General features: G+C 55.6%; 42 protein-coding genes. 13 read left to right on the forward strand and 29 right to left on the reverse strand.

Translation table 11 applies throughout. The features are described from left to right. Positions 1 to 492 (reverse strand): lipid II flippase MurJ (locus ENI00_RS04520; protein WP_304099542.1); only part of this gene is annotated, 492 nt, incomplete at its 3' end. A gap of 397 nt (positions 493 to 889) precedes the next feature. Here ENI00_RS04520 and rpsT point away from each other — a divergent pair. After that, positions 890 to 1,159, forward strand: coding sequence for a 30S ribosomal protein S20 (gene rpsT, locus ENI00_RS04525; RefSeq protein ID WP_304099422.1), 270 nt, complete (start codon positions 890 to 892; stop codon positions 1,157 to 1,159). An 83-nt stretch (positions 1,160 to 1,242) separates the two neighbouring features. Here the strand turns inward: rpsT and proB are convergent, their stop codons facing one another. The 4 genes from proB to rplU all read right to left on the reverse strand — a co-directional run bounded on the left by proB (position 1,243) and on the right by rplU (position 4,349). Continuing rightward, positions 1,243 to 2,367 carry a glutamate 5-kinase gene (gene proB / locus ENI00_RS04530; RefSeq protein ID WP_304099425.1) on the reverse strand — a complete coding sequence of 375 codons (1,125 nt, stop codon included), beginning with the start codon at positions 2,365 to 2,367 and terminating at the stop codon, positions 1,243 to 1,245. Positions 2,368 to 2,382: 15 nt separating this feature from the next. Continuing rightward, positions 2,383 to 3,588, reverse strand: coding sequence for an Obg family GTPase CgtA (gene cgtA / locus ENI00_RS04535; protein WP_304099429.1), 1,206 nt, complete (start codon positions 3,586 to 3,588; stop codon positions 2,383 to 2,385). A gap of 146 nt (positions 3,589 to 3,734) precedes the next feature. Further along, entirely contained in the window at positions 3,735 to 3,998 is a 264-nt protein-coding gene (rpmA, locus tag ENI00_RS04540) for a 50S ribosomal protein L27 (RefSeq protein ID WP_304099432.1), read from the reverse strand. Between the two features lie 39 nt (positions 3,999 to 4,037). Continuing rightward, on the reverse strand, positions 4,038 to 4,349 hold the full coding sequence (gene rplU, locus ENI00_RS04545) for a 50S ribosomal protein L21 (RefSeq protein ID WP_304099435.1): 312 nt from the start codon (positions 4,347 to 4,349) through the stop codon (positions 4,038 to 4,040). A 241-nt stretch (positions 4,350 to 4,590) separates the two neighbouring features. On the opposite strand from rplU, the gene ispB reads away from it, so the two are divergent. The 4 genes from ispB (at position 4,591) to ENI00_RS04565 (ending at position 8,609) form a co-directional block, all read left to right on the forward strand. Beyond that, positions 4,591 to 5,559: an octaprenyl diphosphate synthase gene (gene ispB / locus ENI00_RS04550; protein WP_304099438.1), complete on the forward strand. Its 969-nt coding sequence runs from the start codon at positions 4,591 to 4,593 to the stop codon at positions 5,557 to 5,559. A gap of 105 nt (positions 5,560 to 5,664) precedes the next feature. Next, positions 5,665 to 6,594, forward strand: a complete 930-nt coding sequence (locus ENI00_RS04555) for a LysR substrate-binding domain-containing protein (protein WP_304099442.1) — start codon at positions 5,665 to 5,667, stop codon at positions 6,592 to 6,594. Positions 6,595 to 6,631: 37 nt separating this feature from the next. Continuing rightward, complete coding sequence (locus tag ENI00_RS04560; protein ID WP_304099445.1) at positions 6,632 to 8,173, forward strand: WS/DGAT/MGAT family O-acyltransferase; 1,542 nt, start codon at positions 6,632 to 6,634, stop codon at positions 8,171 to 8,173. Between the two features lie 232 nt (positions 8,174 to 8,405). Then, positions 8,406 to 8,609: a DUF6316 family protein gene (locus ENI00_RS04565; protein ID WP_304099448.1), complete on the forward strand. Its 204-nt coding sequence runs from the start codon at positions 8,406 to 8,408 to the stop codon at positions 8,607 to 8,609. 47 nt (positions 8,610 to 8,656) lie between these two features. Here ENI00_RS04565 and ENI00_RS04570 read toward each other — a convergent pair whose 3' ends face one another. From ENI00_RS04570 to glyA, 8 genes are all read right to left on the reverse strand, one after another. Further along, positions 8,657 to 9,184, reverse strand: coding sequence for a phosphatidylglycerophosphatase A family protein (locus ENI00_RS04570; protein WP_304099451.1), 528 nt, complete (start codon positions 9,182 to 9,184; stop codon positions 8,657 to 8,659). After that, complete coding sequence (gene thiL, locus ENI00_RS04575) at positions 9,181 to 10,167, reverse strand: thiamine-phosphate kinase (protein WP_304099453.1); 987 nt, start codon at positions 10,165 to 10,167, stop codon at positions 9,181 to 9,183. The genes ENI00_RS04570 and thiL overlap by 4 nt, the downstream gene beginning before the upstream one ends. 3 nt (positions 10,168 to 10,170) lie before the next feature. Next, positions 10,171 to 10,647, reverse strand: a complete 477-nt coding sequence (gene nusB, locus ENI00_RS04580; RefSeq protein WP_304099456.1) for a transcription antitermination factor NusB — start codon at positions 10,645 to 10,647, stop codon at positions 10,171 to 10,173. Beyond that, positions 10,647 to 11,123 (reverse strand): 6,7-dimethyl-8-ribityllumazine synthase, encoded by a 477-nt coding sequence (ribE, locus tag ENI00_RS04585; RefSeq protein WP_304099459.1) that lies wholly within the window; start codon positions 11,121 to 11,123, stop codon positions 10,647 to 10,649. The genes nusB and ribE overlap by 1 nt, the downstream gene beginning before the upstream one ends. Before the next feature lie 47 nt (positions 11,124 to 11,170). Then, positions 11,171 to 12,286 carry a bifunctional 3,4-dihydroxy-2-butanone-4-phosphate synthase/GTP cyclohydrolase II gene (gene ribBA, locus ENI00_RS04590; protein WP_304099462.1) on the reverse strand — a complete coding sequence of 372 codons (1,116 nt, stop codon included), beginning with the start codon at positions 12,284 to 12,286 and terminating at the stop codon, positions 11,171 to 11,173. 75 nt (positions 12,287 to 12,361) lie between these two features. After that, a complete protein-coding gene (ribD, locus tag ENI00_RS04595) occupies positions 12,362 to 13,477 on the reverse strand; it encodes a bifunctional diaminohydroxyphosphoribosylaminopyrimidine deaminase/5-amino-6-(5-phosphoribosylamino)uracil reductase RibD (RefSeq protein ID WP_304099465.1) in 1,116 nt (371 codons plus the stop codon). Continuing rightward, positions 13,474 to 13,992 carry a transcriptional regulator NrdR gene (gene nrdR, locus ENI00_RS04600; protein ID WP_304099470.1) on the reverse strand — a complete coding sequence of 173 codons (519 nt, stop codon included), beginning with the start codon at positions 13,990 to 13,992 and terminating at the stop codon, positions 13,474 to 13,476. Before nrdR ends, ribD begins: the two co-directional genes overlap by 4 nt. 24 nt (positions 13,993 to 14,016) lie before the next feature. After that, positions 14,017 to 15,270 (reverse strand): serine hydroxymethyltransferase, encoded by a 1,254-nt coding sequence (gene glyA / locus ENI00_RS04605; RefSeq protein ID WP_304099471.1) that lies wholly within the window; start codon positions 15,268 to 15,270, stop codon positions 14,017 to 14,019. A gap of 236 nt (positions 15,271 to 15,506) precedes the next feature. Between glyA and ettA the strand changes: the two genes are divergently transcribed. Beyond that, complete coding sequence (gene ettA, locus ENI00_RS04610; RefSeq protein ID WP_304099474.1) at positions 15,507 to 17,168, forward strand: energy-dependent translational throttle protein EttA; 1,662 nt, start codon at positions 15,507 to 15,509, stop codon at positions 17,166 to 17,168. Further along, on the forward strand, positions 17,168 to 18,544 hold the full coding sequence (radA, locus tag ENI00_RS04615) for a DNA repair protein RadA (RefSeq protein WP_304099478.1): 1,377 nt from the start codon (positions 17,168 to 17,170) through the stop codon (positions 18,542 to 18,544). The genes ettA and radA overlap by 1 nt, the downstream gene beginning before the upstream one ends. 68 nt (positions 18,545 to 18,612) lie before the next feature. Here the strand turns inward: radA and ENI00_RS04620 are convergent, their stop codons facing one another. From ENI00_RS04620 to ENI00_RS04675, 12 genes are all read right to left on the reverse strand, one after another. Beyond that, positions 18,613 to 18,981 carry a PilZ domain-containing protein gene (locus ENI00_RS04620; RefSeq protein WP_304099480.1) on the reverse strand — a complete coding sequence of 123 codons (369 nt, stop codon included), beginning with the start codon at positions 18,979 to 18,981 and terminating at the stop codon, positions 18,613 to 18,615. 27 nt (positions 18,982 to 19,008) lie between these two features. After that, positions 19,009 to 20,082: a uroporphyrinogen decarboxylase gene (gene hemE / locus ENI00_RS04625; protein WP_304099482.1), complete on the reverse strand. Its 1,074-nt coding sequence runs from the start codon at positions 20,080 to 20,082 to the stop codon at positions 19,009 to 19,011. Positions 20,083 to 20,226: 144 nt separating this feature from the next. Further along, the gene (locus ENI00_RS04630) at positions 20,227 to 21,645 is read right to left on the reverse strand and encodes an FAD-dependent oxidoreductase (RefSeq protein WP_304099485.1); all 1,419 of its coding nucleotides are present in this window, start codon (positions 21,643 to 21,645) and stop codon (positions 20,227 to 20,229) included. Between the two features lie 90 nt (positions 21,646 to 21,735). Continuing rightward, positions 21,736 to 26,184 (reverse strand): glutamate synthase large subunit, encoded by a 4,449-nt coding sequence (gltB, locus tag ENI00_RS04635; RefSeq protein ID WP_304099488.1) that lies wholly within the window; start codon positions 26,182 to 26,184, stop codon positions 21,736 to 21,738. A gap of 213 nt (positions 26,185 to 26,397) precedes the next feature. After that, positions 26,398 to 27,903 carry an AAA family ATPase gene (locus ENI00_RS04640; RefSeq protein ID WP_304099491.1) on the reverse strand — a complete coding sequence of 502 codons (1,506 nt, stop codon included), beginning with the start codon at positions 27,901 to 27,903 and terminating at the stop codon, positions 26,398 to 26,400. A gap of 35 nt (positions 27,904 to 27,938) precedes the next feature. Further along, positions 27,939 to 29,036: a 3-dehydroquinate synthase gene (gene aroB, locus ENI00_RS04645; protein WP_304099495.1), complete on the reverse strand. Its 1,098-nt coding sequence runs from the start codon at positions 29,034 to 29,036 to the stop codon at positions 27,939 to 27,941. Beyond that, positions 29,029 to 29,595 (reverse strand): shikimate kinase AroK, encoded by a 567-nt coding sequence (gene aroK / locus ENI00_RS04650; RefSeq protein WP_304099499.1) that lies wholly within the window; start codon positions 29,593 to 29,595, stop codon positions 29,029 to 29,031. Before aroK ends, aroB begins: the two co-directional genes overlap by 8 nt. Before the next feature lie 145 nt (positions 29,596 to 29,740). Continuing rightward, positions 29,741 to 31,780 (reverse strand): type IV pilus secretin PilQ family protein, encoded by a 2,040-nt coding sequence (gene pilQ / locus ENI00_RS04655; protein ID WP_304099502.1) that lies wholly within the window; start codon positions 31,778 to 31,780, stop codon positions 29,741 to 29,743. 65 nt (positions 31,781 to 31,845) lie between these two features. Beyond that, complete coding sequence (locus tag ENI00_RS04660; RefSeq protein ID WP_304099505.1) at positions 31,846 to 32,394, reverse strand: pilus assembly protein PilP; 549 nt, start codon at positions 32,392 to 32,394, stop codon at positions 31,846 to 31,848. Between the two features lie 2 nt (positions 32,395 to 32,396). Then, the gene (locus tag ENI00_RS04665) at positions 32,397 to 33,008 is read right to left on the reverse strand and encodes a type 4a pilus biogenesis protein PilO (protein ID WP_304099507.1); all 612 of its coding nucleotides are present in this window, start codon (positions 33,006 to 33,008) and stop codon (positions 32,397 to 32,399) included. Continuing rightward, a complete protein-coding gene (locus ENI00_RS04670; RefSeq protein WP_304099511.1) occupies positions 33,005 to 33,571 on the reverse strand; it encodes a PilN domain-containing protein in 567 nt (188 codons plus the stop codon). Before ENI00_RS04670 ends, ENI00_RS04665 begins: the two co-directional genes overlap by 4 nt. Continuing rightward, positions 33,571 to 34,635, reverse strand: a complete 1,065-nt coding sequence (locus ENI00_RS04675) for a pilus assembly protein PilM (protein ID WP_304099513.1) — start codon at positions 34,633 to 34,635, stop codon at positions 33,571 to 33,573. Before ENI00_RS04675 ends, ENI00_RS04670 begins: the two co-directional genes overlap by 1 nt. A 194-nt stretch (positions 34,636 to 34,829) precedes the next feature. Between ENI00_RS04675 and ENI00_RS04680 the strand changes: the two genes are divergently transcribed. Further along, on the forward strand, positions 34,830 to 37,367 hold the full coding sequence (locus tag ENI00_RS04680) for a penicillin-binding protein 1A (RefSeq protein ID WP_304099515.1): 2,538 nt from the start codon (positions 34,830 to 34,832) through the stop codon (positions 37,365 to 37,367). 149 nt (positions 37,368 to 37,516) lie between these two features. Here the strand turns inward: ENI00_RS04680 and ENI00_RS04685 are convergent, their stop codons facing one another. Together ENI00_RS04685 and rpmE are read right to left on the reverse strand one after the other, a co-directional pair. After that, positions 37,517 to 38,782 (reverse strand): malic enzyme-like NAD(P)-binding protein, encoded by a 1,266-nt coding sequence (locus ENI00_RS04685; protein ID WP_304099518.1) that lies wholly within the window; start codon positions 38,780 to 38,782, stop codon positions 37,517 to 37,519. 225 nt (positions 38,783 to 39,007) lie between these two features. Then, complete coding sequence (rpmE, locus tag ENI00_RS04690; protein ID WP_304099521.1) at positions 39,008 to 39,229, reverse strand: 50S ribosomal protein L31; 222 nt, start codon at positions 39,227 to 39,229, stop codon at positions 39,008 to 39,010. A gap of 182 nt (positions 39,230 to 39,411) precedes the next feature. Here rpmE and ENI00_RS04695 point away from each other — a divergent pair, with 182 nt between their 5' ends. From ENI00_RS04695 to hslU, 5 genes are all read left to right on the forward strand, one after another. Further along, on the forward strand, positions 39,412 to 41,586 hold the full coding sequence (locus ENI00_RS04695) for a primosomal protein N' (RefSeq protein WP_304099524.1): 2,175 nt from the start codon (positions 39,412 to 39,414) through the stop codon (positions 41,584 to 41,586). Between the two features lie 113 nt (positions 41,587 to 41,699). Beyond that, positions 41,700 to 43,388, forward strand: coding sequence for an arginine--tRNA ligase (gene argS, locus ENI00_RS04700; RefSeq protein ID WP_304099527.1), 1,689 nt, complete (start codon positions 41,700 to 41,702; stop codon positions 43,386 to 43,388). Positions 43,389 to 43,532: 144 nt separating this feature from the next. After that, the gene (locus ENI00_RS04705) at positions 43,533 to 44,027 is read left to right on the forward strand and encodes an SPOR domain-containing protein (RefSeq protein WP_349740356.1); all 495 of its coding nucleotides are present in this window, start codon (positions 43,533 to 43,535) and stop codon (positions 44,025 to 44,027) included. Positions 44,028 to 44,123: 96 nt separating this feature from the next. Continuing rightward, complete coding sequence (hslV, locus tag ENI00_RS04710) at positions 44,124 to 44,684, forward strand: ATP-dependent protease subunit HslV (protein WP_304099532.1); 561 nt, start codon at positions 44,124 to 44,126, stop codon at positions 44,682 to 44,684. A gap of 12 nt (positions 44,685 to 44,696) precedes the next feature. Further along, the gene (gene hslU / locus ENI00_RS04715; protein WP_304099535.1) at positions 44,697 to 46,028 is read left to right on the forward strand and encodes an ATP-dependent protease ATPase subunit HslU; all 1,332 of its coding nucleotides are present in this window, start codon (positions 44,697 to 44,699) and stop codon (positions 46,026 to 46,028) included. A gap of 83 nt (positions 46,029 to 46,111) precedes the next feature. Here hslU and ENI00_RS04720 read toward each other — a convergent pair whose 3' ends face one another. Beyond that, the gene (locus tag ENI00_RS04720; RefSeq protein WP_304099537.1) at positions 46,112 to 47,356 is read right to left on the reverse strand and encodes a patatin-like phospholipase family protein; all 1,245 of its coding nucleotides are present in this window, start codon (positions 47,354 to 47,356) and stop codon (positions 46,112 to 46,114) included. Between the two features lie 63 nt (positions 47,357 to 47,419). Continuing rightward, positions 47,420 to 49,651, reverse strand: a 2,232-nt coding sequence (gene ptsP / locus ENI00_RS04725) for a phosphoenolpyruvate--protein phosphotransferase (RefSeq protein WP_304099539.1), incomplete at its 5' end; no start/stop codon positions are given.

The following is a 49,651-nucleotide window of genomic DNA, read 5'->3' on the forward strand; positions in this document are numbered from 1 at the left end:
AGCCGCGCCTATCATCGCCAGATTCAGCAGCACAGGCGTAAACGCAGGTACCGCAAAGCGGTCGTAGCTGTTCAGAATACCGCCGGCGAATGCCGTCAGGGAAATCATCAGTAAATAAGGGAAGGTAATGCGCAGCATGTCGCTGGTCAGCGCAAACTTGACGTCATTATCCAGAAACCCGGGAGCGAAAACGGCCGTCAGGAGCGGCGCACCAATCATTGCCACCAGGGTAATACCCAATAAAACGAGACCAAGAGAGCCGGCCACCGCGTCTACCAAGCGCTTTACATCGGAGACAGTGTGTTTCTCCCGGTAGGATGAGAGCACCGGCACAAAGGCCTGAGAGAATGCACCCTCGGCAAAAAGCCGGCGCAAAAAATTGGGGATTTTGAAAGCGACAAAAAACGCATCCGCGCCTGCGCCGGCGCCAAAATAGCGCGCAATCACCATATCCCGCACCAGGCCCAGCACACGGGAAAACATCGTCATCATGCCTACCAGGCCGGAAGACCGGAGCAAGCCCGGCGCCCTGGAAGGCGGCTTTTTTTCCGGTTGTTCTTCCGGCAAGGGTTTTGGTTGCGATGACATCTGGGCTTCTTATCCGGGTTGCACACACGTTCGGCCGGGTATTTCGGGAATTACCTGCTTCCCCCGCTGTACCCGTATCCGGCAAGCCGCGAGCATACCACAGGCCTTTTGTGCCGAGTGAGCTTGTCGGGTTTGGTATTGACATTGACGGGTTTGAGCGGCATAGTTCCGCGTCATTTATTTCGACGCGCTGTTTATGGGCGCGCCCGCGATTTCAGGGGGTTTCTGGGCACCATTTTGCTCAGAGTTTCCCGTACAAATCATTCAGTAACGAATTTTCAGATCTTTCAGGAGTTTTACGGTGGCAAATACCCCGCAAGCCAAAAAGCGCGCACGTCAGAACGAGAAAAACCGCAAGCACAACACAAGCCTGCGTTCCATGACTCGCACGTATATGAAAAGAGTTCAGGCCAAGATTGAATCCGGCAACTATGAAGAAGCTCAGGCCGCTTTTCAGGCAGCCCAGCCGATTATGGACAGCATGGTCAATAAAGGCATTTTCTCGAAGAACAAGGTGGCTCGTCAGAAGAGCCGCATGAGCACCAAGATCAAAGCGCTCAAAAGCGCCTGATAACGCGTTCGCGCTGCCTAAAGGCTCTTGTTGCAATTAGAAAATGCTGCGATTAAAAAAACCGGCTCGCAAGCCGGTTTTTTTCAGATAATCACCATGTTATCCCGGTGAATCATCTCTTCCTCAGACATGTAACCCAGAATATCCGTGATGCTGCCGCTTGAGCGACCGGCTATTGCCCCGGCATCGCCTGAGCTGTAGTTCACCAACCCGCGCGCCACCTCAGCACCTTCCTGATCAACACAAGACACCATCTCGCCACGCCGGAATTGCCCTGCAACACTTTTAACACCGACTGGAAGAAGGCTACGACCACCCTGTCGAAGCACCTTCACCGCGCCGTCGTCGAGCGTCAGCTTGCCGCGGGTTTGCAGATGACTGGCCAACCACTGCTTTCGCGCCGCAATGCGACCCTGTTCAGGAAGTAGCAGAGTGCCAATAACATCACCCTCGCGCAGTTTGGTAAGAACACCCTCAATACGCCCGCCCACAATAACCGTAAACGCCCCGGACCGTGCCGCCAGACGCGCAGCACGAAGCTTTGTTTGCATACCACCACGGCCGAGCAGACCGGCGCTGGTGCCGGCCATGGCATCCAATTCACGATCACCGGCGAACCGCTCTGTCACCAGATTGGCATCCGCGTGCTTGCGCGGGTCTTTATCAAACAAACCAAGCTGGTCGGTCAGAATAATCAAACCATCGGCTTCCACTACGTTGGCAACCAGCGCCCCCAGTGTGTCGTTATCACCAAACCGGATTTCATCGGTAACCACTGTGTCGTTTTCGTTGACGATGGGCACAACACCAAAATTCAGCAGGGCCTTGAGCGTGCTGCGCACGTTCAGATACCGCTTGCGATCAGAAAGGTCATCGTGAGTCAGCAGAATCTGGGCGGTGTGAATGCCGTGGCGTTTGAACTCAGCCTCCCAGGTTTGCACCAGGCCCATCTGGCCCACAGCGGCCGCTGCCTGCAGTTCGTGCAATTGCTCCGGGCGTTTTTTCCAGCCCAGGCGACTCATGCCTTCCGCCACCGAGCCGGAAGAAACCACAACCAACTCAACGCCCTGCTCGACCAGCGCCGCCATCTGATCCACCCAGAGACCAAGAGTCGGCACATCCAGACCTCGACCATCATTGGTCAGAAGAGCACTTCCGATTTTCACCACCAGGCGGCGTGCCTGATGCAACTGGGCGCGTTGAGTCATGGTAGAAGCGGCAACCTATTCCGGCGCATAAACCACTTCAACGTCGTAATCGTCATCATCATCATCGAAGCCATCAGAGCCACCTTCATTTTCTTCACGGGCCGCACGGCGAGCCTGCTTTTCTTCTTCGATCCCCACTCGAGCCTCTTCGTCCATCTGCCGACGCCTTATGGCCTCCTGCTCAGCGATCTCGGGGTTCTCAGCCTCCTCTACGGCACGCTCTTCAATCCAGCGCATAACCGCTTGAGTCAACGGTTTCGTACCTTCACCGCTCAACGCTGAAATACTGAACACTGGCCCCTGCCAGCCAAGCTCATCAACGATGGCCTGGCAATGGGCCTCGCGTTCTTCTTCGGGCACCATATCGACTTTATTGAGCACCAACCAGCGCTCACGATTGGCCAGAGTTCCACTGAATTTTTCCAGCTCATGGGCAATCGTTTTTACAGCATGGACCGGCGATGAGCCGTCATAGGGCGCCACATCCACAAGGTGCAACAACAAACGGGTGCGCACCAGGTGTTTCAGAAAACGAATCCCCAACCCAGCGCCTTCTGCCGCACCTTCAATCAGGCCCGGAATGTCCGCAATAACGAAGCTTTGATGCATCTGCACGCTCACCACACCGAGGTTTGGCACAAGCGTTGTAAACGGATAGTCAGCAACCTTGGGCGTGGCGGCAGACACAGAGCGTATGAAGGTGGATTTACCCGCATTGGGCATCCCCAGAAGGCCAACATCTGCAAGAACCTTAAGCTCCAGGCGCAGGTTACGAAGCTCACCCTCAGAGCCTTTGGACGTCTGACGGGGCGCACGGTTTACCGACGATTTGAACCGGGTATTACCAAGGCCATGAAACCCGCCCTGAGCCACCTTCAGGCGCTGGCCAATACGGGTCAGGTCGCCGAGCACCTCATGGGTATCCACATCCACCACCGTCGTGCCAACCGGCACTGGCAACACCAGATCCTCGCCTTTGGTGCCAGTGCAATTCCGCCCGGAACCCTGCTCGCCACCTGGCGCCTTGTGCTTTCGTTGAAACTGGTAATCAATCAGCGTATTCAGGCCATCGTCTGCTTCAAGATACACGGAGCCGCCATCGCCACCATCGCCACCATCGGGACCGCCCCTGGGAACGTACTTTTCACGCCGGAAACTCAGGCAACCGTGCCCGCCCTTACCGGCTTCAACGATGATTGTGGCTTCGTCTACGAATTTCATGAATCAACCCTTTGCGCATGGCGCATAAACGAAAAAGCCCCGCAGCCTCAAGGAAGCTTTGCGGGGCTCCGGGTGTCTCTGAACCCTCTGTGTACTAGCAGGATATCAGGGCTACCCAAGGTTCGACAGAACCGGATTGCCGCTGCTTAGGCAGCAGCTGGAACGATACTGACGAACTTGCGGTTTAGCGGACCTTTTACTTCGAACTTGACCTGGCCGCCTGCCTTCGCAAACAACGTGTGGTCCTTGCCCAGACCAACATTGGTGCCTGGGTGAAAACGTGTGCCACGCTGACGAACAATGATGCTGCCTGCGGGGACGGTTTCGCCACCATAGCGCTTCACACCAAGTCGTTTCGACTCGGAATCGCGACCGTTACGGGTACTACCTGCTGCTTTCTTGTGAGCCATGAGAGCCTCCTGTTAAGGGGTTTTCGGGGTTTTTCGAGACTAACCCTGGATACCCGTAATCTTGACTTCAGTAAACCACTGACGGTGGCCCTGACGCTTCATTGAGTGCTTGCGACGACGGAACTTGATGATCTGGATCTTGTCGTGACGGCCGTGGCTAACCACTTCCGCAGTCACTTTGGCACCCTCAACAACCGGCGCACCAACGCTGAACTTGTCGCCATCTGCGATCATAAGAACGCGGTCAAACTCGATGTTGCCACCGGTTTCCACTTCCAGCTTTTCCAGCTTCAGCGTTTCGCCTTCTTTCACACGGTGCTGTTTACCACCGCTAACAATAACTGCGTACATTAACATTCTCCGCGATTGACCCATCCCTGCTCTTATCCACCTGGTTCTAAGGGAGGCGCTCTGGCGACCCTATAGCAGGGAGCGCAGGTTGGGATGAGTTGGGCGCGTGATTGTACGAAAAGGCGCCTCGCAATACAAGTCAAGTTGACACTAACTGCGGCAATACCTAGCATTGCCGCAATCTGCCTGTATTATCAGCACTCTATATAACCAAGACACCAGCAAGGGATTCACAAGCCGCATGACAGCCCAGCGCATTTACGACACCGTGGCAAACGACTTCAGCCGCGTTAATGACCTGATCATCCAGCGACTGTCCTCCGATGTTCCTCTGGTAGAGAAAATAGCCCAGTACATCATCGAAAGCGGCGGTAAGCGCTTGAGACCCTTGTTGGTTTTGCTTTCCAGCCGGGCAGCGGGCTACACCAAAAACGAGCATCTGAAGCTGGCAGCGGTGATTGAATTTCTGCATACCGCCACGCTTCTTCATGACGACGTGGTTGATACGTCCGACTTGCGACGGGGCCGAAGCACGGCGAATGCAAAGTGGGGCAACGCACCCAGTGTGCTGGTAGGTGATTTCCTTTATGCCCGTGCATTCGAGATGATGGTGGAGCTGCGAAGTCTTCCTATTATGGACGTTTTATCCCACGCCACGGCCGTGATTGCCCAGGGCGAGGTTATGCAATTGATGAACGTTAAGAACCCGGACATTACCGAAGATCAGTACATGACCGTCATCCACAATAAAACCGCGAAGCTTTTCGAAGCCGCCGCTCATTCTGGTGCCCTCCTCGCCAATGCAGACGATGCCCAGGAGCAGGCGTTAAAAAACTACGGCAAACATCTGGGACTGGCCTTCCAACTGGTGGACGATGTTCTGGATTATCGGGGTGACGCAGAAGCCATGGGCAAAAACGTGGGCGACGACCTGGCGGAGGGCAAAGCCACTTTGCCTCTCATCCATGCCATGGCCCACAGCAGCGAAGAAGATTGCCTGCTCATCCGACACGCCATCCGCAAAGGCGGGCTGGACGATTTGCCACACATTCTCAGGCTTGTCGAAACCACTGGCGCCCTGGAATACACCATGAAGCGGGCCAGGGAAGAGGCCGCTGAAGCGCTGGGCAACCTGAAAGCTCTTCCTGCCTCACCCCATAAAGAAGCCCTGGAACTGCTGACTGAAGTTGCCGTAGCACGAGTCAGCTAAGACCTTCCCGACCGAGGGGTTGATTCAAAGACTCGGTGAAATAACGGCGACCCTGCTACCCTCACAAACAAGCAATTCTGGCCAACAACCTCAGATAATTCGAGCATGCACACAGCGATCACGATAGACGCCCTGAAAGTACTCGACGCGATTGTTCGCAAAGGCAGCTTTGCCGGTGCTGCCGGCGAACTCTTTCGAGTGCCGTCGGCCATCAGCTACACCGTGCAGAAACTCGAGGAAGATCTGAACGTAACCCTGTTCGACAGAAGCGGACATAGGGCGGTTTTGACGCCCGCTGGCCGGTATCTGCTCGAGGAAGGTCGAACCCTGCTCAAGGCCGCCGACAACCTCGCCCACTCAACCCGGCAAGTTGCCCAGGGTTGGGAAACGAGGCTGCGCATCGGATTCAATTCGTTGCTACCTGCAGAGTGCCTGTTTCCGGCGATCAAGGATTTCTGCGCCCTGGGCATTCCGGTAGACGTTCAGATTACCGAAGAAGTGTTTGCCGGCGCTTGGGATGCACTGCAAAGCCGCAGGGTGGACCTAATTGTGGGCGCCGACGATATCAGCAAACCCGCCGGAGACTTCACCAGCCACATCCTCGGCAAAATGGACTTTGTTTTCGCCGTCTCGCCCGACCACTCGTTGGCGAATGCAGACGAGCCACTCAGCGAAGACGACATTTGCCGCTTTCCAGCAGCGGTTGCTGCCGATACCTCCCGATCTTTGCCCGTCGGCCACGCCGGCATTTTTCGCAGACAACGCACGCTCACCGGCGCCAACATAGAACACAAGATCGCCTTGCAAAAAGCCGGTCTTGGCGTGGGCTGGTTGCCACGCTGCCGCGTAAAGGAACTCCTTCTTAGCGGCCAGCTCATCGAAAAACAGGTTTGCGAGCCCAGGGCGCCCATCACGCTTCAGGCCGCACGGCACGCAGACGATAAGGGCAAGGCCTTGACGTGGTTCTGGCACAGGCTGACCAACGATTCCGCCGTTACAGACTGGCTGGAGACGGAACGCCCGGGAACAGGCTGAAATTGCAACGAATATTGATAAAAACCGGAGTCAATTGATGCGGCAGCTATCCGAACTGGACGCTTCCTTTTTGTACCTGGAGTCTGCGAGCGCACCGATGCACATCGGCAGCATCTACCTGTTCGACGCCAGCGAGCGGGAAACGCCCCTGGCCTTTAATACCTTTGTTGCTTATCTGCGCAGCCGCCTTCACGTCGTGCCCGTTTTTCGCCAGCGCTTGAAAGAAATTCCGCTGCGCTTGGGTCGGCCATACTGGATTGATGATCCCGACTTCAGTATTGAACGGCATCTTGCCTGTGTGAGCCTCGGCGCAAACAGCCGGGAAGACAGCCTGATGGCACTTGCCTCGAGAATTCTTGAAGAGCCTCTGAAACGGGATCGCCCGCTTTGGCACATAACCTTTGTGGATGGTTTTCAACTGGGCGAGGAAGCCGGTAAAAAAGAAGGTTTCGCGCTCATCGTTAAACGGCACCACGCCGCCATTGATGCCTTCAGCGGTGAGGACATCATGGGCAAGCTTCTGGAGTACACGCCGACACCGCAACCCATTAAAGCACCCATACCGTGGCAACCGCGACCTGAGCCCTCAGAAGAGCGGGTACTGATCCAGGCCGGCGCCAATATCCTGCGCACCCCCTGGCGATTTGTGTCTCTGGCCGCCGGCGCAGCAAAGACGACGGTTCGGGGCCTGCTCCAAAAGCAGTTGCGGAAACTGCCGCTGCCAACCCCTCCTTTTTGTGCACCTCACAGCCCTTTCAACCGTCAGATCACCGCGAATCGCCAGATCGTATCGGCCAAAATTGAGTTATCCCGCCTCAAGTCGATCAAAGCGACGCTCGGAGATGTCACGCTCAATGACGTGGTATTGGGGCTTTGCGCAGAAACGCTGCGGCGATACCTTGAAGAGCAGGGGGCAGATACGGGCCAGTCGCTGATTGCCATGACGCCCATATCAGTGCGCTCAAGCACGCTGCGCAGAACCACTGGCAACCAGATCTCGAGCATGCTGCTGGATCTCGCCACCCGCGAGTCTGATCCGGCCAGGCGCATTCGCAAAATTCACTGGAACGCGGTGGCGTCAGAGCCATACCGGGATGCGATTGCGGCCGACAGGCTCACGGAGCTTTTGCCCTCCAGCATGCTGGCGTTATCTGCCCGGCTGTATACTGAGCTGCAAATTGCCCAGCGTTACCGGCCGGTATTCAATCTGCCGATTACCAACGTGCCCGGCCCCCAAGTGCCCCTGTACTTGCAGGGCGCGAAATTGGCACAGCAGTATAATTCTGCACCACTGTTCGACAGCATGGGGCTGGTTATTGTGGCTGTAAGCTACCAGGGCAGCCTCACTCTCAACTTTACTCTCTGCCCCGATGTTGTGGCCGAGGGCGGTTCATTGCGAAACCACGCTTGTGACAGCCTCGTCGCCATTGAGGAAGCCGTCAATGACCTGGACCCGGACGAGATGCACCTTCCGCTCACCAAAACCCGGAACCAGACACTGGCAAACGATTCAATGAACCTGCTGACGAATGCACTGGAAAGCGCACTTAAGAAGCTGATGAGCCGCTTCAGGCAATAATTTCAGGCACCGGCTGGAATGACTTAACGGACACTTGCTGACACCTAAATCGCGGCTGGCTTTCATTTTAACTCAGGTACAATTTGGACAACGGCTTGGGCAAAGATTGGATAGCGACCACATAATTCTCAAAAAAATTGATTTTGCACAGATTTGTATTACTTTTAAGTTACCACGCACTGTCGCGCAGCGCCCGGACTGCAATTATGAAGCAAGGGCACAGGAGTTGTTCATGAACACCCAAGTCAGATCAGGAGAAGAGGGGCACACTCCTTTTCGTAGCGGGCGCTTTTTCTGTGTCGGAAGCACATGGTATTTCACCACTCGAGAAGGCTTTGACAGCGGCCCCTTCGCTACCAAGGCACGGGCCGAAACCGGGCTGAATCGCTTCTTGCACATTGTCAGACTGCTTCCTGCAGAACCGCAGATTCACTGACGGTTAATCGACCTACGACACGTTTTCCAAAACCCGACAAACCACGCTTAAGCGATGTATGGCATCAGCCAGACATCAATGGCGAGCAGGCACAGCAGCGTCATGCCACCGGCAACAACGTCATCGACCATAATCCCCAATCCACCGGGCAACCGCTCATCCAGCCAGTTAATGGGCCAGGGTTTGAGAACATCGAAAAATCTGAAAATCATAAACGCCAGCAATACACCGTAAATTTGATCGGGAAAGAGCCCAAGGGCAATCCACATCCCGACAAACTCATCCCACACTATCCCGCCATGGTCGTGCACCTTCAAGTCATCCGCTGTTTTTCCGCACAGCCAGATACCCACCACGAAGGCCAGCACGACAACAAGCCAGTAAGCGACCGGTGGTAGCCAAGAGAACCCGTACCACAGAGGGATAGCGGCCAGGCTGCCCCAGGTTCCCGGCGCACGAGGCGCCGCGCCACTGCCAAAACCAAACGCTAACAGGTGCACCGGGTTTTTCAAAAATCCCGGCGGCAGAATGGCCTGCGCCACGTCTGGCTCTGGCCACTGATCATCCTGGCTCATGATTTTCTCCTGAAATGGTCAAAACCCCCAGCGTTGGATCCTGACATTTCAGATTCCGACACTTCGGAATTCAACACTACAGCAGCGCCATCCAGGCGCAACCCCCGCGCCGGCTCAACCACCCCGATAACGGTGAGTTGTTGCTTTAGTGATACGGTTGCTTCCGCCCATTTCGCCTCGGAAATGGTCGCACAAAGTTCGTAGTCGTCCCCCGAGTTGAGCGCGTAATCCCGGGCTTTGCGACCTTTCAATCGAGTGAGCGCAGCCGACACGGGTACCCGAGTGCGTTCAACACTCGCCCCCACCGAGGACGCCTCAAGAATATGACCAAGATCTGCCAGCAAACCGTCAGACACATCAATAGCGGCTGTTGCGATATTTCTCAGTGCTGCGCCCAGGGTCAGCTTCGGCCGGGGATAATGATAACGCGAAAGCACAAACGCCTCATCCGCTGACGCGCTCTGCACGTCGAGATAATCCAGAGCAGCGCCGGCGTCACCCAGAGTGCCCGACACCACAATCAGATCGCCCGGGATGGCGCCGGAACGGCGGATGGCTTCCCCGTGGGGGACCAAACCGTGCACCTGCAAACTCAACGCCAGGGGGCCTCGGGTTGTATCACCACCGGCAAGCACCAGCCCGAACGATTCCGCAGCTTTTCCAAGCCCGGCAGAAAAATCCCGCAGCCAAGACTCATTCGCCTCGGGCAGGGTCAACGCGAGCGTGAAACATGCAGGGTCAGCGCCCATGGCGGCGAGATCGCTGGCGGCTGCCGCGAGCGCTCGCCAACCGAGATAGTCAGGACGATAGTGGAAGGGGAAGTGCACCCCTTCAACCAGCGTATCAATGGAAAAAACCAGATCGAAGCCGGCGGGAATTCGTTGGATGGCACAGTCGTCGCCCGGCCCCACAATCACAGAGGGGGAACCGTGCAAACGGGCTAGCGGCATAAAATACTGCCGAATCAGCTCAAATTCGCCCATCGATCAGCGCGAACGAGTCTCGGCGAGGCGCAAACGACGCCCCAATTTGTCCAGCACACTGTTAACGAACCTGTGGCCCTCGGTGCCGCCGAACTTCTTCGCAAGCTCAATGCCTTCGTTGATGACCACTTTGTAGGGCACATCCAGCCGGTGTCGCAACTCATAGGCACCCACCCGAACAATGGCCAGTTCTACCGGGTCTACCTCATTCAGCGGGCGATCAAGATAGGGTTCGATAAGTTTGTCCAGCTCCGCCTGCTCGCGATGGACACCTCGCAATACATCACGAAAGAACAGAATATCCACCTTGGTCATGTCGTTGTCGACCATGAATTCGGCTTCGATATCCGAAATCGGGCTCTTGGCGAAGTGGCGCTGATAAAGCGCCTGCATTGCCAGAACCCGGGCACGACGGCGATCGCCAGCTTTTGGCTGGCCAGATGGCACCGGGTGCGCAGTTGTATCTTCAGTGTCGCTCATTACTCACCCAGCTTGTTGAACAGGCTAACCATTTCCAGCGCCGTGATAGCCGCTTCAGCGCCTTTATTGCCAGCTTTGGCGCCGGAGCGCTCGATGGCCTGTTCGATAGAATCAACGGTCAGCACACCGAATGTCACTGGCACGTCTGTTTCCAGGCTCACGGCGCCAAGGCCGCTGGCAGCTTCACCTGCCACATACTCAAAGTGCGGCGTTCCGCCGCGAATAACAGCGCCCAGCGCAATAATCGCGTCATAACCACCGGTTTCCGCAACACGCTTCACAGCCAACGGCATTTCATAGGCGCCTGGAACACGCACAAGGGTGATGTCACTGTCAGCAATACCGTGGCGGCGCAGGGTATCAATTGCGCCGCTTACCAGGCTTTCCACCACAAAACCGTTAAAACGGCCAACCACCAGCGCATAGCGACCGCTGCACTGGGTAAAATCACCTTCAATTACTTTGATATCTGCCATCGGTGGCTCCTTCTCGGATTGCAGCCGCAATGCTGCAACCAGGTTGGTCAGTCTGGGGTATAGGGAATGAACTCAACCACTTCCAGATCAAATCCGGAAATTGCCGAGTATTTAACAGGCGGGCTCAGCAGGCGCATTTTGCTTACGCCGATATCCCGCAAAATCTGAGAGCCTGTGCCTACGGTGAAATACACACCGGAGCTGCCCTTGCCGGCGGGCCCCTGCCCCTGATCAAAAAACTCCTGGATGCGATCTTCCAGGTCGTAACTGTCTTCAACGCTATTGAGCAAAACCACGACGCCACTGCCTTCCGCTGCGACTTTGCCAAGCGCATGGTGCAACGGCCAACTGCGAGAATCCTTGCGACGGGCGCCCAACAGGTCCCGGAGGGTATCGGTAATATGAACCCGCACCAACACCGGCTCATCCGTGGAAATATCACCAAATATCATGGCCAGGTGCGTGGATCCCTGAATAACGTCTTTATAGGTGCGCAGCTTGAACACGCCGTATTCGGTATCAAGCTGATTCTCTTCTACGCATTCAACGGTGCGCTCGTGCAGAGTGCGATAATGAATCAGATCAGCAATGGTGCCGATTTTCAGACTGTGCTCCGCGGCAAAGCGTTCGAGATCTTCCCGACGCGCCATGGAACCGTCATCGTTCATGATTTCACAGATAACACCCGCGGCCTCGCAGCCGGCCAATGCGGCCAGATCACACGATGCCTCCGTGTGGCCTGCGCGGCTAAGCACTCCGCCTGGATCGGACATCAGAGGAAAGATATGCCCGGGCTGAACCAGATCCGTTGCCTTGGCGTTACGCGCCACAGCAGCCTGAACGGTACGGGCGCGATCCGCCGCTGAAATACCGGTTGTGACGCCCGTGGCCGCCTCAATAGAAAGCGTAAACTTGGTGCCAAAGCCGGACGCATTTTGCTGAACCATCAACGGCAGCTCAAGTTGCGAGCAACGATCACGGGTCATGGGCATGCAGATAAGGCCGCGACCAAAGCGCGCCATGAAGTTGATGTCGTCGGCAGAACAATGCTCCGCCGCCATCACCAGGTCACCTTCGTTTTCCCGGTCTTCATCATCCATCAGGATAACCATCTTGCCCTGGCGGATGTCCTCGATGATATCTTCAACGCTGTTCAGTGCCATACTGTTTTGCAACCTTTCAGTGCACCCGTCGCTGCCTGGAGCAGCAACGTTGGGACCCACTGTGAATTTAAACGTTTAGCGGCGAACCAGGATCAGACGCTGGTCTTCTCCTACCTGTCGCCGATCTTGTACGATCCATTCGATCTTATCGGCCATGGTCTCCAGCAGAAGATGCGCTGTCGGCCTGCCGGTACTGCCCAGGAACACCGGGGCCTGGTAGAGCCAAAGTTCGTCTACCAGCTTTTCGCTGATGAACGTTCCTGCCAGCGTGGGGCCGGCTTCCACCAGCAACTCGTTAATGCCCATTTCCCCAAGCGCATCCAGAAGTTCGAAGACGTCAATGCCGTTGTCCTTCCATGCGACGCCCTTAAGGCGAATTCCCAGTGCCGCAAGATCCTGCGCCGGCGCCGTCGCAAGCGTGGAAGACGCACAAAACACCTGCACTTTGCCGCCGCGCAATATGGTTGCGGAGGGAGGCGTTCTGGCGTCCCTGTCTGCGATCACGCGCAACGGCTGCCGGCTGGGTTCGGTGGCATCGCCTATATCCCCCAGCTCTTCACGGCGAACCGTTAATGAGGGGTCGTCTGCGAGCACGGTTCCCACGCCGGTAAGGATGGCATCACTGATGGCCCGAAGCTTCTGAACATCGCGGCGCGACTCATCACCGGTAATCCATTGGCTTTCGCCAGAGGCCATGGCGGTGCGGCCATCCAGGCTGGCAGCCATCTTGAGCCGAACCCAGGGGCGGCCGGTATTCATACGCTTCATGAACCCGGGGTTCAGGCGCGAAGCCTCTTCCGCCAAAAGCCCTACGTTGACACGAATACCGGCCTCACGGAGCATGTCCAGCCCCCTTCCTGAAACCGACGGGTTCGGGTCTTTAGTGGCGGCAAAAACCCGCGACACACCGGCTTCGATCAAGGCCCGCGCGCACGGCGGCGTGCGTCCAAAATGACTGCAAGGCTCAAGCGTGACATACGCGGTGGCACCACGAGCAGCCGGCCCTGCCTGGCTGAGCGCGCGGGTTTCCGCATGGGACTCGCCGGCCCGTTCATGCCAGCCTTCGCCCAGAATCTTGTCACCACGGGCTATCACGCAGCCAACCCGGGGGTTGGGATGAGTTGAATAGCGGCCCCGCCATGCAAGCTGCACGGCCCGGGCCATCATGGACCGTTCCCGGAGTTCGGTCATTTTTCTCCTTCAGGGGAGTGGTTATCCGCAAGTGCTTTCGCGACATCCACGGCCGCCTCGCCGTTGGTGGCCGAGAGCCGTTCTATTTCTTCCTTGAATTCGTTAATGTCCTGAAAACTGCGATAAACAGACGCAAACCGGACATACGCAACCTTGTCGAGCTGTCGCAGCTCCGTCATCACCTCTTCACCAAGCTGCATGGACTTTACTTCACGCTCGCCGGTTGCTCGCAGGCGGTACCGGATGCGATTCAGCGCCGCATCAATTTGCTCAATGCTGACCGGACGTTTTTCCAGGGCCTTCATAATCCCGTAGCGCAGCTTTTCTTCGTCAAAGGGCTGCCGGATACCGTCCTGCTTCACCACGCGGGGCATAATCAGTTCGGCTGATTCAAAGGTGGTAAACCGTTCTCGACAAGAGAGGCACTCTCTGCGGCGGCGCACCTGATCGCCCTCGGTCACCAGACGCGAGTCAATTACCTTGGTATCGGCTTCACCACAGAAAGGACAATGCATAGTCAGGAGCTCCGAAGAGAACGCTTAGCCGTATACCGGGAAGCGCGCGCACAAGGTTTCAACCTGTTCGCGAACACGGTTGCTCACCGCTTCGTCATCCAGGTTATCAAGGATGTCGCAAATCCAACCTGCCAGCTCACGGCACTCTACTTCACCAAACCCTCGGGTGGTGATGGCGGGTGTGCCGAGGCGCAGCCCGGAGGTCACGAACGGCGAACGTGGATCGTTGGGAACTGCGTTCTTGTTTACCGTGATGTGTGCACGACCCAGGGCGGCATCTGCATCCTTACCCGTAATGTCCTGCTTGATCAGGCTTACCAGGAACAGGTGATTCCTGGTGCCGCCGGACACCACGTCGTAGCCGCGATCAATAAACACCGTTGCCATGGCAGAGGCGTTCTTGATCACCTGCTTCTGATAGGTCTTGAACTCATCGCTCATGGCTTCTTTAAAGCAGATTGCCTTGGCCGCAATCACATGCATCAACGGGCCGCCCTGGCCGCCCGGAAAAACGGCAGAATTCAGCTTCTTATGCAGCGCTTCATCGTCGCAGGCCAAAATCAGGCCGCCACGGGGGCCGCGCAACGTCTTGTGCGTGGTGGTGGTTATCACATGAGCGTGCGGCACCGGATCGGGATATACGCCGGCAGCGACCAGACCCGCCACATGGGCCATGTCTACAAACAGGTAGGCGTCCACTTTGTCGGCAATGGCGCGGAAACGGTCGAAATCCAGCTCTTGGGAATACGCCGAGAAACCGGCAATGATCATTTTTGGCTTGTGCTCAACCGCCAGGGCTTCCAACTCGTCGTAGTCAATCAGGCCGGTGTCGGTGTTGATACCGTATTGCACGGCGTTATAGATCTTGCCGGAAAAGTTCACACTGGCACCGTGGGTCAGGTGACCACCGTGGGCCAGACTCATCCCCAAAATTGTGTCACCCGGCTTTACCAGCGCCATGAAAACAGCCGAGTTCGCCTGGGAGCCGGAGTGTGGTTGCACGTTGGCGTACGCGGCGCCAAACAGCTCTTTGGCGCGATCAATAGCCAGTTGCTCAGCGATATCGACAAACTCACAGCCACCGTAGTAACGCTTACCGGGATAACCCTCAGCGTATTTGTTGGTCAGGTCGCTGCCCTGAGCTTCCATTACCCGCGGACTGGTGTAGTTCTCGGATGCAATCAGCTCAATATGAGCTTCTTGACGCTTACTCTCTGCCTGCATGGCGTTCCAGAGTTCGTCGTCGAAACCGGCGATTTTCATATCACGATTAAACATCGGTGCGCTGCCCCTCTCTGCTTGGCTGACCCCCGGGGGTCTTGGAAATTGCCCTCGGGATCCCTTAAAATTCGGGCCGCTATTCTAGCCCATTATCGGGTTGAAAATCATCTTTTATGCGGTTCGCAAATACCCACATGAGGATATTGCCTGTTTTCCTGAAATTGCTATAGCTCACGGGTTTCGATACCTTACAAACCCTGTCACATCTCGCTTTCAAAGAGGGTAATGTCTTTATGGCCCAGTACGTATACAGCATGAACCGCGTGGGGAAGGTGGTTCCACCCAAGCGTGAAATTCTCAAGGATATTTCCCTGAGCTTCTTCCCGGGTGCCAAAATCGGCGTACTGGGCCTCAACGGCTCAGGTAAATCCACTCTGCTGCGCATCATGGCGGGCCTGGATCAGGATTACCTTGGCGAGGCCCGTCCTCAACCAGGCATCAACGTAGGTTACCTGCCCCAGGAGCCAGAACTGGACGACAGCAAAACTGTTAAGCAAATTGTTGATGAGGCCGTGGCCGACGTGCACAACGCCCTGGCCGAACTGGATCAGGTATACGCCGACTACGCGGAGCCAGATGCAGATTTTGACGCCCTGGCTAAAAAGCAGGGCAAGCTTGAAGCTCTGATCCAGGCCACTGATGGCCACGACATTGAGCGTAAAATGGAAGTTGCCGCCGACGCGTTGCGCCTCCCTGCCTGGGATCAGCCGGTAAAAAACCTCTCCGGTGGTGAACGTCGCCGGGTAGCCTTGTGTCGCCTGCTGCTCTCCGGCCCCGATATGCTGTTGCTGGACGAACCAACCAACCACCTGGATGCCGAATCCGTGGCCTGGCTGGAGCGCTTCTTGCACGATTATGAAGGCACGGTGGTTGCCATCACCCACGACCGCTACTTTCTCGACAACGTAGCCGGCTGGATTCTGGAACTCGACCGGGGCCGCGGCATCCCGTTTGAAGGCAACTACAGTCAATGGCTGGAGAACAAAGAACAGCGTCTGGGCACCGAAGCCAAACAGGAAGCCTCGCACCAGAAGGCTATTAAACAGGAACTGGAGTGGGTGCGCAGCAACGCCAAGGGCCGTCAATCCAAGAGCAAAGCACGCCTTGCCCGCTTCGAAGAAATGAGCTCGCAGGATTTTCAGAAGCGTAACGAAACCAACGAAATCTATATCCCGCCCGGACCCCGCCTGGGCGACAAAGTCATCGAAGTGGAAGGCATCAGCAAGGCGTTCGCCGACCGTCTGCTTTACGAAAACGTGTCCTTTTCCGTGCCTCCGGGCGCCATCGTCGGCATCATCGGCGGCAACGGCGCTGGCAAATCCACGCTGTTCCGCATGATCGCTGGCCACGACCAGCCCAACGCGGGCACGATCACCGTGGGTGAGACGGTCAAGTTGGCCTATGTCGACCAGAACCGTGATCTGGACGGATCAAAAACCGTTTGGGAACTGCTCAGTGAAGGCCAGGACATTATCAAAGTGGGCAACTACGAAACCCCGTCAAGAGCCTATGCCGGTCGCTTCAACTTCAAAGGCTCGGACCAGCAAAAGCGCGTGGCCGATTTGTCTGGTGGTGAGCGCAACCGCCTGCATCTGGCAGCACTGCTCAAAGAAGGCGGCAACGTACTGTTGCTGGACGAACCCACCAACGATCTGGACGTTGAAACACTGCGCGCCCTGGAAGAAGCACTGCTGAACTTTCCGGGTTCCGCCATGGTTATCTCGCACGATCGCTGGTTTCTGGACCGCGTAGCCACGCACATTCTGGCGTTTGAGGACGATGGCGAAGTGGTCTACTTCGAGGGCAACTTCAACGAATACGATGAAGATCACAAGAAGCGCAAGGGGGACTCCGCCATGGTGCCTCAGCGCATGAAGTACAAGAAGCTGGCCTGATGGCAAAAGCAAAAACCGCGTATGTCTGCACCGAATGCGGTGCAGACTATTCCAAATGGCAGGGCCAGTGCACCGCCTGCCAGACGTGGAACACCATTAGCGAAGTCCGCGGCGTCAGCAGCCATGCACCAGGCGCCCGGGGGGTCCGTTTTGACGGTTTTGCCGGAAGTTTATCGGCAGTCCAAAGCCTGCATGATGTAAGCCTTGCCGAGCAGGAGCGTATCAGCACCGGCATGCAGGAGTTTGACCGGGTTCTTGGCGGCGGGCTTGTGGAAGGTTCCGCTGTACTTATGGGTGGGCATCCCGGCGCCGGCAAGAGCACCCTGCTGCTTCAGGCTGTTTGCCATTTGGCCGCCAGTGTTCCCGCGCTTTACGTAACCGGTGAGGAATCCTTGCAGCAGGTTGCCATGCGTGCCAAACGCCTCGGCTTGCCCACCAAAGATCTGAAAATGCTCTCCGAGACCAGCGCTGAGCGGGTCCTGCAGGTTGCAGAAACGGAAAAGCCACGGATTCTGGTGGTGGACAGTATTCAGGTGATGCACATGGCGGATATTGAGTCCGCTCCCGGCTCGGTCTCCCAGGTTCGCGAAAGCGCGGCGTTTTTAACCCGTTTTGCCAAGCAGACCGGCACTATTCTGTTTCTGGTTGGCCACGTCACCAAGGACGGTAGCCTGGCCGGCCCGAAGGTGCTTGAGCATATGATTGACTGTTCCATCCTGCTGGAAGGCTCCAGTGACAGCCGTTATCGCACACTGCGAGGCATCAAGAACCGCTTTGGTGCGGTGAATGAACTGGGCGTTTTTGCCATGCTGGAGCAGGGCCTGAAGGAAGTTAAAAACCCCAGTGCCATTTTCCTGAACCGGGGCGAAGAAGCGGCTCCGGGCAGTGTGGTGATGGTGGTCTGGGAAGGCACCCGGCCCATGCTGGTGGAAATTCAGGCGCTGGTGGATATGGCCCAGGGTGGATATCCGCGGCGTGTAGCGGTGGGTCTGGATCAGAACCGGTTGGCGATGCTGCTGGCGGTGTTGCACCGTCACGGCGGCTTGCATGTGTCGGATCAGGATGTGTTTGTGAACGTTGTGGGCGGCGTAAAGGTCAATGAGACCAGCGCTGACCTGGCATTGTTGGCTGCGGTGGTTTCTTCGTTTCGTGATCGCGCTCTGCCGCAGGATCTGGTGATTTTCGGTGAAGTCGGGTTATCGGGAGAGATTCGACCGGTGCCAAGTGGCCAGGAGCGGATTAATGAGGCCGCGAAGCATGGCTTTACCCGTGCTCTCGTTCCCAAAGCCAATGCACCACGCAAGCCCATTTCGGGTATGAAGGTAATTCCTGTCACCAAGCTTAGTGAGGCTATTACGGCGCTGGAAGAACTTTAGGTTTGGGCCCGAGACTTTGAGCTTTGGAGCGTGGACAATTTGCCCTCATCTAAAACATACCTGACTGGCTAGCCAATCAGGTGTGCAAACTCCCGCTCAAGAAGAACCTGATCACCCAGATTCAGCTCAACTAAACGCTTCAGATGAGTAGCGCTTTCCAGATCGATGTATTCGCATTTGAAGCCCAGCCTGTGGGCTTCAATATGCTTTAACTCAACAGCCATAACGATCCCGACCTCTTGACCATCGAGGTAAACGATCACCTCACAAGGTTTGCTCAACGGCACATCCCACCCTTCCGGTCGTCTGACCAGAACACCTTTTAGCGAAATATCCAGCACTTCTGTTGTCCACACGCTTTCAAGGGCATGGAGTTCGCATGGGGCGTCGAAGCTTATGCGATGGAACTTTCGTTTTTCTGAGCCTTCGATGGACATGACGTGACTCCTGTGTTGCTGATAGTCCTACTGCTGCTGTTGATGATACTCCGGACTCAATTCAACCACAGCCTCGATGAACGCTTTGGCGTGCTCCGGATCCACATCCGGCGTAATGCCGTGGCCCAGGTTGAAGATGTGGCCCGGGCCGGTGCCGTAGCGGCGCAGGATATCACCGACTTCCTCGCGAATTCGCTTCTGCGGAGCGTAGAGCATGGTGGGGTCCATATTACCCTGCAGGGCAACCCGATCACCCACCCGGGCGCGGGCATTGCCAATGTCTGTGGTCCAGTCGAGGCCAACGGCATCTGCTCCGGAATCTGCAATGGATTCAAGCCACTGACCGCCGTTTTTGGTGAACAGGATGACCGGCACGTGGCGCCCGTCATTCTCGCGGATCAAGTTATCAACGATCTTCTTCATGTAACGCAGCGAAAACTCTTCATAGGCCCAGCTGCTCAGCACGCCGCCCCAGGTATCAAAAATCTGAATCACCTGGGCCCCTGCCCTGATCTGGCCGTTGAGGTAATCGATAACCGCGTCAGCAAGATGATCCAGCAGGCGATGCATAACCTCCGGCTGGCCGTACATGAGTTTTTTGGCCTCACGGAAGTCCTTGGAGGAACCGCCCTCAACCATGTAGGTTGCCAGCGTCCAGGGACTGCCGGAGAAGCCGATCAAGGGAACACTGCCGTTGAGTGCGCCCCGGATGGTCGAAACGGCATTCATTACATAATCAAGGTCGACCTCTGCCTTGATCGTCGGCAAGGCGTCAACATCGGCTTTGGAGCGAATGGTGTGTTTGAACTTGGGGCCTTCACCGGTTTCGAAATACAGACCGAGACCCAGAGCATCCGGAATGGTGAGAATGTCCGAGAACAGAATCGCGGCATCCAGCGGAAAACGCTCGAGGGGCTGAAGGGTGACTTCACAGGCCAGAGGTGTGTTCTTGCACAAGCTGAGGAAGTCACCCGCTTTCTCCCGGGTTGCGCGATACTCGGGGAGATATCGGCCTGCCTGGCGCATCATCCATACCGGGGTGCGATCAACAGGCTGGCGCATAAGGGCGCGCAGGATGCGGTCATTCTTCAACTCGGTCATAGGGATCCCAGCATTCTCTTTCAGGTGGTCTTAATGGAACAAGCGGTCTACATCGAACGGGGCCAATGATACCCCGTTTGCCATAATAAAAAAGGGCGGCTTACCTTTAGCAAGCCGCCCCGCTGATCCATATCAAGCGGCATCTCAGATATCCAGATAATCCATGATGCCCTCAGCCGCCTGACGGCCTTCCCAGATCGCGGTTACCACAAGATCCGAGCCGCGTACCATGTCGCCGCCCGCAAAAATTTTCGGGTTGCTGGTCTGGAAGCCGTATTCCGCCTCTTCCGGGGCAGTTACCCGGCCGGAATCGTCGGTGCTTATCGCAAGCTCGTCAAACCATTCGGCCGGGCTCGGGCGAAAGCCGAAGGCGACCAGTACAGCGTCCGCCGGAATAACTTCCTCGCTGCCCGCGATCACCTCGGGCCTGCGGCGGCCATTCTCATCCGGCTCGCCAAGCTGTGTCGACACCACTTTTACGCCTTCAACCCGATCTTCACCCACAATGGCCACGGGCTGGCGATTGAAGAGGAATGTCACACCCTCTTCCTTGGCGTTTGACACCTCACGCCGGGAACCCGGCATGTTGGCTTCGTCGCGACGATAGGCGCAGGCCACGCTTTGAGCCTGCTGGCGAATAGAGGTGCGGTTGCAGTCCATGGCCGTATCGCCACCACCCAGCACCACCACGCGTTTGTCTTTGAGATCGATGAAATCCACCGCGTCTTTTTCAAAACCAAGACGCCGATTGACGTTGGACACCAGAAACGGCAAAGCATCGTAAACACCCGGCAGGTCTTCGCCCGGGAAACCACCCTTCATATAGGTGTAGGTTCCCATACCCATAAACACTGCGTCGTATTCGTCCAGAATATCCTGTAGCTGAATGTCTTTACCCACCTCAGTGGACAAACGAAATTCGACGCCCATTTCCTCAAATACCTGGCGCCGCCGTGTCATCACAGACTTCTCCAGCTTGAACTCCGGAATGCCAAAGGTCAGCAGGCCGCCTATCTCCGGGTAAGTATCAAACACCACGGGCTTTACGCCGTTGCGCACCAGCACGTCGGCACAACCAAGGCCCGCGGGGCCTGCGCCGATCACGGCGACTTTTTTGTCCGTCCATTTGACCGCTGACATATCCGGTTTCCAGCCAAGCGCAAAGGCCGTATCCGTAATGTACTTCTCAACCGACCCGATGGTAACGGCACCAAAGCCATCGTTAAGAGTACAGGCGCCTTCACACAGCCGGTCCTGAGGGCACACCCGGCCACACACCTCAGGCAGCGAGTTGGTCTGATGACACAACTCGACGGCTTTCATGATGTTGCCCTCCGAAACCAGCTTCAGCCAGTTGGGGATGTAATTGTGTACCGGGCATTTCCATTCACAATAGGGGTTACCGCACTCCAGGCAGCGATGGGATTGCGACGCGGCTGTGTCGTCGGTATACGGGCGATAGATCTCAGCAAATTCCTTTTTACGCTTTTTCGCGGGGACTTTCTTCGGGTCTACCCGACCCACTTCCACAAACTGAAAATCATTACCAAGTCGTTCTTTCATGTTAACGCTCTCATCAGCTCAATTTCGACGCGGGCGGCCCTGAGGGGCAGCCCGAAACCCTCGCAAGTAATCAAACTCCACGCGCTGAGCTTATTCAGGGCGGGCACGGGTACTTGCCAACAGGCTGCGCAAATTCGCAGCTTTGGGCTTCACCAGCCAGAAACGGCCGATGTAATCGTCGAAATCTTCAAGAATATGCGCAGCCCAGTCGCTTCCGGTTTCCGAGATGTGTTCTCGGATCACGCTGCGCAGATGGTTACGGTAGGCCTCCATTTCCTCGCGGGAAATACGCTGAATTTCTACAAGTTCGTGGTTGTATTTATCAACAAAGGTGTTGTTCACATCCAGCACATACGCGAACCCGCCGGTCATACCCGCACCGAAGTTAGCGCCGGTGGCTCCCAACACAGTCACCAGGCCACCCGTCATGTACTCACAACCATGATCGCCCGTGCCTTCAACAACCGAATGTGCGCCGGAGTTGCGCACAGCGAAGCGCTCACCGGCCGTGCCCGCCGCAAACAGTTTGCCACCGGTGGCTCCGTAAAGGCAGGTATTGCCGATAATCGCAGTTTCCTGGGTGCTAAACGTGCTACCACGAGGGGGTTTGACGACGAGCTTGCCGCCCGTCATACCCTTGCCGACATAGTCGTTGGCATCGCCTTCAAGAATAAGGTTAAGACCACCCACGTTCCAGACACCGAAGCTCTGACCGGCGGTACCCACAAGGTCCAGCGTGATCGGTGCATCGACCATACCCTGATTGCCATGCTTTGCGGCGATTTCGCCAGAGAGCCGGGCGCCGATTGAGCGGTCACAGTTGGTTACCTGGTAATTCCAGGCGCCACCGGTTTTGTCTGCAATGGCCGGAGCGATTGCCTTGAGCATCGTTTCCGCCAGCACGCCCTGATCAAACGGCAAATTGCGCTCTACCTGGCAGGTTTGCGGCTTGTCTGCCGGAATATGGTCGTTGGACAGCAGTCGTGTCAGATCCAGCTTTTTCTGCCGCTCGGTATCGCCCGGCAGGCGAACGAGAAGATCAACACGCCCGACAAGCTCCTCCAGGCTGCGAACGCCCAGTTTAGCCATCCATTCACGGGTTTCTTCCGCCACAAAACGGAAGAAATTCATGGCCATTTCCACCGTGCCTTTGAAATGCTCTTCCCGGAGATGCTCGTTCTGGGTGGCAACGCCGGTGGCGCAGTTGTTCAGGTGGCAAATGCGCAGGTATTTGCAGCCCAGCGCCACCATGGGTGTGGTACCAAAACCAAAACTCTCAGCACCCAGAATGGCGGCTTTCACCACGTCCAGACCGGTTTTGATACCGCCGTCAGTTTGCAGGCGAATCTTTCCACGCAGGTCATTGGCACGCAAAGCTTGTTGGGTTTCGGTTAGCCCGAGTTCCCAGGGCGAACCTGCGTAGCGAATAGATGCCAACGGACTTGCCGCCGTGCCGCCATCGTAACCCGAGATCGTAATCAGGTCCGCATACGCCTTTGCGACACCGGCCGCAATGGTGCCAACGCCCGGTTCAGAGACCAGCTTTACCGAGACCAGCGCTTGCGGGTTGACCTGTTTGAGATCAAAAATCAGCTGCGCCAGATCTTCGATCGAGTAGATATCGTGATGCGGCGGAGGCGAAATCAGCGTGACGCCTGGCACCGAATAACGCAGGCGGGCGATCAGCTCATTGACCTTCCCGCCGGGCAACTGCCCTCCCTCACCTGGCTTGGCGCCCTGAGCCACCTTGATTTGCATCACGTCCGCACTGCGCAGGTACTCTGCGGTTACGCCAAAGCGGCCGGAGGCGACCTGTTTGATCCTGGAGCCCTTTTCGGTGCCGTAGCGAGCCGGGTCTTCACCACCCTCGCCGGAATTCGAGCGCCCGCCAAGCCTGTTCATCGCGACCGCCAATGCTTCGTGCGCCTCCGGTGACAACGCGCCCAGAGACATGCCCGCAGAATCAAACCGGGTAAAAATTTGCTCGACCGGTTCAACCTCGGAGATACCGATGGCTTCGATACCTTCACGAAAGCCCAACAAATCCCTCAGAGTCGCAACCGGGCGCTCGTTCACCAGCGCCGCGTATTCCTTGTAATGACCGTAACTGCCCGTAGAGACGGCTTCTTGCAGTTTGCCCACCACATCCGGATTAAAGGCGTGGTACTCCTGCCCGTGGATGTATTTCAGCAAGCCACCCGGGGATATCGGCTTGCGCGGTTTCCAGGCCGTGAATGCCAGTTGTTCCTGATCCTGCTGAAAGTCGAAAAACCCGGCGCCCTGAATTCGACAGGGCACGCCCTTGAAACAGAGGTCTGCAACTTCATCGGCAAGCCCGATCGCCTCGAAAAGCTGAGCCCCGCGGTAGGACGCAACGGTAGAGATCCCCATCTTGGACAGAATCTTCAACAGCCCCTTGTTGATGCCTTTGCGGTAGTTATTCTTGGCATCGATGGGATCCATCAACAACTCACCGGTGCGAATCAGATCGTTGAGCACCTGATAGGCAAGATACGGATAGATCGCCGTAGCACCAAAGCCGAACAGCACCGCAAAGTGGTGGGGATCGCGCGCCCAGCCCGTCTCGACAATGATGTTGGAATCACAGCGCAAACCGTTGGCCACCAGATGATGATGAACGGCTCCGGTTGCCATCAAAGAACTTACCGGCAACTCGCCCTGCTTGAGATCTTTATCGGAAAGAATCAGCAGCACTTTGCCACGACGGACAGCCTGTTCGGCCTCATCACAAACTCGATGAACGGCCTGCTCAAGCCCCTGTGCAGGGAGGTAACCCAGGGAAATGCGCGCCACTGTAAAACCCGGGCGGTCGTTATTGGCAATCCGAAGGAATTTTGCCGGTGACAAAACCGGCGTTGTAAGAATGATTCTGTTAGCGTGCTCTGCGGTTTCTTCGAAAACGTTACGTTCTGCCCCCAGACAGGTCTCCAGCGACATCACGATCGCTTCTCGCAAGGGATCAATCGCCGGGTTGGTCACCTGAGCAAACTTTTGGCGGAAGTAGTCCGCCACATGTCGCACTTTGCTCGACAACACGGCCATAGGCGTATCGTCGCCCATGGAACCGACGGCCTCCTGAGCATTTTCCGCAAGCGGTCGCAGGATCTGGTCGCGCTCTTCATAAGACACCATGAACATCTTCTGATGTATCAGCAGTTCGTCCGCATCCATCAGTTGGAAGTCGGGCGTGTCCTGGTTCAGCGTTGTTTCGACTCGCAACGCATTTTCGCGCAGCCAACGCTTGTATGGCTGGGCCGTTTTCAGCCGCTGATCGATATCTCCGGTGTGCAACACCTCGCCCGATTCCGTATCGACAACCAGCATCTGCCCAGGCCCAACCCGACCTTTAGCGACCACGTCCGCCGGCTGGTAACTGTGGGTGCCAATTTCCGACGCCAGGGTAATGAAATCATCCTTGGTAACCACCCAGCGTGCCGGTCGCAGGCCGTTCCGATCCAACATGCAAACCGCGTAACGGCCGTCTGACATAACCAGACCTGCGGGACCGTCCCAGGGTTCCATATGCATGGAGTTGTATTCGTAGAATGCGCGGAGCTCCGAATCCATGGTATCCACATTCTGCCAGGCGGGCGGAATCATCATTCGGGCGGCGCGGAACAGATCGACGCCCCCCGCCAGAAGGATCTCCAGCATATTATCCATGCTTGAGGAGTCAGAGCCCGCAAGGTTAACCAGAGGCCGCAAGGTTTGCAGATCGGGCAAGTTCGGGGAACTGAATTTGGCGGCCCGGGCGATGGCCCAGTTACGGTTGCCGTCAATGGTGTTGATTTCACCATTGTGCGCCAGATAGCGAAACGGCTGGGCTAACGGCCAGCGGGGCATGGTGTTGGTTGAGAAGCGTTGGTGAAAAACGCAGATCGCCGTGGCGAAATCCGGATCACTCAGGTCTTTGTAAAAATTCGCCAAGTCTTCCGGCATCATCAAGCCTTTGATGGCGAGGGTGCGGTGGGAGAGGCTGCAGATATAGAATTCAGGATCGTCCGCCATGTCGGTTTCGGCGTGGCGGCGCCCAATAAACAGACTGATGGCGAATTCCGGTTCCGACTTGGCTCCAGGCGCTACAAACACCTGCTCTATGCGTGGCATGCTGTCCAGAGCAATAGGCCCAAGACAACTGTCATCAACCGGCACGTCGCGCCAGCCCATAATCTCCAGCCCCTGGTCGACCAGTCGCTTTTCAATCGCGGCACGCCCGCTGGCAGCTTTGGCGAGTTCCGGGCTCAAAAAAACCTGCCCGACCGCAAACAGCTCACCGGGGGTTTTGCCAAACGCGGCTTGTGCCGCCTTTTTAAGAAACGCATCCGGGCTTTGGATAAGCAGGCCGCAGCCATCACCGGTTTTTCCATCGGCTGCAATACCACCCCGATGGGTCATGCTCGTGAGCGACGCAATGGCCGTTTGTAACAGCTTGTGGCTAGCATCGCCCTTCATATGGGCGATCAATCCAAAACCGCAGTTGTCCCTGAATTCGTCAGGATGATACAAACCTGAATTCATAAGCGCTCTCTTACATGCAAATGCTTTTTTATCAGCGACTTATGCACCAAAATAGTGCATTGAATCAGCCAACATTAAAAAAATGGGGAAGCCATTCTACACACGTGTAAATACGCACTCAAACAGATTTGACAATATTTCTTTGGAATGGTTGCAACAAGGCGGAAATTTGATCGATACGAAACAGGAAGTTACGTCGTATTTACGATCCGGTCACAGGTCCTTGGTTGTACGCACCCAGGGAGCGCCCGAAATTAGTGCGTCAGGCAATTGGGATACCTCGTTTTGGGCCTCTTCTTTAGACGCATAGTTTCCATAGAACACCATGAACCACGGCTTGTTCTTACGTTCACCTAATGTATAAAGCATCTTGTCGAGAGATGGGTATCGGGAAACAACATTTAGCGCAGTCTGCTCCAGATTTCCAGCCACCAGTTGAATCGTCCAGCCTTTGCTGCGACTGCGTAGCTGTTTGATATCCACATATGCGCTGGCATTTTCGGGAACAAAACCGGTCTCAGCCACAATCTCTGGTTGTGGTTGCAGCTCTGGCTCTGGCTCTGGCTCTGGCTCTGGCTCTGGCTCTGGCTCTGGCTCTGGCTCTGGCTCTGGCTCTGGCTCTGGCTCAAAAACAGTATCCGGCGTTGACCCAGCCTTCATCTCAGTAACAGATTCTTGCGTTGGCGCAGGTTCAATCAATGACGGGAGCCGCTCAACCGGCACTTCTTCAGTCAGATTTTCTTCTGGCATACGGGGGCCAATCGTAATGCTCTTTCGGATGCGATCAGGCTCAGGAACAGCCACCTTCTCCAGAGCTACTGTCTCGTTATACTGCTGGGACACAAACCACCAGGACCCTCCCAGAATCAGCAAAGCCAGCGCCGGCAAGCGGAGCTGCTTGAAATCGATAGCCCGCGAACGCTTCGGCCTAGGCGCATCGGAAACGATGTCCAGCCAGATACCGGGCGTGACTCTTTTCATTCGGGAAAAGCTGCCTTGGCTGAGATCGTATATTCTGGTGAGCCGGGCCGGGCTCAGTAGCTCATCCACCTTGCCGCCCGCTCTGTGAACGCGCGGCTCAAGATAGGAGAACACTTCTTCTCTGGTAAGAGGACGCAAATGGACCTGATGAGTCTCATGAGCAGGCACCGATGAATCCTCAAGGCTCAGAAGCGTGACGAGCGCATCCTCACCGGCAAATACCGGAACCGCTGCCTTACTGCGATCAGCGGCCAGAAAACCATCAAGAATCAGCTTGAGAAGTTCCCCAGAGGCCTGGTGAGCATCATCAATGAGCAGCACCATTCGCTGCCCCTTGGCGACACGGTTCTCAGACCACCGGAAAAAGCGATAAACGGTTTCACGCGCACTATCGTCCGTATTTGCGCCCGATCGGGCAACCTGTTTCAGATCTCTTGCCAGGGCGTTTGAGCTTGTCAGGGCTGCGGCAGGAAGTCGGTGAAATCCCAGCCTCGACGACTCACTGCGCACCAACTCAGCCAGCAATCGGCTCTTACCCGAACCTGGAGCACCAGTGAGCAACAGCGCCATATCGCCAAACCCACACAGATGACGAAGCGCTTCCAGAGCATGATGGCGCATACCATCGGGAAAGAACGGCGTCTCCATTTCCAGCGGGTTGTCTCTCAAGCCGTAACGCTGCTGCAACCTTGGAAACAAACCGCCGCCATCAAGGCTGTTGAAGTTGTCGTCAGTCACCAAAAATTCCTGTTGTGCAATGTTACTACCTCTGCTCAGCTTTGCTGGCGGCAGAATGCCATCAGCGTTGCCGAGAGGTTGCTCGGCGATGCATCAGCGGTAACCACCGCATCCCCGACAGAACGAAGCAACACCAACCTTAACTGACCATCCACATTTTTTTTGTCTACGGCCATCAAGTTCACGAAATGGGCGGGCGACATATCCGCAGGCGGTAAAACAGGCAGGCCGGCGCTACTGACAATGCGCACGATGCGATCGTATTCAGCTTGGGTAATTGATCCTTCCTTCGCAGAGAGGTCAGCGGCCATGATCATGCCCAAACCCACTGCCTCACCGTGCAACCAGTTGCCATAACCGGCGAAGGTCTCGATCGCATGGCCAAATGTGTGACCAAGGTTCAACGTTGCTCTCAGACCGGTCTCACGCTCGTCTTGAGCAACAACCTCGGCCTTGCAGGCACAGGATCGAAATATGGCTTCTGCGAGCGCCTTGCTGTCGCAGGCAACCAGTTGGTCAATGCCCTGTTCGAGCCAATCGAGAAAGTCCGTATCCCGTATCAAGCCGTATTTGATGATCTCTGCGAGCCCGGCGGACACTTCTCTCGGTGGCAACGACTGAAGCGTATTGGTATCAATCAGTACCACCTCTGGCTGATGAAATGCCCCGATCATGTTCTTGCCCAGTGGATGGTTAATGCCCGTTTTTCCTCCCACTGAAGAGTCGACCTGGGATAACAAGGTCGTCGGTATCTGGATGAACGGCACGCCACGCTGGTATGAAGCAGCTGCAAACCCTGTCATGTCACCAACCACACCGCCGCCCAAGGCGACCAACGTGGTTTTGCGGGTGTGGCGTTTTTCCAGCAGGGCGTCAAAGATCAGATTCAGGGTTTGCCAATCTTTGTGCTGCTCACCGTCTGGCAGCACAACCGAGTCCACCCTCTTGCCGGGAAAGCAGGCCAAAGCTTGCTCCAGATACAAAGGACCGACGATATCGTTGGTGACAATCATCACTTGAGAGCCACCAACGTAGTCTGACAAATCATATTCACCCAGCAAACCTTCGCCAATCATGATGGGGTAGCTGCGCGCGCCCAGATCAACCGAAAGCTTGTGAAGCAGGTTATACATGGTTACGGCCCTCCTTTCGCACTTGTCTTTGTTGTCGTGGCGTTTTGGGATTCATACGGTTAACGAGTTGACGCACGACTAGTCGGGGGCTCTTGCGGTCTGTATGCATAATGATATCGGCAAGCTCTGTGTAGAGGGGGTCTCTGATGGCAAACAGGCCACGTAAAACGCCCTCCGGATCATCGTTTTGCAGCAGTGGTCGATTACGATCCTTACGAGTGCGCTCTACCTGTTGCTCTATGGAGGTTCTAAGGTAGACCACTAGCGAGTCTTTTTTCAGCGCGGAATGATTTTCGACACGTATGACCGCGCCTCCGCCGGTGGCCAGAACCGTCTCCGGCTCCACAGACAGCTCCCCTAACATCGCGGTTTCACGTTGCCTGAACCCTTTTTCGCCTTCAACATCGAATATCCAGGGAATATTTGCCCCACAGCGCTCTTCAATGATTCGATCAGAATCAAGGAATCGATACCCCAGTTCCCGCGCGAGCATTCGGCCGATCGTGCTTTTACCGGCGCCCATGGGGCCAACCAGGACTATGCGTTTGGGCAAAGACATAACTTCCGCTCAATAGTGTTCAAGCGGGTGAGAATATCACAGGGCCGCAGATTGCATAAGCGTCAGCTTTGGCACCACTGGATTTGCAGGCATAAAAAAGCCGCCGGTTGTTCGCGGCGGCTTTTTTCCCGTACCTCTGGCTGGATTACCGGATCAGGTCATTCTTTATGATCTTAGGCGTGATGAAGATCAAAAGCTCACTGCGCTCGTTGATCCGCTCTGTACGCTTGAACAAGCGTCCAAGATAAGGGATATCGCCGAGGAACGGGGTTTTGATTACGGTAGTCGCAACCTCTGACTGGAAGATGCCACCCAGCACAACCGTTTCGCCATTACCAACGAGCACCTGAGTGGTCACCTGGTTGGTATTGATCGACGGAATGCCCTCAGTCACCTCACCGCGTGAATCCTGATTAACAACCAGATCCATAATAATCTTGTCATCTGGCGTAATCTGCGGAGTTACCTTCAGAGACAAAACGGCTTCTTTGAATGCAACAGAGGTCGCACCGCTTGACGTAGCCTTCTGATAGGGAATTTCTTCACCTGACTTGATTGAAGCGGTCTGACGATCCGCAGTCACAACCCGAGGCTGTGAAACCACCTCTGCTTGGCCATCACTTTCAAATGCCGACAGCTCCATATCGATCAGGAAATCGGTGCCAATGTAGCCGAATGCAACCGAACCTGCGGGTGAACGGGTTGTCCCGAGATCTACGTTCAAATCAGAGGGAAAACCAAGTACACCACCCAAACCGGCCTGGGATCCGCCAATGACAACGTTATTCGATCCGCCATTCGCATTTCCTCTGCCGGCCGCTCCCCAGCGCACGCCCAGTTCCTCAGCAACGTTCTTTTGAGCTCGCACAATACGCGCTTCGATGGAAACCTGGCGAACCGGTACATCCCAAGTGGACACGAGACGACGAATCTCTTCCAGCTTATCGGTTGATTCGCGAACACTGATGGTGTTGGTTCGAACATCGGAGGATACGAAACCGCGATCGGTAATCAGTTCCTCGTCTGCCTTGATCAAAGCCACGATGTCGCCAGCCTTGGCATAATTGACCTGAATGATATCCAGCCTGACCGGTGCCAACTCTGCAATCTGCTTGGTCGTTTCAAGTTCGAGCTTCTCTCGGGCCGCAATTTCATCGGCAGGCGCGACCAGCAACACGTTACCAATCTGGCGCTTGTCCAATCCTTTGGTTTTCAGGATGAGATCCAGGGCCTGGTCCCAAGGCACGTTCTGCAGGCGCAGCGTGATACTGCCGCCAACCGTGTCACTCGCCACCAGGTTCAGACCGGTGAAATCAGCTATCAGCTGCAGCACCGAACGCACTTCGATGTCCTGGAAATTCAGGGAGAGCTTCTCGCCGGTGTACGGGAATTTTTCTTCGCGGCGGGATTCAGCCTCTTCTTCCGAGAGCTTCTCTACGCTAACCGTAAACTGGCTGCCAGACTGATAGGCAATGTAATCGTAATTACCTTCCGGGCGAATCTCGACAACCGCATTACCATCTTCGACAAACGTATCGATACGGCTGACCGGCGTTGCAAAGTCAGTGACATCGAGACGGCGACGCAGGTTTGCGGGTACCGAGATTCCGTTCATGGTGAGACGAATCTTTCCACCCAGTTCAGACAAGTCTACGGGCGTTCCAGAGCTGCCGAGATCGACAATCACGCGACCTTCTCCATCCTTACCGCGACGGAAATCAACGCCAGCAAGCGTATCGGGAGAGACTGAGGGCATCGCAGACGCAGTGCTCCCGGATGTGGCGGCCGTTGCCGAACCCCCACTGGATTCTCCACCAATGGTCATCACCAGAGAATCATTGGTGCGAACCGTCTCATAAGGTGCCAGTTCAATCAGGTTGAAAATCAGGCGGGTACGATCTTTGGTTTCTACCACCGTCATACTCTGCGCATTCCCGGACCCCAAAGGGATGCTGCGGCTGTTGAGCCCGCTGGTCGTGTCGCGCAGATCCACCGCGATGCGCGCTGGGCGCTCAATGGTGTAACCCGATGGTTCCGGTGGCTGACCATCAAATTTAAGCGTCACTTCCAGGCGTTCCCCCGGTAGCGACGAAAACGACACGTCCTCCAGAGTGACCGCACTGGCCAGACTGGACAACAACCCAAGAGCAATCACGCTGACGTATACATTGAGTTTTCTGAACATCGCTAGCCTCGACCCCGAACTTTTTTGTATATGCATTTTTCTTTCAATTTTCATCGAGCCGCTCCTTAGCCTGCGTCTTCGTCAAGGGTCAGAAAGCGCGGGCGTTCTACCCAACCACCCCGGCCATTGGGAACAATTTCCATGAGCTCAATCCGAGTGTCACTAACGCCGATAATACGACCATAGTTCTGCCCCATGTAATTTCCGGTGCGAACCCGGTGAATGCCACCCGTGGTGTCCCGAATCAGTGCAAAGAGGTTGCCGGACACGCCCTGAAGCGTACCCACCATCCCCAAATCCTTCAGATCAAAGTTTTCCAGCACTTCGTTTGGCCGGTCCAGATTTGGTTCAACATCACTGATCGGCTTTTCATCAACCATGGTCAATTGAACATCCATAGGCGGTTCAAACGGCGCGCGCCTGTCCGCTGCAGAATAACTGAACGCCTCGTATGCGTTGAATTCGGGTAACGGCTCGACATGTCCCCGGGGTTTTGCCCGAGTATCTGCCATGAACTTGTCCAGATCAGAAAAACCGCTGCCTTGAGTGCAGGCCGTCAGGAGTGATACCAGACAAACTGTCAGCCAGGCTTTACCCGCATGCGTTGCTGCCATGCTCATTCTCCAGCCCGGTAGCGATAGGTACGGGCCACAACCTGCATATCAAGTCGCTCCCCGTCTCCGCCAGTTGGTTTAATGGTTAAATCGTGCAAAGTTACAATCCGCGGAAGGCTCGCAACACTGCTCACAAAGGACGCAAGCTCGTGATAAGAGCCAGAAACACGGATATTGATCGGCAACTCGGAATAGAAGTCACGTTTCTGCTCAGGCTGCAGCTTTACTTCCTGCAGCTCCAGACCACTACCCAGAGCCGTGTTGGTAATATCTTCCAGGAGGCCCGGTACTTCGGTCTCGCTCGGGAGCTGTCGCACCAGCGCGCCAAAGGTTTCTTCCATTTCGACCATCTGCGCTTTGAAAACCTCAAGGTTAGCCACCTGGTAGGCTTTCTCTTCGTACTTTTTGCGCAGGTCCTGTTCGGTTTTCTCAACCCGATCGAGCTGCACGTACTGATCCTTGATAAAGAACCAGTAGCCGCCGCCCAGAATCACGCCAAACACAATCAGAACAACAATGGCCTTGATGGGTGCCGGCCAGATGCCGGCATTGTTGACATCAAGATCATTGATGTCGAATTCATTGAGGCTTTTGAAGGAGTTTGCGAGGCTCATAACTTATCCTCCCCTTCGGGTTTGGGTGTTTTTTGTTGAACCGTCATGGTGAACTGGCTGTACCCCGCGCGCTTGCCGTCTGCCGACGACACGTTAGAGAGGTTCGGGCTGGTGAACCAATCGGATTCTTCAAACTGCCGCATAAGCGTCGAGACCCGACTGTTCGATTCTGCCATACCGACGATACTCACCTGATCACCTGATTTTTTGAGGTCTGTGTAATAAAGACCATCAGGCAAGGTGCGAACCAGTTCATCAAAGGCGCGAACAATGACCGGGCGCTTGCCCTGCAAGTCCTGGATGACCTTCATACGGGCCAACAGTTCGTCGCGTTTGCGCTTGAGGTTGTCGATTTCGCGTATTTGTTCGTCCAGTTTTTTCGCAGCAGATTCGACGTAGGCATTTCTTGATTGTTGATACGCAATACTGCTGTCGAGGTCTGTGTTCCAGAGAAAGGCTAGCCCGCCTGCGATAATGGCGGCACCAACGACCATTACAATAAACTGCTTCTGCTTTTCTGCCCGGAGCTCTTCGCGCCAAGGCCTGAGGTTAATTTTTGCCATTAGTCGAAGCTCCTCATTGCCAGGCCACAGGCAATCATCAGCGAGGGGGCATCATTACTCAGGGCAGATGCGTTAACTCGTGAGCCAACCGCCATTTCTGCAAAGGGGTTCGCGACCAGTGTCGGCGTACCGGTTTTTTCTTCCACCATTTCTGTCAGGCCCTGAATCGAAGCCGTGCCACCTGCCAGCACCACGTAATCCACAGCGTTATACTGACTGGCGCCAAAAAAGAACTGCAGAGCACGCGCAACCTGTTGCACGACGGCTTCGCGGAACGGTGTAAGCACCTCGGATTCATAATCATCCGGTAACCCGCCCTGCTTCTTGGCTAGCCCCGCCTCTTCAACCGACAGGCCATAGCGGCGCTGTATCTCCTCGGTGAGCTGTTTTCCACCGAAGATCTGCTCCCGGGTGTAAACCGTTTTGCCCTCCGCCAGAACGCTCAGCGTCGTCATGGTGGCGCCAACATCAACGATGGCCACCACAAGATCTTCACCCTGGGCATCCAGCTGGGACTCAATCAAAGCGTAAGCACGCTCAAGAGCATAGGCTTCAACATCGACAATTTTTGTATTGAGGGATGCTATTTCGAGCGCATCTTCCCGGATATCGACATTCTCTTTGCGGCACGCCGCAAGCAGCACATCTACCTGATCCGGATTGGTCTCCGAGGCGCCTTGCACCTCGAAATCGATGGCGACTTCGTCAAGCGGATATGGAATGTACTGATCCGCCTCAAGGGCAATCTGGTCTTCCATTTCAAACTCATTAAGCCCCCCGTCCATCTGGATGACCTTGGTAATGACCGCAGACCCGGACACCGCCACTGCCACCTGCTTGACGCTGGTGCGAGACTTGGACAACACCCGTTTGAGAACCTCACCGACGGCTTCTACATCCGTGATGTTTTTCTCAACGACCGCGTTGGCCGGCAATGGCTCAACGGCGTAGCTCTCGACCTTATATCGATCGCCCTGTTTCGACAGCTCCAGGAGCTTGACAGAGCTTGAGCTCACATCCACACCTAATACTGCACTGGATTTCTTTCCGAACAATCCGAACACGCGCTCACCCTAAACCTGGCCAGATACACCCGGTTACATGTGTTATGTGTTTTTTATTTAAGAGAATTTCTTCATCATTCCGTTTACAATGTTTTCTCTTATTTAGCAGAGAAAAATGCACCGGTGAAGCGACTCATCCTTCCTAAAGCAATTTCTCAAATGATAGACCTATATCCAACAGTTGTCAGAAAAAAATGTCCCATTTGTTACGTACATCTCGTCTTCTTGCATGGTTGTTTCTCACTGGTCTGAGTATCGCCGTTATCGTCGGTTCAGGCTTCTATCTTTACCTTCGCCCCGGCCTTCCTCCTGTCGACCAGCTTCTGGAAATAAAACTCCAGACGCCGCTGCGGGTATATAGCAAAGACAACAGATTAATAGCAGAATTCGGTGAAAAGAGAAGGGCACCGATCACAATCGAACAGATCCCCACAATTCAGTTACAAGCGTTTATGGCAGCCGAGGACTCGCGTTTTTACGAGCACTTCGGGGTCGACATCAGAGGATTGGTGCGGGCTGCCATCGAACTGGTGTCCACCGGCTCCATCCAATCCGGGGGCAGCACCATCACAATGCAGGTTGCAAAAAATTACTTTTTGTCACGTGATCAGACGTTTATTCGCAAGTTCAACGAGATACTTCTGGCACTTCAGATCGAGCGTGAGCTGGACAAAAACCAAATTTTCGAGCTGTATCTGAACAAAATTTACCTGGGCAGCCGGGCGTACGGTATTGCTGCCGCGTCTCGCGTTTATTACAACAAACCGATTAACGAGCTTTCTCTGGCTCAAATGGCCATGTTGGCAGGCCTGCCCAAGGCCCCTTCAGCCTACAACCCGCTTGCCAATCCACAGCGTGCGTTGATTCGCAGAGACTGGATTCTTGGACGAATGAAAGAGCTTGGTTTTATCACAGCCGACGCCTACGAGTTGGCGGTCAAAGCTCCGATCACGGCCACGTATAACGCCATCGAGGCCGAAGTCGACGCTGACTACGTAGCTGAAATGGCCCGTGCCGAGATGGTCAGACGCTTTGGTGAAGAAGCGTACACCGACGGGTACACCGTCACACTGACCGTGGACAGCAAAGACCAGCAAACAGCCACAGATGCGCTCAGGAGCGGCCTTGAAGCCTACGATCGCAGACACGGCTTCAGAGGGAGCATTGGCAAACTGGATGCCGAGACCCTGGCCGGCGGCGACCTTTCGAACGTTATGCGAAACTACCCTGGAATCGAATCCTTGATGCCCGCGGTCATTACAGCCGTTAATGATGACAAAAAAGAAGCTCTCGCCTACGTTCGAAGGTTTGGGCCTGCCGTTATGCCATTCGAATCGATGCAATGGGCGAGGCGCTACAAAACAGAAAACCTGATGGGCCCCAAGCCGGAAAAGCCGTCTGACGTTTTGTCTGTAGGCGATGTTGTATACGTTCGCCTGGAGGAACTACCTCAAGCGCCGATAACACCTGAGGCCGGGTCAGCGTCTGAAGATGGCAATCCTGCGGATAACGCAACGACTGGAATCGCCCAGCCGGTCAAGGTCGCACTGGCGCAGATTCCAAGTGTTGAAGGTGCACTGGTGTCTCTGGAGGCGAAAACAGGTGCCATTGAAGCACTCGCCGGCGGTTACAGCTTCGGGCAGAGCAAGTACAACCGTGCCATGCAAGCCAAGCGGCAACCTGGCTCAACCTTCAAGCCGTTCCTGTATTTAGGCGCTCTGGAAAGCGGTATAACGCCTGCGACTATCTATAACGATGCGCCTATTGTGTTCGACGACTCCGAACTCGGAACTGCCTGGCGCCCGCAGAATTCCTCCGGACAGTTTTATGGCCCTACCCGACTTCGAGAGGCGTTATACCGCTCACGAAACCTGGTGTCTATCCGGCTACTCAGGGACGTTGGCATTCCCCAGACACTGGACTATCTGAAACAGCTCAAAGTGCCCGTTGAGAATATGCCCGAAAACCTGTCACTTGCTTTGGGCAGCGGGCTGCTCTCACCGATGGAGTTAGCACGGGGCCTGGCCGTCATCGCCAACGGCGGCTACGATGTTGAGCCCTTCCTGATTCAGAGCATCACGGATGTGCACGGAGAAACCCTATACCAGGCCCCGGAAGTCATCCTCTGTGATCGTAATTGCGGCACAACTGACACAGCCGCAGCGGAGCCCGCAGGCGACGTTGCCATTGACGATTCTCCGGCCGTCACGACAGAAACCACACCAAAAACGCGGGTCATGCGAAGGCTGGCAGATGAGCGCTCTGTCTACATTCTGCACTCCATGCTTCGGGACGTAATCAAGCTTGGAACCGGACGCCGTGCTCTGGCACTCGGGCGGGATGATATTGCAGGCAAAACAGGCACAACCAACGAGCAGCGGGATACCTGGTTTGCAGGCTTCAATTACAACCTTGCCACCACCGTATGGGTAGGCCTTGACCAACCTGCTCCTCTGGGCCGCAGAGAGTTTGGCGCAAGCACGGCCCTGCCCATATGGATGGATTACATGAAAGTGGCGCTGGACGGAAGCCCTCCTGCTTTTATGCCCAGACCAAACGGTATCGTTAACATCCGCATCAACGCCGACACCGGCGAGCGCGCCAGGCCCGGAGAGGACGGCATTTTCGAAATTTTCAAGGAAGAAGATGCGCCCGCACCACTGACCGCGGATGACGTTGGGCCGGGTGGCACGCGCGGAAACGGAGATGACCTTTCACGCCAGATTTTTTAACCTCTCTCCTCCGCGCGTATGCCTTTAGGCTAACACGCACCCATAAAAAAACCGGCGGGATCACCGCCGGTTTTTTTATGTTCATAAAGCTTAGCATTTAGATAGCACCGCTTGGGTAACTAGCGCCATCCGGTAAATAGCGCCGCCAATCAGATGATGTCGCTTATACTCTTCAGTGGATAGTGTGCAGGGTAGCCTTTACGGGCCACACCTGAATCCACGGCCGCACGGGCCACGGCAGCAGGAACCACCTCCAGAAGACGAACATCCATGGGCTTGGGAATAATATATTCCTTACCAAACTCAAAGCTTTCAGCGCCGTAGGCTTCGCAGATTTCCTTCGGAACCGGCTCTTTGGCCAGTTCACGAATGGCATCTACCGCGGCTACTTTCATCTCTTCGTTGATGCAGCTTGCGCGCACGTCTAATGCTCCACGGAAGATGAACGGGAAGCCAAGAACGTTGTTTACCTGGTTAGGATAATCTGATCGACCGGTCGCCAGAATCAGATCGTCACGAACCGAATGGGCTATCTCCGGATCAATCTCCGGGTCCGGGTTGGAGCACGCAAACACCACAGGGTTCGGCGCCATCTTTTTGAGCTGTTCGCCGCTCAGCAGATTTGGACCGGAAAGGCCAAGAAACACATCAGCGCCTTCCATTGCATCATCCAGTGTGCGCTTGTCCGTATCGTTAGCGAACATTGCCTTGTACTCGTTAAGATCATCGCGACCTGAGTGGATCACACCCTTGCGATCGAGCATGAAGATATTTTCAGGGCGGATACCGCAACTGATCAACAACTTCATACAAGCAATTGCGGCAGCGCCGGCACCCAGGCAAACCACTTTTGCATCTTCAATTTTTTTGCCCTGCAGTTCGAGGGCGTTGATCATACCGGCCGCTGTAACAATGGCCGTACCGTGCTGATCGTCGTGAAAGATGGGCACATTGCAGCGTTCGATCAGCGCGCGCTCAATCTCGAAACACTCTGGAGCCTTGATGTCTTCAAGGTTGATACCGCCAAAAGTGTCCGCAATACGCTCGACGGTTTCAATAAACGCCTGTGGGCTTTCAGAGTTAACCTCGATATCGAATACGTCGATTCCGGCAAAACGCTTGAACAAAACGCCCTTGCCTTCCATTACCGGCTTGCTTGCGAGCGGACCCAGATTACCCAGGCCGAGAATCGCAGTGCCGTCGGAGATAACCGCCACGAGGTTGCCCTTGGCGGTGTACTTGTAGGCATTCTCCGGATCTTTCGCTATCTCACGCACGGGCGCTGCAACCCCAGGGCTGTATGCAAGAGCTAGATCGCGAGCGGTCGCAGTCGGCTTGGTGATTTCAACACTCAGCTTTCCAGGCCGCGGCTTGGCGTGATATTCAAGGGCTGCTTCTTTCAGATCTTGAGACATTGCCACAGTTCCGTTTGTCACGTTTATAGGTATAGGCCTCCGGGCGGCAATAGCCACCCGGATAACAATATCATTATGGCCCGCCCGCCCCCAAACGACAAGGGCACGCCAAACCTACTATAACCAGTCAATACGGCTAGTTGCTTTCAGCCAAAATGAGTCAACTGCAAGGTATTGCCCACAAAAAAAGCGCCCTCAGGCGCTTTTTTCAATTCTGCGACTGCATCAGTCTTTTTTGCCTGCGATGCGGCCACCAAAGCGTTTCTGGAACTTGTCGATACGCCCACCGGTGTCCATAACTTTTTGCTTGCCAGTGTAAAACGGGTGACACTGTGAACACACGTCAAGCTGCAGATCGTGACCGATGGTAGAACGGGTCTTGATGACGTTACCGCAAGAGCATGTTGCAGAAATGTCTTCGTACTTAGGGTGGATACCTTCTTTCATGGCGAACCTCTATGGGTAATGCCGCTACCTGATCACGGGGCAATGTTACATGCCCTGGCGCCAGGCACCGCATGTTTGAATCAATGGAGAAGACGGGGCACAATCATGCCCTGCCGCAAACAGACCGCGAATCTTACTTGCAATTATCCTGGCAGGCAAGTCCTACCACAAGGAAACACTCAGTGCCATCCACAGCCCGCATTGCGCTGAACCGGCCGCTCAGAAGGCTCTTTGACTATCTGGTGCCCGAAGGGCTCAGCGTAAAGCCAGGCCAACGCGTAAAGATCCCTTTCGGGCGCCAACAGGCAATCGGTCTGATCGTGGAAACCGATATACAGCCACCGGAAGGCATCACTCTAAAGCCAATCCACAATGCGCTCGAAGACTGGCCAGCGCTGCCAGACGAAACCTTTCAGCTTCTGAGCTGGGCCAGCGACTATTATCAACATCCATTAGGAGAATGCCTGTTCACTGCTTTGCCACCTGCGTTACGGCGAGGCCGACCTGCACTCGAAAAAACCGAAGACTGGTGGCGGGCCTGTGGCAGCGGCGTGGCGCTGCCAACAAACGCTCACAAGCAGAAAACCCTGCTGGACTGGATAGCACAGCATAAACAAGGCGTTAAAGGCAGCGCCGTTATAAAAGCAGGTTTCACCCGCTCACAGCTAAAGGCGTTGAGCGACAAGGAACTGATTCAGGCGGCAAACCCCGCGAGCGACACCTGCCAAAGCCAACAGTATCGTGAAGCCGTAGCGGCCCCGGATCTCTCCGCCGCACAGCGTGAGGCTGCCTCTCAACTGCCCTTGCCTGCAGCCGGGTTCAGCGCCTCCCTTTTATACGGCATCACGGGCAGCGGCAAGACCGAGATCTATCTGCATTATCTCAAGCAGAACCTGGCCGCCCAAGACCAAGCACTGGTGCTGGTTCCGGAAATAAACCTTACACCCCAGACCGTTGCCCGCTTTCAACGCTATTTCGGCGAGCGCATTCTGGTGTGGCACTCAGCCCTGAACGACCGCGAACGCCTGAGTGCCTGGCTAAAAATTCGCAACGGCGAGCCGGTCATTCTCATTGGCACTCGCTCAGCCGCGCTCCTTCCATTTACAGGGCTGAAAACGCTGATCGTAGACGAAGAGCACGACAGCTCTTATAAACAGGGCGAGGGTTTTCGATATTCGGGCCGGGACGTAGCGGTCTATCGTGCCCACCTTAACCACTGCCCGATCATTCTGGGCTCAGCGACACCTTCGCTGGAGTCGTATCACAATGCTCTGTGCGGCAAGTATCGGCTCATAAGACTTGAAGAGCGCGCGGGCGAAGCGTTCCCGCCGACAATCAGCCTGCTGGATATACGCAGCAGGCCCCTTGAAGGCGGGCTTTCGCGGCCGGCCCTGCAGTCAATCCGGCAAACCCTGGACAGCGGAAGCCAGGCACTGGTGTTTGTAAATCGCCGGGGTTTTGCGCCGGTCATGATGTGCTTTGACTGCGGCCATATGGTTGAGTGTCCGCGCTGTGACACGCGACTGACCTATCATCGCCGCGACCGGGCGATGCGCTGTCACCATTGTGATTATCAGACTCCGGCGACCGAAAACTGCCCGAAATGTAAAAGTGAAGCGTTCAAGCCGGTTGGGCATGGCACAGAGCAGAGCGAAGACGTTCTCGCAGCCAACTTTCCGGACACCCCCATCGTTCGAGTGGATCGCGACAGCACCCAGCGCAAAGGCAGCATTCAAAGCATCCTGAAACAGGTCAACAGCGGAGAGCCGTGCATTCTCGTGGGAACGCAGATGCTGGCAAAAGGCCACGACTTCCCGAACGTGACCCTGGCCGTCGTTATCAACGCAGACGGCGGGCTCTTCAGCGTGGACTTCAGAGCACCTGAACAATTGATACAGACGCTACTTCAAGTGAGCGGCCGGGCCGGGCGCGGCTCAAAACCCGGTAAGGTGGTCGTACAAACCTGTCACAGCGACCACCCTCTGCTCCGTGCGCTCTGCAATGGCCGCTATCTGGATATGGCAGACCAGCTTATTAAAGAGCGCGAAACCGGCCAACTCCCGCCGTTTCGCGCGATGGCGATTTTCCGGGCGGAAGCAGACACGATGGCGCAAAGTCTGCAAATACTGGACAGCATAAAGCCGCTTACCAACGCGCCTGGCATCGAAACATGGGGGCCACTGCCCGCACTGATCGCGCGCCGAGCTGATCGACATCGGGCTCAGTTGATTCTGAACACTGACAACCGGCGGCGCCTCAATTTGCTTCTGACCGGGATTTGCCAGTCACTCGACCAAACCAGATTTTCAAAGGGTGCGAAATGGATGATTGATGTCGACCCTCAGGAAACGGGCTGACTGGCACAGGGCTTTTGCTTGCGGCCACACTTTCCGCGATAATGCGCATCTTCAAAGTTCATCGGGCGCCCTGCCCCAACTCCACTGTTCAGCAAACCGAGTCATCTCACAGCATGAAAGAGACCGTTTCCGATCTGCTTCAATCAGCCTTGGCCGCCCTTCAGTCTGAAGGCACGCTGCCTGCAGACCAGTCCTACACGCCACAAGTAGGCAACACCAAGGACAAATCCCACGGTGATTATGCCTGCAACATTGCATTGGTTGCCGCCAAAACGGCGGGCTGTGCACCTCGTAAGCTCGCCGAGATGCTGATCGGAAAACTGCCTGAAAGCAGCGCTGTGGCAAAAGTGGAAATTGCAGGCCCGGGCTTCATCAACTTTTTCATGAGTACCGCAAGTGCTTTTGAAATTGTTGATACGATTCTGGCAGAGGCCAGACAGTTCGGTCGCAACAAAAGCGGTAAAGGCGAAAAAGTGCAGGTGGAATTTGTTTCTGCCAACCCGACTGGCCCACTGCATGTTGGCCACGGGCGGGGCGCCGCCATAGGCGATTGTCTGTGCCGATTGCTGGAAGCCAACGGCTACAACGTGACCCGCGAGTTCTATTACAATGACGCTGGCGCCCAGATCAACAATCTCGCCCTCTCGGTACAGGCGCGCGTTAAAGGGCTGACACCCGAGGACGAAAACTGGCCAGCAGATGGTTACCGCGGCGACTACATCACCGACGTTGCCAACGCTTATCTGGCGGGCGATACAGTAACCGCAGATGATCGTGAAGTGACCGCCAGTGCGGATCCGGAAAACAGGTCAGCCATTCAGGAATTCGCCGTTGCTTACCTTCGTCGGGAGCAGGATCTGGATCTGAAAGCCTTCGGCGTTCAGTTTGACGTGTATTTTCTGGAGTCGTCCCTGTACCAGAGCGGCAAGGTGGAGACGGCCGTCAAACGCCTTCAGGATAATGGCTACACTTACGAGGACGGCGGCGCCCTGTGGCTGAAAACGACCGACTTCGGCGATGATAAAGATCGGGTGATGCGCAAGAAGGACGGAGGCTACACCTATTTTCTGCCAGACGTGGCCTATCATATGGACAAATGGCAACGGGGGTTTACGTCTGTCATCAACGAACAAGGCGCCGACCACCACTCCACCGTGACCCGCGTGCGTGCAGGATTACAGGCGTTGAATGCGGGCATCCCCGAAGGTTGGCCAGATTACGTTCTGCATCAAATGGTGACGGTTACCCGGTCGGGCCAGGAGGTCAAGATATCCAAACGCGCCGGCAGCTACGTCACCATCCGCGACCTGATCGATGAAGTAGGCCGCGATGCAACCCGGTTTTTCCTTGCGGCAAGGCGCGTCGACTCCCAACTGACGTTTGACATCGATCTGGCTCGTTCCCAGACCAATGAAAACCCGGTGTATTACGTTCAATATGCCCACGCGCGCATCAGCAGTGTGTTACGGAAACTGGCGGCTGAAAAAGGCGTCGAGCGGGGGCTCAACGAGTGCGTCGGTGATCTGTCGTTGCTTGTTCTGGATGAAGAAAAGGAACTGGCAAACCAGTTGGCGAAGTATCCGGAGCTTATTGCCAATTCCGCTGCCCAGCGGGAACCCCATCACCTCACACACTACCTGAGGGACCTGGCAGGACAGTTCCACACGTATTACAACGCTCACAAAGTGTTGATTGAAGACGCTGCTGTTCGCGATGCGCGCATAAGCCTTTATCTCGCCGTACGCCAGGTGATCGCCAATGGGCTTGATCTGTTAGGCGTCAGCGCACCAGAAGAGATGTAAGTAAAAACAATGTCCCGAGACTACGCCCGCAAACATCGGTCAGGTACGCCATCCGCCATCTCAAAGAGAAAGCCGGCCAAGCCTGCTCGCCCCCAAAAAAAGCGCACAAAACCCGCAGCGCCGGCTCGATCCCAACGTGGGGGCTTGTCCTTCAAGTGGATCCTGTCGCTGGCTACGGTGGGCGGGTTTATCGGATTCATTGTTTACCTGAATACCGTGCCAACCACCACCGGGTCGTTACCGCGGACAGTTGAAAAGACGGCACCGCAAGCGTCAGAGAAAGCCGCAAAACAGGAAGAAAAAAGGCCAGGCTTCCGGTTTTATGACATGTTGCCCGAATCGGAAGTTAATCCCCGAACCGTCGAAGCATACACGCCGAGCTCAACCAGAGAGGATTTTGATTATCTCGTGCAGTCCGGCTCATTCCGCAGCAAGGACGACGCCGAGCGCCAGCGTGCGCAGATAGCTTTTCAGGGACTCAGAGCAGCGGTGCAGCGTATTGAGCTCGACAGTGGTTCGGTCTGGTACCGCGTCAATGTTGGCCCGTTCACAACCCGCAGCCAGATGAGCTCGGCTATCGACAAGTTGGTGGCTATTAATATTGAGCCGCTTGGCCGGAAAATTCCGAAGAAAAAATAGCGGCGCTTCCGGCGCCGTCTTGCACACCACTTGAATTCTCTCATCCTGCCTCCATAACTGCTCCATAGCGATTTCTATCAGGCAATTGGAGCCCTAATGACTACCATACTTTCCGTCAGACGCGATGACGAAGTTGCCATGGGTGGCGACGGCCAGGTTTCCCTGGGGAATACCATAATGAAGGGTAATGCCCGCAAGGTTCGCCGCCTTTACAACGGCCAAGTGATCGCAGGTTTCGCAGGTGGTACCGCGGATGCCTTTACGTTGTTTGAACGATTTGAGGCCCAGCTTGAGAAACACAATGGCAACCTTACAAGGGCGGCCGTTGAACTTGCCAAAGACTGGCGCTCAGACCGGGCTCTGCGGCGACTGGAGGCCATCCTGGCCGTGGCAGACAAAACCGCTTCGTTGATCATTACAGGTAACGGCGACGTGATCGAGCCCGAGCAGGGGTTGATCGCTATTGGTTCCGGGGGCCCGTTCGCGCAGGCGTCTGCCCGCGCACTGCTTGAAAACACCGAGCTTTCCGCACATGAAATTGTGGATAAAGGCTTGGATATAGCGGCGGACATCTGCATTTACACAAACCATAATCGCACTGTCGAAGTGCTGTCCACCGGTGTAACCGCCAAAGACGCACCCTCCAAAACCGACTGATCCGGAGCAACCATGTCTGCAATGACTCCCCGTGAGATTGTTCACGAACTTGATAAACACATCGTGGGTCAGCAAGAGGCCAAGCGAGCCGTGGCGATTGCCCTCAGAAATCGCTGGCGCCGGATGCAGCTGGACACCACGCTTCGCGATGAAGTTACGCCCAAGAACATTCTGATGATTGGCCCTACCGGCGTAGGTAAAACCGAAATCGCACGCCGCCTGGCCAAGCTGGCCGACGCGCCTTTCCTCAAAGTGGAAGCCACCAAATTTACCGAGGTGGGTTACGTTGGGCGTGATGTGGAATCGATCATTCGTGACCTGGCCGATATGGCCGTGAAGATGTTGCGCGTGCAGGAAATGAAGCGCCACGAAGAACGAGCTCTGGACGCTGCTGAAGACCGCATTCTCGATGCCCTTATTCCGCCAGCCCGTAGCTTTGAAGAGGACAGCCAAAAGCCGCCTGAAGATTCCTCCACCCGCCAGCTGTTCAGGAAGAGGCTGCGTGAAGGCGAGCTCGACGATAAGGAAATCGAGATTGATCTTCGCAACTCAGGCGCGGGCGTTGAGATCATGGCGCCGCCGGGCATGGAAGAGATGACCAATCAGCTTCAGAGCATGTTCTCGAATATGGCTTCTGAAAAGTCCAAGCCCCGGAAGATGAAAGTGGCGGACGCCCTCAAACGGGTGAAAGAAGAAGAGGCCACCAAACTGGTTAATGAGGAATCGATCAAGCAGAAAGCCATTCTCGCGGTTGAGCAAAATGGCATTGTGTTTCTCGATGAAATTGACAAGGTAGCCAAGCGCTCGGAAAACACCTCTTCGGATGTGTCCCGGGAAGGGGTTCAGAGGGATCTCCTGCCTCTGATTGAGGGCAGCACCGTGAGCACCAAATACGGCTCGGTGCGCACGGATCATATTCTGTTCATTGCCTCTGGCGCTTTTCATTTGTCCAAACCCTCGGATTTGATTCCGGAGCTTCAAGGCCGCCTACCGATCCGTGTGGAGCTGCAGGCTTTGAGCCCCGACGATTTCAGGCGCATTCTGACAGAGCCGGATGCCTCACTGGTTCAGCAATACGAAGCTCTCATGGCAACCGAGGGTGTCAAGCTGACGTTTAACGAAGAGGCCATTGTCCGCATTGCCGAGATTGCCTGGAAGGTTAACGAGACCACCGAGAACATAGGCGCGCGACGCCTGCATACGGTTCTGGAGCGATTACTGGAAAGCCTTTCATTCGATGCGGGTGACGGGGTAACCGAAACGTTCGAAATTACCGCTGACTACGTTAACGAAAAGCTTGGCGAGTTGTCGGAAGATGAAGATCTGAGTCGTTATATCCTCTGATCCGCGCCCGCGAATCAAGAACGGCCCCACCAGGCGAGTAAGCTTTACTCACCTGGTGGGGCCGGCTGGTGTGACAGGCTTAACTACTCTGCTTTCGAAAATAGCTGAGTAACGTTTTCAAGTCCGGTCACGATCCGGCCTTTCCCCGCCGCCTTTTTCTGCCTGCTTTTTGCCACGTACAGCGGCAGCATTTCGCCGTAAAGACTGGTGCTTATGGTTCGCTGTTCGTCTTCCAATCGGTCCCGCCGAAGCCTGATACCATACTTCATCAGCTTGGGTTCCAGCTCGTCGGCCCGGCTCAACAGATCCCGGCGCGTCATCTGATACGCGTGCTCGCAAACCATCCGGCGTGATTGAAAACTAAACACGTTAGAGAAAAACAGTTTGGCGTCGTCCCTGGTGGGCTCGAACAACACAATATCTTTATCCGGATAATCCGTCGCGTAATGCGCGATTCCTGACTTCATGCGTGAGTGCACCAACGTCCGGAAGCTCTGAGACAGCAGGTTTGGCATGCCTGAATGCGTCAGTTCTCCTGGCGCCATGGTGCCGGCCCTGACTGCGGCGTTGGCGTCAATCGGCACTTGGGGGTTAACGGCGAGAACCAGATCAGCGCCGTCCTCAAACGCTACGGATGCATGCAGACCTTTGTGCAGTGTTCCGTCCACATAAAACCGACCGTCTATATCAACAGGCACATACAAGCCGGGCGACGCTGTACTGGCCTGAACGGCCCGGGAAACCGGTACGTGATCAAATCCGGGAGCACCAAAACAAACAGCCTCTGTGCTTTCCACGTCGGCAGCCACTATGTAGAGATTGCGCTTTAGCTGCCGGAAATCGTTCGAACGCCCCAGCATGGAAAAGGCGCGTTTAAGGTAGTCATGCAGCCCTTCATTATCGAAAAGCCCGGCGGGAGCCGCCTGCGACAGTATAGTGAGGGCTTCGAGCAAACTCTGATCGTATGGGTTATTGATAAACCGACGCAGGGCGGTGGAAAACAACCCAGGCACGGCCAGCAGGCGACTTCCGATTTCTTTCAACGCCGGGCGGAAGAACACATCCGGGTGAAAAGGATGAACCTCGGCTTCATTGCGGACAAAAATACGGCACAGTTGCGCCGTGGTCATCTGGTTGACCAGGTTAGCCGCAACAAAGGAACCAGAGTTAACACCCACGTATACGTCGAGGTTGTTGAAGTCCAGGCCATCCAAGGCTTCATCCAGCGCCCGGAGTGCGCCAATTTCGTAAATGCCACCCAACGGGCCGCCTCCGCCAAGCGCAAGGCCTATGCGGGGAGAAGGCTTCAGATCGGTTGGCGTTTTCATAGCCGTTCCTTTTCCAGATGAATAACAGGTCGAGAATGGATAGCGAGTGCATCGAAAGCGCCGTTAAGGCTCGGCTTGCCCGGCCAGCGCCGCCGACTTGGACTTGCCCGGACGCAGATACCGGCCAAAACCCGCATTGCGCAGCGCAAGATCCACGCAGCTTTTGATGACATGAGGCGAATCCAGCAACAACACATCTTTGAGAAGTTTCACCGCCCATTCCCGGCTGACACTGCGAATCACGGATTTTACTTTCGGCAAACTGGCTGCGTTCATAGACAGCGAATCATAGCCCATCGCCATCAACAACAGCGCACCACCGGGATCCCCCGCCAATTCGCCACAGATGCCTACCGGCTTGCCGGCAGCATGTGCATCCTGAGCAACACGCACGAGGGCTTGCAACACCGCCGGGTGATAAGAGTGATAGAGCTGGGCTACACGGGGATTATTGCGATCTACCGCCAGCAAATACTGGGTCAGGTCATTGGAACCTACCGAGAGAAAATCGACGCGATCGGCCAGCTCACGAATCTGGTACACAGCGGCCGGTATCTCTATCATCACGCCCACCTTGGGCATTTGGATGTCGTAGCCCTCTTCCCTCACCTCGTGATAAACCCGATAAATAAGGTGCAGGGATTCTTCCACTTCAGAGATATTACTGATCATAGGCAACATGACTTGAAGGTTGTTCAAGCCTTCACTGGCTTTCAGCATCGCCCGCACCTGAACGAGGAAAATTTCGGGATGATCCAGCGTCACCCGAATACCGCGCCATCCCAGAAATGGGTTTTCCTCCTGAATCGGAAAGTACGTCAGCGATTTGTCACCGCCGATATCCAGCGTGCGCATGGTCACCGGATTAGGCGCAAACGCCTCCAGCTGCTCCCGATAATACTGTCGCTGTTCTTGTTCCGAAGGAAACCGATCCTTGATCATGAACGGTACTTCGGTGCGATAAAGGCCTATGCCCTCAGCGCCGTGAGACAAAGAGCGCACAACGTCGGTCATCAGCCCGGTATTGACCAGTAACGGGACTCGATAGCCGTCCGTCGTTTCACACGGCTTATCACGAAGCGCCTCAAGGCCTCGATCAAGCTCGTCCTCTTCATCACAGATTTCCTGAAAAAATGTTCGAAGATCCGCGGAGGGGGATGCAAAAATCTGACCTTCAAAACCGTCAACAATCAGTTCCTTACCGTCGAGCTGATTAACCGGAATATCCACCAGCCCCATCACTGTGGGCACGCCCATCGCTCGCGCCAGAATGGCGACGTGAGAGTTGCTTGAGCCCTTTACCGACACCAGGCCGACCAACTGCCCCCGGGGTACCTCTCCAAGCATGGCGGGGGTCAACTCTTCACTGACCAGAACCGTGCGTTCGGGATAGTTCAGGTCTTTCTGCTCACCTTCCTGCAGGTAGGAAAGCAGACGGCGACCAAGATCGCGCACATCAACCGCCCTCTCCTGGAGGTAGTGGTCGTCCATCATTTCAAAATGACGAACATAATGCTGAACCACCTGCTTAAGAGCGCCCTGAGCCCAAATGCCCTCCCGGATTCGGCTATTGACCTCACCGGGCAATGCTTCGTCGCCCAGCATGCGCAGATACACATCGAACAGTGCCAGCTCTTCCGGGCGAAGCCGCGACGTCAAACGCTTTGCAACCTGTTCAATATCTTCACAGACCGCTTGTACCGCCGATCGGAACAACCCCAGTTCCAGCTCGATGTCTTCTGCGGGCCTATCGGGAACCACGTCCAGATCGGCGGCCGGATAGACGACAACGCCGTGGCCAATAGCAACACCAGGGGCACCGGGCACACCGTTAAAACTGACGTCACGGGCCTCCTCACCGGTCAAGGAAAGGCCACTAATGGCACCGGTCGCTTCGCTGTGGGCAATAACACCCGCAAGCTGCGCAGACACCGTGACCAGAAACGCCTCTTCACCCTCATCAAAACACCGGGAACTCTCTCTTTGCTGAACCACGAGAACACCAAGCACCCGGCGATGGTGAATAATAGGAACCCCGAGAAACGACCGGAAGCGCTCTTCGCCGGTTTCAGGAAAATATCGATAACGGGGGTGGGAGGGCGCATCTTCCAGATTGATCGGCTCTTCCCGGGAGCCCACAAGCCCCACAAGCCCTTCTGAGTGCGCAAGGCTCACTTTGCCTACGGCTTTCAGATACAGGCCTTCAGTCGCCATCAAAATGTAGCGGTTAGACGCGGGATCCAGCAAGTAAACAGGCGAAATGACGGACTGAAACGCCCATGCTGACCATTCTGC

This window comes from Marinobacter antarcticus (assembly GCF_011049865.1).
In the GTDB taxonomy this organism is placed as follows: Bacteria; Pseudomonadota; Gammaproteobacteria; order Pseudomonadales; family Oleiphilaceae; genus Marinobacter; species Marinobacter antarcticus_A.

Coding starts and splice junctions, on each gene's coding strand:
- ribE (WP_304099459.1), bottom strand. CDS start 11,123: ATGGCAGATATCAAAGTAATTGAAGGTGATTTTACCCAGTGCAGCGGT.
- aroB (WP_304099495.1), bottom strand. CDS start 29,036: ATGTATAACCTGCTTCACAAGCTTTCGGTTGATCTGGGCGCGCGCAGC.
- ispB (WP_304099438.1), top strand. CDS start 4,591: ATGACAGCCCAGCGCATTTACGACACCGTGGCAAACGACTTCAGCCGC.
- ENI00_RS04620 (WP_304099480.1), bottom strand. CDS start 18,981: ATGTCCATCGAAGGCTCAGAAAAACGAAAGTTCCATCGCATAAGCTTC.
- ettA (WP_304099474.1), top strand. CDS start 15,507: ATGGCCCAGTACGTATACAGCATGAACCGCGTGGGGAAGGTGGTTCCA.
- ENI00_RS04560 (WP_304099445.1), top strand. CDS start 6,632: ATGCGGCAGCTATCCGAACTGGACGCTTCCTTTTTGTACCTGGAGTCT.
- pilQ (WP_304099502.1), bottom strand. CDS start 31,780: ATGTTCAGAAAACTCAATGTATACGTCAGCGTGATTGCTCTTGGGTTG.
- nrdR (WP_304099470.1), bottom strand. CDS start 13,992: ATGCATTGTCCTTTCTGTGGTGAAGCCGATACCAAGGTAATTGACTCG.
- ENI00_RS04630 (WP_304099485.1), bottom strand. CDS start 21,645: ATGAAAGAACGACTTGGTAATGATTTTCAGTTTGTGGAAGTGGGTCGG.
- aroK (WP_304099499.1), bottom strand. CDS start 29,595: ATGTCTTTGCCCAAACGCATAGTCCTGGTTGGCCCCATGGGCGCCGGT.
- ENI00_RS04670 (WP_304099511.1), bottom strand. CDS start 33,571: ATGGCAAAAATTAACCTCAGGCCTTGGCGCGAAGAGCTCCGGGCAGAA.
- nusB (WP_304099456.1), bottom strand. CDS start 10,647: ATGAGCGACACTGAAGATACAACTGCGCACCCGGTGCCATCTGGCCAG.
- ENI00_RS04570 (WP_304099451.1), bottom strand. CDS start 9,184: ATGAGCCAGGATGATCAGTGGCCAGAGCCAGACGTGGCGCAGGCCATT.
- ENI00_RS04665 (WP_304099507.1), bottom strand. CDS start 33,008: ATGAGCCTCGCAAACTCCTTCAAAAGCCTCAATGAATTCGACATCAAT.
- rpmA (WP_304099432.1), bottom strand. CDS start 3,998: ATGGCTCACAAGAAAGCAGCAGGTAGTACCCGTAACGGTCGCGATTCC.
- hslU (WP_304099535.1), top strand. CDS start 44,697: ATGTCTGCAATGACTCCCCGTGAGATTGTTCACGAACTTGATAAACAC.
- rplU (WP_304099435.1), bottom strand. CDS start 4,349: ATGTACGCAGTTATTGTTAGCGGTGGTAAACAGCACCGTGTGAAAGAA.
- hemE (WP_304099482.1), bottom strand. CDS start 20,082: ATGACCGAGTTGAAGAATGACCGCATCCTGCGCGCCCTTATGCGCCAG.
- ENI00_RS04660 (WP_304099505.1), bottom strand. CDS start 32,394: ATGGCAGCAACGCATGCGGGTAAAGCCTGGCTGACAGTTTGTCTGGTA.
- ENI00_RS04555 (WP_304099442.1), top strand. CDS start 5,665: ATGCACACAGCGATCACGATAGACGCCCTGAAAGTACTCGACGCGATT.
- ENI00_RS04680 (WP_304099515.1), top strand. CDS start 34,830: ATGTCCCATTTGTTACGTACATCTCGTCTTCTTGCATGGTTGTTTCTC.
- ENI00_RS04565 (WP_304099448.1), top strand. CDS start 8,406: ATGAACACCCAAGTCAGATCAGGAGAAGAGGGGCACACTCCTTTTCGT.
- proB (WP_304099425.1), bottom strand. CDS start 2,367: ATGACTCAACGCGCCCAGTTGCATCAGGCACGCCGCCTGGTGGTGAAA.
- glyA (WP_304099471.1), bottom strand. CDS start 15,270: ATGTTTAATCGTGATATGAAAATCGCCGGTTTCGACGACGAACTCTGG.
- thiL (WP_304099453.1), bottom strand. CDS start 10,167: ATGGGCGAATTTGAGCTGATTCGGCAGTATTTTATGCCGCTAGCCCGT.
- argS (WP_304099527.1), top strand. CDS start 41,700: ATGAAAGAGACCGTTTCCGATCTGCTTCAATCAGCCTTGGCCGCCCTT.
- cgtA (WP_304099429.1), bottom strand. CDS start 3,588: ATGAAATTCGTAGACGAAGCCACAATCATCGTTGAAGCCGGTAAGGGC.
- ENI00_RS04685 (WP_304099518.1), bottom strand. CDS start 38,782: ATGTCTCAAGATCTGAAAGAAGCAGCCCTTGAATATCACGCCAAGCCG.
- radA (WP_304099478.1), top strand. CDS start 17,168: ATGGCAAAAGCAAAAACCGCGTATGTCTGCACCGAATGCGGTGCAGAC.
- ENI00_RS04720 (WP_304099537.1), bottom strand. CDS start 47,356: ATGAAAACGCCAACCGATCTGAAGCCTTCTCCCCGCATAGGCCTTGCG.
- rpmE (WP_304099521.1), bottom strand. CDS start 39,229: ATGAAAGAAGGTATCCACCCTAAGTACGAAGACATTTCTGCAACATGC.
- ribD (WP_304099465.1), bottom strand. CDS start 13,477: ATGACCGAACTCCGGGAACGGTCCATGATGGCCCGGGCCGTGCAGCTT.
- ribBA (WP_304099462.1), bottom strand. CDS start 12,286: ATGGCACTGAACAGCGTTGAAGATATCATCGAGGACATCCGCCAGGGC.
- hslV (WP_304099532.1), top strand. CDS start 44,124: ATGACTACCATACTTTCCGTCAGACGCGATGACGAAGTTGCCATGGGT.
- gltB (WP_304099488.1), bottom strand. CDS start 26,184: ATGAATTCAGGTTTGTATCATCCTGACGAATTCAGGGACAACTGCGGT.